The 57,671-nt window shown below is 71.8% G+C and carries 29 protein-coding genes and 5 pseudogenes (2 of these 34 only partly in view); 8 read left to right on the forward strand and 26 right to left on the reverse strand.

The features are described from left to right. Positions 1–1,213: the 5' portion of a hypothetical protein gene (locus OG943_RS26590; protein WP_328603644.1), read on the reverse strand. The gene continues 2 nt to the left of window position 1, outside the view; only the first 1,213 of its 1,215 coding nucleotides appear in the window; it begins with the start codon at positions 1,211–1,213; only part of the stop codon is in view: it crosses the left edge, with 1 base visible at position 1. A 221-nt stretch (positions 1,214–1,434) separates the two neighbouring features. On the opposite strand from OG943_RS26590, the gene OG943_RS26595 reads away from it, so the two are divergent. Continuing rightward, the gene (locus OG943_RS26595; protein WP_328603645.1) at positions 1,435–4,446 is read left to right on the forward strand and encodes an AfsR/SARP family transcriptional regulator; all 3,012 of its coding nucleotides are present in this window, start codon (positions 1,435–1,437) and stop codon (positions 4,444–4,446) included. 169 nt (positions 4,447–4,615) lie between these two features. After that, positions 4,616–4,789 (forward strand): hypothetical protein, encoded by a 174-nt coding sequence (locus OG943_RS26600; RefSeq protein WP_328603646.1) that lies wholly within the window; start codon positions 4,616–4,618, stop codon positions 4,787–4,789. 55 nt (positions 4,790–4,844) lie between these two features. Here OG943_RS26600 and OG943_RS26605 read toward each other — a convergent pair whose 3' ends face one another. From OG943_RS26605 to OG943_RS26650, 10 genes and pseudogenes are all read right to left on the reverse strand, one after another. Further along, positions 4,845–5,090, reverse strand: coding sequence for a PLDc N-terminal domain-containing protein (locus tag OG943_RS26605; protein ID WP_328603647.1), 246 nt, complete (start codon positions 5,088–5,090; stop codon positions 4,845–4,847). Positions 5,091–5,347: 257 nt separating this feature from the next. Continuing rightward, a complete protein-coding gene (locus OG943_RS26610) occupies positions 5,348–6,472 on the reverse strand; it encodes an FAD-dependent oxidoreductase (RefSeq protein ID WP_328603648.1) in 1,125 nt (374 codons plus the stop codon). Positions 6,473–6,606: 134 nt separating this feature from the next. Next, complete coding sequence (locus OG943_RS26615; RefSeq protein WP_328603649.1) at positions 6,607–7,026, reverse strand: TetR/AcrR family transcriptional regulator C-terminal domain-containing protein; 420 nt, start codon at positions 7,024–7,026, stop codon at positions 6,607–6,609. A gap of 343 nt (positions 7,027–7,369) precedes the next feature. Beyond that, a complete protein-coding gene (locus OG943_RS26620) occupies positions 7,370–7,945 on the reverse strand; it encodes an isochorismatase family protein (RefSeq protein WP_328603650.1) in 576 nt (191 codons plus the stop codon). Positions 7,946–7,956: 11 nt separating this feature from the next. Continuing rightward, entirely contained in the window at positions 7,957–9,321 is a 1,365-nt protein-coding gene (locus tag OG943_RS26625) for an MFS transporter (protein WP_328603651.1), read from the reverse strand. Between the two features lie 41 nt (positions 9,322–9,362). Continuing rightward, positions 9,363–9,806, reverse strand: a complete 444-nt coding sequence (locus OG943_RS26630; RefSeq protein ID WP_328603652.1) for a MarR family winged helix-turn-helix transcriptional regulator — start codon at positions 9,804–9,806, stop codon at positions 9,363–9,365. A gap of 821 nt (positions 9,807–10,627) precedes the next feature. Then, positions 10,628–13,993, reverse strand: coding sequence for a TM0106 family RecB-like putative nuclease (locus tag OG943_RS26635; protein ID WP_328603653.1), 3,366 nt, complete (start codon positions 13,991–13,993; stop codon positions 10,628–10,630). 198 nt (positions 13,994–14,191) lie between these two features. Beyond that, positions 14,192–14,747, reverse strand: a pseudogene (locus tag OG943_RS26640) (MBL fold metallo-hydrolase); the annotation flags it as partial. A 152-nt stretch (positions 14,748–14,899) separates the two neighbouring features. Further along, positions 14,900–16,072 (reverse strand): NAD-dependent epimerase/dehydratase family protein, encoded by a 1,173-nt coding sequence (locus OG943_RS26645; protein ID WP_328603654.1) that lies wholly within the window; start codon positions 16,070–16,072, stop codon positions 14,900–14,902. Continuing rightward, positions 16,069–16,959, reverse strand: a complete 891-nt coding sequence (locus tag OG943_RS26650) for a ScbA/BarX family gamma-butyrolactone biosynthesis protein (protein WP_328603655.1) — start codon at positions 16,957–16,959, stop codon at positions 16,069–16,071. The genes OG943_RS26645 and OG943_RS26650 overlap by 4 nt, the downstream gene beginning before the upstream one ends. A 268-nt stretch (positions 16,960–17,227) precedes the next feature. Here OG943_RS26650 and OG943_RS26655 point away from each other — a divergent pair, with 268 nt between their 5' ends. After that, the gene (locus OG943_RS26655; protein ID WP_328603656.1) at positions 17,228–17,854 is read left to right on the forward strand and encodes a ScbR family autoregulator-binding transcription factor; all 627 of its coding nucleotides are present in this window, start codon (positions 17,228–17,230) and stop codon (positions 17,852–17,854) included. A 226-nt stretch (positions 17,855–18,080) separates the two neighbouring features. Here the strand turns inward: OG943_RS26655 and OG943_RS26660 are convergent, their stop codons facing one another. Beyond that, positions 18,081–18,716, reverse strand: coding sequence for a ScbR family autoregulator-binding transcription factor (locus OG943_RS26660; protein ID WP_328603657.1), 636 nt, complete (start codon positions 18,714–18,716; stop codon positions 18,081–18,083). 285 nt (positions 18,717–19,001) lie between these two features. On the opposite strand from OG943_RS26660, the gene OG943_RS26665 reads away from it, so the two are divergent. Continuing rightward, entirely contained in the window at positions 19,002–19,766 is a 765-nt protein-coding gene (locus OG943_RS26665) for an AfsR/SARP family transcriptional regulator (RefSeq protein ID WP_328603658.1), read from the forward strand. Between the two features lie 146 nt (positions 19,767–19,912). Here OG943_RS26665 and OG943_RS26670 read toward each other — a convergent pair whose 3' ends face one another. The 11 genes and pseudogenes from OG943_RS26670 to OG943_RS26720 all read right to left on the reverse strand — a co-directional run bounded on the left by OG943_RS26670 (position 19,913) and on the right by OG943_RS26720 (position 48,487). Then, positions 19,913–20,500, reverse strand: a complete 588-nt coding sequence (locus OG943_RS26670) for a hypothetical protein (RefSeq protein WP_328603659.1) — start codon at positions 20,498–20,500, stop codon at positions 19,913–19,915. A gap of 150 nt (positions 20,501–20,650) precedes the next feature. Beyond that, on the reverse strand, positions 20,651–21,481 hold the full coding sequence (locus tag OG943_RS26675; RefSeq protein ID WP_328603660.1) for an ABC transporter permease: 831 nt from the start codon (positions 21,479–21,481) through the stop codon (positions 20,651–20,653). Further along, positions 21,478–22,404 carry an ATP-binding cassette domain-containing protein gene (locus tag OG943_RS26680; protein WP_328603661.1) on the reverse strand — a complete coding sequence of 309 codons (927 nt, stop codon included), beginning with the start codon at positions 22,402–22,404 and terminating at the stop codon, positions 21,478–21,480. Before OG943_RS26680 ends, OG943_RS26675 begins: the two co-directional genes overlap by 4 nt. A gap of 258 nt (positions 22,405–22,662) precedes the next feature. After that, on the reverse strand, positions 22,663–33,123 hold the full coding sequence (locus tag OG943_RS26685; RefSeq protein WP_328603662.1) for a type I polyketide synthase: 10,461 nt from the start codon (positions 33,121–33,123) through the stop codon (positions 22,663–22,665). Between the two features lie 47 nt (positions 33,124–33,170). Then, positions 33,171–37,883, reverse strand: a pseudogene (locus OG943_RS26690) (type I polyketide synthase); the annotation flags it as partial. A 106-nt stretch (positions 37,884–37,989) separates the two neighbouring features. Continuing rightward, positions 37,990–43,245 (reverse strand): annotated as a pseudogene (locus tag OG943_RS26695) (SDR family NAD(P)-dependent oxidoreductase); the annotation flags it as partial. A gap of 170 nt (positions 43,246–43,415) precedes the next feature. Then, positions 43,416–44,327 (reverse strand): nucleotide disphospho-sugar-binding domain-containing protein, encoded by a 912-nt coding sequence (locus OG943_RS26700; RefSeq protein WP_328603665.1) that lies wholly within the window; start codon positions 44,325–44,327, stop codon positions 43,416–43,418. Between the two features lie 96 nt (positions 44,328–44,423). Continuing rightward, a complete protein-coding gene (locus tag OG943_RS26705) occupies positions 44,424–46,988 on the reverse strand; it encodes an ABC transporter permease (RefSeq protein WP_328603666.1) in 2,565 nt (854 codons plus the stop codon). Next, positions 46,985–47,758, reverse strand: coding sequence for an ABC transporter ATP-binding protein (locus OG943_RS26710; protein ID WP_328603667.1), 774 nt, complete (start codon positions 47,756–47,758; stop codon positions 46,985–46,987). The genes OG943_RS26705 and OG943_RS26710 overlap by 4 nt, the downstream gene beginning before the upstream one ends. After that, positions 47,755–47,988 (reverse strand): hypothetical protein, encoded by a 234-nt coding sequence (locus tag OG943_RS26715; protein ID WP_328603668.1) that lies wholly within the window; start codon positions 47,986–47,988, stop codon positions 47,755–47,757. The genes OG943_RS26710 and OG943_RS26715 overlap by 4 nt, the downstream gene beginning before the upstream one ends. Before the next feature lie 85 nt (positions 47,989–48,073). Then, positions 48,074–48,487 (reverse strand): hypothetical protein, encoded by a 414-nt coding sequence (locus OG943_RS26720; RefSeq protein ID WP_328603669.1) that lies wholly within the window; start codon positions 48,485–48,487, stop codon positions 48,074–48,076. Positions 48,488–48,713: 226 nt separating this feature from the next. On the opposite strand from OG943_RS26720, the gene OG943_RS26725 reads away from it, so the two are divergent. The 4 genes from OG943_RS26725 to OG943_RS26740 all read left to right on the forward strand — a co-directional run bounded on the left by OG943_RS26725 (position 48,714) and on the right by OG943_RS26740 (position 52,758). Beyond that, the gene (locus tag OG943_RS26725; RefSeq protein ID WP_328603670.1) at positions 48,714–49,460 is read left to right on the forward strand and encodes a TetR/AcrR family transcriptional regulator; all 747 of its coding nucleotides are present in this window, start codon (positions 48,714–48,716) and stop codon (positions 49,458–49,460) included. Positions 49,461–49,758: 298 nt separating this feature from the next. Continuing rightward, positions 49,759–50,442 carry a PIG-L deacetylase family protein gene (locus OG943_RS26730; protein ID WP_328603671.1) on the forward strand — a complete coding sequence of 228 codons (684 nt, stop codon included), beginning with the start codon at positions 49,759–49,761 and terminating at the stop codon, positions 50,440–50,442. A 47-nt stretch (positions 50,443–50,489) separates the two neighbouring features. Continuing rightward, positions 50,490–51,782, forward strand: coding sequence for a nucleotide sugar dehydrogenase (locus OG943_RS26735; RefSeq protein ID WP_328603672.1), 1,293 nt, complete (start codon positions 50,490–50,492; stop codon positions 51,780–51,782). 13 nt (positions 51,783–51,795) lie between these two features. After that, a complete protein-coding gene (locus OG943_RS26740) occupies positions 51,796–52,758 on the forward strand; it encodes an NAD-dependent epimerase/dehydratase family protein (protein WP_328603673.1) in 963 nt (320 codons plus the stop codon). A gap of 562 nt (positions 52,759–53,320) precedes the next feature. On the opposite strand, the gene OG943_RS26745 is transcribed toward OG943_RS26740, so the two are convergent. The 3 genes and pseudogenes from OG943_RS26745 to OG943_RS26755 all read right to left on the reverse strand — a co-directional run. Beyond that, positions 53,321–54,445 carry an HNH endonuclease signature motif containing protein gene (locus OG943_RS26745; protein ID WP_328603674.1) on the reverse strand — a complete coding sequence of 375 codons (1,125 nt, stop codon included), beginning with the start codon at positions 54,443–54,445 and terminating at the stop codon, positions 53,321–53,323. A 141-nt stretch (positions 54,446–54,586) separates the two neighbouring features. Further along, positions 54,587–54,850 (reverse strand): annotated as a pseudogene (locus tag OG943_RS26750) (hypothetical protein); the annotation flags it as partial. A 922-nt stretch (positions 54,851–55,772) separates the two neighbouring features. Further along, positions 55,773–57,671 (reverse strand): annotated as a pseudogene (locus OG943_RS26755) (beta-ketoacyl synthase N-terminal-like domain-containing protein); its annotated part runs 6,582 nt beyond the window's last position; the annotation flags it as partial.

Raw genomic sequence — 57,671 nt, forward strand, 5'->3', positions numbered from 1 at the left:
AGCACCCCACCGGCCGGGGCGAGGACGCCGGCAACGCCGACGCGGCCACGTCCGGCTCGGGAAGGCCGAGCAGCCGGTACATCTCCGCCCGCACCAGGGATGCCGCCTTCTCCGGGCGAGACGTGATCGCGGGCAGCAGCTCGCGCTCCAGATCGGCGCACCGCGAACGGGCCGAGACGTACTGCGCGTCCATCCCGGCCCGCGGGTCCCACTCCGGCGCCGAGCGGCGCACGAGGTCGGCGAGGCTGCCGTCGCGGATGTTCCCCTCAGGGGTCGTGACGACGGTGACGGGCCGACCGATCGCCGCGGCGTAGGCAGTGGTGGAGCCGTGGTCACCGAGCACCCAGTCGGACGCGATCATCACCGCCTGCCAGCCCTCGTCGGGCGGGACGAGCAGCAGCCCGTCGCGCAGGCAGTCGGACAGCCAGGCGGTCACCTGGCGCGCACCGTGCACGGTCCAGACGTTCGGGTGCAGCACGGCGGCCACCCGCCCGGTCGAAGTCGAGCGGTCGTCCAGCAGCCGTCGGCACAACGTGGGGAAGCGCCCGAAAGCCGAGTCAGGCGACCACGTTGAACTCACGGTCACCAGGCGCTCGTGCGCGCCGACCCCGAGCGCCGTCCGGTACCGGGCCCGGTACGGCAGGCCGGCCAGCATCCGGTCCGCGCAGATGTCGCCGGCGACAAACGCCGTGGGCACGGCCTCCGGACACCGCTCATGCAGCACCTCGAGCTCGGCGTAGTGGGTCAAGGCCAGCGCGGCGGGGAGGACCCGGCCGCGAAAGGTGAGCAGCTCGCGGTCGAGCCCGGTGGTGACCGCCGTCGCCGCCCGCGCCTTGCGGCTGAATCGCCGGGACATCAGCGCGCCGGCCCCGTGCGGGACCAGGAGGATCGACCCTCGCAGCTCCTCCAGGTGGCGATGGCTGGCGGCCAGGATCAGGTCGAACTCGTGCTGTACGGCCTGCTGCCACGGCACGACCACACCGCGTTGCGCCCGCACGTACTCCTCGACGCCGTGCCACGCGTCGGTGGTGTGCGGAACCGTGAAAACCACCTGCACCCGGTGATCCGGCTCCAGCAGCGGCAACAGATCCATCAGCCGGGTGCCGGCGGTGACCGTCGGGACGACTACGAGCACGGTCCGGCAGCCGGGCCGGGTGACCCGGGTGTGGGTGTCCCGCCCGATGGGACCTCTGATCCAGGTGGTGGACGACATCGCTCCTCCTCGTTATGAGCTGGGGTGACGGTCCTGAGCGTGCTGGTCAGCCGTGTCAACCGGAGTTCCGCATTCGTGTCACCAGCGCTTCAGCGGCACTTCAAAGATGACAAATCCGTGTCATTGCCGGTCGGTTCAGCGGTTGTCCCCGCCTCGGATGTGAGAAGCTGAATGGAAAATTTCGCGCGTACCGCAAATCCTGGGGAGGGGGCGCTGCGCTGGTGGAAATCGCCTTCGGCATTCTGGGGCGAACCGCGTTGCAGATGCACGGGCGTCTGACTGTGCAGTGGGGGCGCCCCAAGGAGCGCGCGGTTCTCGCCACGCTGCTGGCCCAGCCGAACCGCCTGGTCAGCGCGGAGTCCCTGCTCACCTGGGTGTGGGGTGAAGAGGAGCAGGAACCGCGAAATCCGGTTTCGACGTTTCGGACCTACACGGCGCGAATCCGCACCACGCTCCGGGAAGCGGGCCTTCCGGCGGATCTGCGCACTGTGGACGGCAGTTTTGTACTGGAAACGGAGGAGGATCGGATCGATTGGTTCGCATTTCGCCGGATGATCGGCAATGCGCGGCTGCTCGGTGCCGACCACCGTCACGAAGAAGCCGGCGAACTGATCGAGGAAGCGCTTCTCCTGTGGCGGGACGACCCGCTGCGTGACCTGCGAACCCCGCGCGCCGACCGGGCCCGGATCGCGGCGGTGGACGAAGATTGGCTGCCCGCCAACAATCTCCTGCTGACGCAGTGGTCCGCACTGGGGCGCCACCGCGAGGTGCTGCAGCGGCTCGACGACCTGCAACGGCAGCACCGAGCCGACCTCGGCCTCGCGAAACAACGGCTCCAGGCCCTGCACCTGCTCGGTGACACAACCCAGCGCGACCAGTACTACTTCGACGCTCGCCGGCTGTTCCGGGCGCGGCAAGAGGAAGACGCGGCGACCGAGCTCAAACGCGTTCAGGACGAACTGATCCGCGCCGGGGACATCACTTCGCCACCAATCACTGCGTCACCAATCACTGTGCCACCGGGACCGGCGACTATTCCTCTGCCCCGCGACGGCGGCGAGGTGGTCCCGGCCACAGAGAGCACCGGCCGCGCGCTGCTGCCGGCCGACGTCGACGACTTCGTCGGCCACGACGATCTCCTGCGCACACTCGACGAACTCGCCCAGGCGCCCGGCGGCGGGTTCCGCCCCGGGGTGATCGTCCTCGACGGCCTGGCGGGCATCGGGAAGACCGCGCTGGCCGTGCACTGGGCTCACCGCCAGGTCGGCCATCTGGCCGATCACGCCGTCTACATAGACCTGCACGGCTACGACGCCGACCGCAGACGCGAGCCCGAAGAGGTAGTCGACGACCTGTTGTACGCGCTCGGCGGCCGGATCGACCGGTACGCGGGCCAGCTAAGGCGGGCTGCGCGGCTACGCGAGCTGCTCGGCGGGCGGCGAACCGTGGTCGTGCTGGACAACGTCGCGAAGTCCGCGCACGTCCAGCCGCTGTTGCTGACGCTGGCGCCGTGCCTGGTCATCGTCACCAGCAGGCAGGCGCTGGCCGGGCTGGTCAAGCAGCACGGCGCGCGGCACCGCTCGGTCACCCCGCTCAGCGCGGAGCACAGTGCCGAACTGCTCACCAACCGCATCGGCGCCCGCGCGGCCGCGCAACGGGAGACCGTCGCCCGGCTGGCACAGCTGTGCGATGGCTTCCCGATGACGTTGCAGCTCGCCGCGCACCACATCGAGCTCCACCGTGAACTGGCGCTGCACCACTTCGCCGACGAGTTGCGGGATCGCAGTCGTCTCCTGGACATGGGCGACGCCGGTGACGATCCGCCGACGAGCATGCGCGCGACGCTTTTCGTTACCTACGAACACCTCCACGCCGACGCGCAGCGGCTTTTCCGCTTCCTCGGCCTCCCGCCGACGCCGACCTTCAGCCTGGCCGCGGCGGCGGCGCTCGCCGGGCTGTCGTCACGAGCCACGCACCGTTGCCTCGACGCGCTCGTCAGCGCCCACTTCGTCGACCACACCGGCGAACCGGACCGGTATCGCATGCACGACCTGCTCCACGTGTTCGCACACGAACTGGCCACGGACGAGGTATCCGCGAGTGAAGCCGAGGACGCCGAACGACGATTGCTGTCGTTCTACTTGCACAGCAGTTTCGCGGCGGACCACACCGTATTCCCGTTCTACCCGAGGGTTCCGATGCTTCCACTGGAACCGGGTGTGTCCCCGGTGGAAATCGAGTCGGAAAAAGCCGGTGTGACTTGGCTGCTCCGCGAGCGCCGGACGATGATGCTTCTGGTCAGCTGGGCCGCCCGGCGTCATCCGGAATACGCTTGGCGATATCCGCATATCATGTATGCCATCTTCCGCCGCTACGGTTACCTCAGTCACCTGAAAAAGCCCTATGAGGTCGCGATCGCGGCCTGCGCGGCGCTCGGTGACCTGGAGTCGGAAGGCGCTTCGCGCAACGACTTCGGCCGCATCCTGATGCGATCGGGCGACCAGGACGGCGCGCAGCGGCAGTTCGACCTCGCGCTGGCTCTCGCGCGGCAGACCGGAAGTCCGATCGGCATAACGATCTCCCTCATGGAGCAGGGTGACGTGGAGTTGGACAAGGGCAGCCCCGAAGAGGCGGTCGTCCATTACGAGCAGGCGCTGGAGAAGGCCAGGGAGATCGGGGCGATCGGGCCGGAGGCCGCGATCATGCACGGGTCGGCCATGGCCCACCGGCGGCTGGCACACACGGAAGAGGCGCTGGAACTGTTCGGCCTGGCACTGGAGATCCGTGCGCGGCAGAAGAACCGGCACGGCGAGGCGCAGACGCTGGCGGAGCTCGCGGCCGCGCTCAACGGGTGCGGCCGGTACCACGAGGCGCGCGACCGCGGGGAACGCGCGCTCGCCGTCGTCGAAGGAATCCACGACCTCGAGGTGGCGCCCCGAGCCTGCGCCGTGCTCGCGAAGGTCCACTACAACCTGGAGCAGTACGACAAAGCTGTCGGCTATGCCCGGCAGGCGGCGCGGCTCTCCGCCCGCAGCCACAACGTCGCCACGGAGGCGGACGCGTTCCACATCCTCGGCCACGCCCTCCAGGCCTCGCGGCGACCAGCCGCCGCCATCGAAGGCTGGCGGCTGTCGGTCGCCGCATACCTGGATCTCGGCGACCTCTACCACACGCGGCACGTTCTGGTGGATCTGGCGGCCGCGCGGGAAGAACCGGCAACCTCCGGACTCTGACGTAAGTTACTCTCGGGTTTTACTCGAACGGAGTACCCGTAACACGTTCGGAATCAACATTTTTGGCCTGCGCACCCTTCTTAACCACCCCCAGCAATTCCGCTTCCCGGAAGGTGGATAGTGTCTGCCCCAATCTTGACAACCGACGCGCGACCAGAAGGAGATTTTGGTGTCCTCTCAGAGGATCAAGAAGAAGCTGGCGGCAGTGACGTTGGGCTTCATCACGCTCGGCGGATCCGGAGTCGTGGCCAAGCAGGACAACCCCGACTACTGGCACTACGAGCGCGCGGTCGCGTCCACACAGGAGCAGCCGTTGCAGCCGCCCGCGAGCGACCTCGACTGAAGCCGCCCTGAGGTCACCGGCCCTACGTCAGAGACCCAGGGCCGGTGACCCCGTGTCACACCCGGATCGCGGTGCTCTGCTTGCGGCCCACCAGGAACCACAGCAGCGGGCCGAGGAACGGCGCGCAGAAGGCGAACACCACCCAGACCAGCTTCATGCCCCCGGTGAGACCGCTGCCGACGATGCCGACCAGCGCGGCGATGAAGAAGATCAGGGGCAGCAGGATCACGGCCACCATCGCGATCCCGGCCGTGAGGTGCGCGATGTCCGGAGCGGCGGCCAGCGCGAAGGGGATGGTCATCAGTCTGTCTCCTGGTCACCTGGGTGGTTGGTCCACATCGGACACCGGAGTGTCCGATACCCCCAGTGTGGCAGCCCGGAGCCTGGCGCGGATCGGCCCGATGGTTCGTCCCGGCTAAGCCGAAAGTCGTAGGTCCGGGTGCCGGGCCGCGGCCGGGACCACTCGCTCAGCAGGTGACAGCCGCGCCCCCGCCGGAGGGCCCGAGCCTACCGGCGGGACGAGCGGGTCAGCCGGGTTTCGACCGTCCACTGAGGACGTCAGGGGCGGGGCGCGGTGAACATGTCCAGCAGGCCCTGCGGCGCGCCCTCGCCGAAGCACAGGACCAGCCCGTTCGCCGACTCCGTGGCGGATTCCTCGCTGCGCGGGAACAGCGCCCGCTCGTACTCCGCGAGGCCGGCCTCGACGTCGCCGGGGTGCGCGGCCAGCGCCAGGCCCAGCTCGGCGCCGTCCAGCATCGCGAGATTCGCGCCCTCACCCGCGAACGGCGACATCAGGTGTGCCGCGTCGCCGAGCAGCGTGATGCCGGGGACGCGCTCCCAGCGGTGGCCGATCGGCAGCGCGTGGATGAGCCGCGGGACCAGGTCGCTGTCCGCGTTCGTGACGAGCGCGCGCAGGCTCTCGTCCCAGCCCTCGAAGTGGCTCAGCACCGCCTTTTTCGCGGCTTCCGTGTCGGTGAAGTCGATGTCAGCGGCCCAGTCCTCGGCCACCACGAGGGCGACGTAGACGTGCAGGCTGCCGTCCGTCTCGCGGTGCGCGAGGAAGCCCCGGCCCTCGGCCAGCGCGAAGAACATGCCCCCGCCGATGACGGCCGCCTCGGCGGGATGCCGGACGTCGGCGTCGAACAGGTCCACCTCGACGAACGCCACGCCGGTGTAGACCGGCTTGGCCGCCGAGAGCAGCGGGCGGATCCGCGACCACGCGCCGTCCGCACCGATCAGCACGTCGGTGGTGAAGACGGTGCCGTCGGCCAGCGTCACCTCGTGCCTGCCGTCGCCGAGCGGCCGCGCGCCGGCGACCTTGGCGCCCCAGCGGATGGTGCCTTCGGGCAGGCTGCCGAGCAGCAGGTCGCGCAGCTGCCCGCGATCGACCTCGGGCCGGCCTCCGTCACCATCGTCCTCTTCGGACAGATGGACGACGCCGTGGCGGTCGAGGACCCGCATGGCCTCGCCGCCGGGATGGACGAGCGCGCGGAACTCGTCGTACAGCCCGGCGGCCCGCAGCGCGGCCTGGCCGGATTCTTCGTGGATGTCGAGCATGCCGCCCTGCGCGCGGGCGTCCGGGGAGGCGTCGAGGTCGTAGACGGCGGCTTCGATGCCGTTGGCGTGCAGGACGCGGGCGAGGGTCAGGCCGCCGAGTCCGGCGCCGACGATGGTGATGGTCATGGCTTCTCCTTCGGGGGTGTGGGTGTGGCGGCGATACCGGACAGCTGGGCTCGTTATGACCATGCCACGCGCTCCCCCGGATCGCCCGAGATGAGGTCCGCACCGGCCGCGGCCAGGCGCGGGTGGGTTTCGGGCTAGACGGCCCGGACGGCGGCACCGAGCGCGGCCCAGTCCTCTTCGGACTGTTCGACGACGTGCTCGGCCGCGGTGGCCGTCGCATGCTGGAGCAGTAGATCGACGCCCCACGCGGCCTGTCGCGTCGGCACTCCGCCCTCGGCCAGCAGCGCGAGCAGCGTCTCGACCAGGTCCAGGTAGTGCCCGCCACTGGGCCGGGCGACGAGCGCGGACTGCGCCAGCCCCGGATAGCGGAAGAGCACTTCGGCGTACGAGCCGAGCACCGCTTCCAGCCGCTCGTCCCAGCTGTCCTTCGGCGTCAGGCTGACCTCGCCGAGCAGTTCGTCGAGCACGGCGGCGTGCAGCTCGGCGGTGCTGCGGACGTAGACATGCCCGCCCTGGTCAGAGCCGGTTTGGCCGGGCGTTCCCGACGGCTGCACGATGAGATCATACCGATAGCTTAACGAACACGTTCGTTAAGAACAAGTTCCGATAACGAACGTGTTCGGTCACACCACCGCACTCACCTGATCCGATTACGGATGGTCAGAACGAAAGGCCTCGGTTCACCTGTTCGTGGACTGATCTTCGATCGACTTCTACCGCTAGTGTTGCCCGCAACCCGCTCAGCCTCGTGACATTCCCCCGACCAGGCGGCGGGCCAGGCCCCCTGGTAGTAAACCCCTTCCGCGCCCAGGGGGCCGCTTCATCCACCCCGCCACCACACCCCGCCCCCCACACCCCGGGCCCGGAAACCCGAGGTGTGACAGCGTCAGGAGCGGCTCAGGACTTCAGCAGGGCCAGGATCTCCGCCGTGGTCCCGGTTTCGCCGAGGCGCGGGAAGATCCGCTCGACGCTGTGGCGGTGCACCTCCGGGTCCAGGTCGGCCATCGCGTCGGTGACGAGGGCGACGTGGTAGCCGTGGTCGTGCGCGGCGCGGGCGGTGGACTCGACGCCCATGCTGGTGGCGATGCCGCCCAGCACGATCTGCGTGACGCCGCGGCGGCGCAGCTGCAGGTCGAGGTCCGTGCCGTGGAAGGCGCCCACGTTCCGCTTGGTCACCACGAGGTCCTCGGGGTGACCGGACAGCTCGTCGACGATCAGGTCCCAGCCCTCGGGGCGGGTGCCGCCGCGCGGCGGGGTTTCGGTGCGGCCGGACGGCCAGTCGGAGCTGTCGGCGGCCATCGTCACGCGCACGTGGACGACGGGCTTCCCGGCGGCGCGGAAGGCGTCGGCCAGCTCGGCCCCGCGCGCGATGACCTCCGGTCCGCTGTGCGGCTGCGTCGGCGCCGTGGCGATGCCGTTCTGCAGGTCGACGAGGACGAGCGCGCTGCGCTCATCGATGGTGGAGACGGGCATTCGGATTCCTTTCACTTCGCCGCGGTGTGCCGCAGCGTCCGGTCGAACAGGGTGACCACCAGGAACAGCACGCCGACGGCGAGCACGAACCAGGCGAGGTGGTGCAGGCCGGCGGTGTCGGCGCGCGGGCCGAAGAAACCGCCGGTGGCCGCCGACGCGACCATCGCGCCGAGGTACATGAACGTGCGCAGCAGCCCGGCCGACGCGCCGATCCGCTCGGGATCCGCCTGGTAGTACACGGAGTTCTGCAGCGCGAGGCCGTTGAGCCCCTGCGGCAGGCCGAGCACCACGGCGACCACCACGAGCAGCCAGATCGGGCTGGTCCCGCCGAGCGTGAGGAGCAGCGCGCACGCCGCGATCTGCCCCACGGCGCCGACGAGCAGCTTGCCGCGCAGCTCCTTGTACCGCCCGGTCAGCGCGGCGACGCCGATCCCGACCAGGAACACCGGCAGCAGCAGGAGCCCGGACCGTGAGGCGGACAGACCACGGCCCTCCTCAAGCCATTGCGTGTAGCCGTACAGGAAGGCGTACGAGACGACGTACGCGAGCAGGCTGCGGGCGTACGTGAGCAGCAGCGGGAAGTTCCCGCCGAGCACCCGCAGGTCGAGGAACGGCGCCGTAGTGCGGAGTTCTCGGACGGCGAAGCCGGCGCCCGCCCCGAGGGTGATCAGGAGCAGGTACCAGTGCGCGCCGTTCGGGGTCATCAGGAACAGCAGCAGCGACACCAGCGTCGCGGCGAACAGCCCGATGCCGGGGAAGTCCAGGCGTACCGGGCCGTCCGGGCGCTGGTGGTGGCGCGGCAGGTACAGCGCGCCGAGGATCAGGCAGGCCACCGCCAGCGGGAGGTTGACCGCGATCGTCGCGCGCCAGCCGCCGAGGCCGATCAGCAGGCCGCCGAGCGTGGGGCCGATCACCGCGATGGTCTGTGTGGTGATGGCGAGCAGGGTGAGCACGCCGCCCGGCCGGTCGTGGCCGGTGCGCTCGGATTCACTGCGGATCAACGACATCGCGGCCGGGTAGCCGGCGCAGGTGCCGAACCCGAGCAGCACCCGCGCGACGATCAGCACCGGCAGGTTCGGCGCGAGCAGGCCCAGCACCCCCGCGACCCCCACCAGCCCGCTGCCGACCAGGAAGAGGGACCGCGGCCCGTACAGGTCCACCAGCCGCCCGACGACCGGCTGGCCGATCGCCGTGGCGAGGTAGAGCGCGGAGACCAGCCACGCCGTCTCGGCCGGCGGCGCGCCGAGCGCCACCCCGATCGGCACGAGCGAAACGGCGATGATCGACGAGTTGACCGGGTTCAGGATCGAGCCCATGACCATCGGCGCGATCAGCCGGCGGTCGAACGCCTCGGGGTCCTTTTGCTTACGTCGCAAGCGGAAGCGCGGGGCGGTATCGGGAGGCCGGGGTGAAGCCTTCATGGTGCGTCGAGCCTTTCGATCAGGGCCATGGCCTCGATGACCGTCCGGCGTTCCCGCTCGGACAGCCGCTCGTCGAGGGCGCGCACGAGCCATTCCTCTCCGGCGCGGCGCTTGCCCTCGACGAACTCACGGCCGGTTTCGCTGAGGGAGATGAGCTGGCGGCGGCCGTCGTCCGGGTCGGGGCGGCGGTGGGTGAAACCGCGCTCGTCGAGGTTGGCGAGGGTGGCCGCCATGGACTGAGGACGCACGCGCTCGGCCGCGGCCAGCGCGCTCATCGACGCCGGGCCTTCCTTGCTCAGGCGGCTCAGCACCGAGGTCTGCGACGGCGTCAGCTCACGGTTGTCGGAAGCGTCCTTCAGCCGACGGCGGACGCGGCTGAAGACCACGCGTATCTCTCGCGCTGCGTACACGGCCGAATCCGACGCGGTGCTCTCGTCCATACCTTCAGGGTAAACTGGTCAGTTAAAACTGTCCAGTTTCACCTGAAGGTTTCCCGGCCCGCGCGGGTGGCGACGGAGGGCGACCCACGTCACCCCGACGTCGCGGAACATAACGAGTTCTGGTGCGTTATAAGGAGTGTCGGTACGAGGGGGTCCCCGGGCCTCACCTTCTGCCTTCCCGGACCGCCGGGTTTTCCCGGACCGGGTCGCGCCACTCGCCGAGAGGCGACCCCCGTACCGGCGCCAGACCACCCGCCCTCGCCGCGACACTCCCCCCAGCCGCGCGAGGACGGGCACCAGTGCTCCTGCTCCCGCCCGCCGGACCCCCAGCCGGCAGTTACGGGAGCGGGAGCACCCCTCGCGCTACCACCTGCCCCCGCCGACCACCCGTCCCAGCGCGCCAGCTCCCCCAGCCGGCCGCGCGGGCGGGCTCATGTGCTCCTGCTCCTGCCGCCGGACCCACTGCCGCGGCGGGAGCGGGAGCATCCACCCCATCGTCCACTGTGGATCATCACTGCCGGCGGGCACCGGCGACGGGCATCACAGCGGAGCCCGGGAACACCTGCGGCTCAACAACGTTGTACAGAGTGTCGGCACGGCGGAGTCCCCGGGCCTCACCTACTGCCTTCCCGGACCACCGGCCTCACCACCGGAGCCGGGTCGCGCCACCCGCCGAGAGGCGACCCCCGTGCCGACACCCGAGCCCCCGCGTCCACCCGGCGGTTCCCCCCACCGTCGTGGCGGGCGCGGGCCCGTGCTCCCGTTCCCGGCCCGCGCGACTCCCCTCGCTGCGGCGGGGGCGGGAGCACTTCTTCGAACGCTCAGCCGGGCCACGGCGCCGCGGTCTGCAGCAGCCCCAGCATGCCCGACACGAGGCGCATCTGGTCCACCGTGCGGATGTCCGCCTCCAGCAGCCGCGGGGAGCAGACCAGGACCGCGACCGACTGGGCGCGGGACAGGGCCACGTTCAGCCGGTTGCGCGAGAGCAGGAAGTCCAGTCCCCGGGGGAGGTCGACCGCCGACGAGGACGTCATGGTCGTGATCACCACCGGGGCCTCCTGGCCCTGGAAACGGTCCACGGTGCCCACGCGCACGTCGCCGTAACCCGCGTCCGACAGGTGCCGCGAGACGACGCGGGCCTGGAGGTTGTACGGGGCCACCACGAGGAAATCCGCGTCCGTCAAGGGCCGGCCCTGCCACGTCCGGCCGTGCAGCGAAGCCACGATCGCGACGACCTCCGCGGCCTCCTCCACCGAACGGGTGGTGTTGCCGTGGTGGTCGACCGACGCCAGGTACAGGCCCGAGGCGAAGCCCTCCACCGACCGCGACGCCGACGGGTGCGCGTGCAGCAGCCCCGCGTACGAAAGCCGCGAGACCGGCTCGCACACGGCCGGGTGCATGCGCCGCGTCTGGTCGAGGAAGTAGCCCAGGCGCGGCGGCATGATGTCCGCGTCGCCGATCAGGTGCCCGAGCGCCGAGGCCTCGGCGCCGGCCGGGTGCGTGCCCTGCACGACCTGCGGCAGCTGCTGCGGATCTCCCAGCAGCACCACGTTCTTCGCGCACGTCGACACCGCCAGCGCGTCCGCGAGCGCGAACTGGCCCGCCTCGTCGATCACCAGCACGTCGAACGGCTCGTCGCGCACCGCGGCGTTCGCGAACGTCCACGCCGTGCCGCCCACGAGGTGGCCGGTGTCGTGCTCTTCGCGCCACTTCACCAGCGCCGGGTTGGACTCCGGCTGCTCCCACGGCAGTTCCGGGTCCGGCGTGCGCTTCGCGCGTTTCGCCGCGGGCAGGTCGGCGTTGCCCAGCGCGGCGGCGAGCACGTTCTCCACGGCCTTGTGACTGGTCGACGTCACGCCCACGGTCCGGCCCGACCGCACCAGGTGCGCGATCAGCTTGCCCGCCAGGTACGTCTTGCCCGCGCCCGGCGGGCCCTGCACCGCGAGCACCGAGCCGTCGAGCGCGTCGACGGCGTCGATCACCGTCGCGACCAAGTCCTCACCCGGCTCGGGCAGCCGCGCCCCGCCGCGCAGCCGGGGCGAAGAGCGCCGCAGCAGGTCGACGCCCGGGTGCGCGGGCAGCACCGGCAACGCGTCCACGACGAGCTGCGCCAGCTCGGCCACCGCCTCGTCCTTCGGCGACGGCCGCACGGGACTGCCGGGCAGCACCGCCGCGGGCCGGTCCGGCGACGTCGCGTCCGGCGCGCTGCTCTCTTCCAGCGTCAGCTCGACGGCCGACGAGGCCACCACTTTGGCGTCGCGGGCGTTCGCGCCGTAACGCAGCCGCACGTCGTCACCCGGCGCGAAGGGGTGCGGCCGGTCCGGGTCGCACCCGAGCACCAGCGTCCGCTTCGCCGTGCGCAGGCGGCCGGACGGCGGCACCCACTCGCCGACGCTCATCGATACCGGCACCGCGCACGTCGTGTCCACCTCGAGGTCGCCCAGCGGCGCCGCGAGCTGGCGGAAGAACTCCCACCACGCCGGGTTCGTCTCGCGCCGGTGGTAGCCGACGGACGCGGCGAGCAGCGCGCGGGCGTGGTCGTCCGGGGTGAATTCCGCCGGGTCTTCGGGCAGCCCTTCGATCAGCGGGTCCACCAGCGCCGCCATCGCGGCCGCCCGCTCGGCGCGGCGCTGGGCGGCGACGTCCTCTTCGGACGTCCTCAGTAGAGCGTCCTCTTCGGACTCGACGACGGGCGGGACCGGCTCGATGCCCGCCTCTCCCCGGACCTGGTGCAGGAACTCCAGCAGCCGCAACGTGGAAACGCAGTCGTACTCGTTGTAGTCGCCGATGCCGTGCAGCACCTCGTCAGCGCGCTCGGTCTCGCCGGCGTGCGAGAGCGTGAGGTACTCCTCGTACGCCTCGATGCTGGACACGGCCGTCTTCACGTCGCCTTCGCGCGCGGCGGGCATGTACAGCGGCTCCAGGTACTTGATGGAGTACGACCGCTGCCCGACGCGCAAAGCCTTACGCACCACCGCGTACAGGTCCACCATCGCGCCACTTCGCAGCAGTTCGTCCACGGCCTCCTCGCGCGTGCCGTGCACCGCCGCGAGTCGCTTCACGGCCGTCACCTCGTACGGCGCGTAGTGGTAGACGTGCGCGCCGGGGTACTCCGCCAGCCGCGCCGTCGCGAAGTCCACGAAGTCTTCGAACGCCCGCTTCTCCTGCGCGCGCGAGTGCGCCCAGAACGGCGTGAACCGCTGGCCGTCGGCGTCGGAGGTGACGGCGCCGAAGAGGTACTCCAGCCCGGTGCCCAGCAGCGCGTACGGGTCGCCCTCCATGTCGAAGAAGACGTCACCCGGGCTCGGCGCCGGCAGCTCGGCGAGCGCGTCCGGGCCGATCACCTCGTACGCGAGTTCGCCGGTTTCGTCCTGGCGCACCTGGATCGCGGCTTGTGCGCGCAGCGTGGCGAACGTGGTGACGGACATGTCCCGCGGCCGGTCCGCCGGCTCGGCCGCGGCGAGCGAGTCGATCGTGCCGAGCCCGGCCGTCGCCAGCTTGCGCCGCTGTTCGCTGCGCATCCCGGCGACCAGCGACAGGTCACGGTCGGCTTCGCGCGCCGACGCACAGTGCTGTGCGTAACCACAGGCGCCGCACGCGGGCCGTTCGTCGGCCCACAGCTTCACTGGCAGCTGCGGCGGCCGGTCACGCAGACGCGTGCGGAGACGGTCGAGCAGGGGGAGGAAGTCGTCGACACGCAGAGTGCGCGTGGTGCCGTCACCGAGCAGCAGGTGCATGTCCGGGCCGGACGGCCAGCCCGCGCGCCGCAGAGCGTCGGCGTACGCGGCCAGTTGGACTACCGCAGCGGGCTTGGCGTGCCGGGCGAGCTTGGTGTCGTAGACCTCGTAGCGGCCTTCGTCGTCGCGCAGCAGGAAGTCGGCGCGGCCGGTGAACTCGTTGTCGTGGAACACCGCCTGGTAGACGACGGGAGCGCCGGCCCGCAACGCCTCCGCGGTGGCCTTCGCCGCCACCACGGGGTCGCGCTCCTCGATCTCGACGACCTGGGTCTTCTCGCTCCGCAGCCGCACGAGCGTGGCCGCCTCGTGCGCGCGGCCGTGCTTGACCGCCAGCTGGTCCGGCCCCGAACCGGGCCGCGGCGCGCCGGGCAGACCGGCCGCCAGCGCCTGGGTGAGCACACTCCGGTGCTCGCATTCGAGCAGGTCGGCGAGATCGGACGGCGTGTACATCGCCGCGAAGTCTGACACGGCCGCCCGCGGGCCCCGGCCACCAGCATCCCGACACGCCGACAGCCGCAGGGCTCGTGAGTGGCTATGACGGTTCTAACCGGCATAAACACTCACGAGTCCTTCAGCGGCGCGGGGGTAGCGGGACCACGTCGAGGTCCCGGGCCACGTGGATCTCGCCGCCGAAGACCTTCGCGGCCTCGCGTCCCGCGCGCAGGCGAACGCGCCCGGGCACAGCCGGGTGTCCATCACGAACGCGAAGACCTGGCCCGGCCGCGGCCAGCGCGGCGGGCAGCATGCGGACGCCGTCGGGCTCGGCGAAGCGGTAGCCGTAGCAGTCGATGCGGTGGTCGAGGGCGTGCGCCGACAGCGGGCCGTCCAACGGGCCGTCACCGGTCACCGGCAGCTCGACCAGCTCCGCGCGCTCGTGGAACGACGTCGAGTGCCGCAGCCGGTCGAAGTACACCTGACCGGACGCCGGGTAGTGGCAGCGCACGGGGTGCGCGACGGCGTCCATCGAGAAGCGCTGGATGACCCCGGCCAGGCCGAGGCTGTGGTCGCCGTGGAAGTGGGTCACGCAGACCCTGGTCAGCGCGCTCGCGGCCACGCCCGCGTGGATCATCTGCCGCTGCGTGCCCTCGCCGGGGTCGAAGAGCACCCCCTCGCCGTCGAACCGCAGGAGGTAGCCGTTGTGGTTGCGGTGCCGCGTCGGCGTCTGGCTGGCCGAGCCGAGCACCACGAGCTCGCGCCGTGACATCCCGGCATCTTCCCCCGGGCTCGCCCGGCCCGCCACGGAATTGATCTTGGAAGCACAACGGCCGCCCGGTGTTTATTCCGGGCGGCCATCATGATCGAAATTGCGGTGCGAATACGAGCGGATACGAAAAGTGACCGCTCGCGCAATTATTGTTAAATCCGCACTACCGATTCCTTAATACCCAGTACTTCCCGATACCAATACGCGGCTTCGGCCAGCCGGGCGGTCAGGCCCGGCCCCGGGGACTCGCCGGTGCGGGCCCAGACGCGGCTGCTCTCGTACCAGTGATCCCGCGTGAGCAGGGAGTACTGGTGCTCGCTCAGCCAGGCCAGCGCGGCGCGGGTGCGGGCGCGGTGCTCGTCGAGCCGCAGGTCAGCCGCGGGAACCGGCAGGTCGAGCGCCTCGCAGACCGACGTGAGCAGGCTCCGCACCCGCACCGGGCGCGGGTCGGCCGCGTGGAACACCTCACCGGGCCGCCCCAGCCCCGGGTCCAGCGCGAACGCGGCGATGACCTTGGCCAGGTCGCCGACCGCGATCACCGACGTGCGCGCCGAACCGCCCTCGACCCAGGCCGGGACCGCGCGCAGCCACCGCACCAGCGTGGGGACCACATGCCGGTCCCCCGCGCCGTACACGAGGTGCGGCCGCAGGACGACCCCGCCCGCCGCCCGGACCAGCCGCTCGGCCGCCAGCCTGCTCCGGCTGGTGGCCGACGCCGGGTCCGTGACCAGCGCCGACGCCCCACTCGGTGACCAGTAGCCGGTGACCGGCACCGACGCCCCACCCGCCGACGAGCCGCCGGCGAGCGGGCCGGTGACCAGCGCCAGCTCCCCGCCCGGCGACGAGCAGCCGCCGAGCGGGCCGGTGACCAGCGCCGATCCACCCCCGGCGGCCACTGCGCCGTCCGGCAGCCGCACCGATTCGACGGCCCCGCGGTGGTCGCCGTCGCGGTAGACGGCGCAGGTGCTCAGGTAGAGCGGGCGCCGGACGCCGGCGCGGTGGGCCTCGGCCAGCATGTTCCGGGTGCCGTCTTCGTTGACGGCGGTGCACAGCGCGGCGTCGTCGCCGATGTGGGACGCCAGGTGCACCAGGGTGGTGATCCCGGTGCACGCGCCGGCCAGGCCGGTGGCGGAGGTGAGGTCACCGCGCCACTCGGCCACGCCCGCGTCGGCCATCCACGCCGGCATCGGGCGCCGGACGAGCACGCGCAGCCGCGCCCCCGCCCCGCGTCCCACCAGCTCGCGCACCACGGCCGCGCCGATGAAGCCGCTCGCGCCCGTGACCAGGATGTCCGTCTTACTGTCCGCCCCCAGGCCGGCAGTCATGACAAGCGCATCGCCAGCGTGCCGACGGCGGCGGTGGTCCCGTTCTGCTCGAACACCACACGCACCACGCGGGCCCCGTCCGCGGCCGCCTCGAGCTCTTCCGCGGTGATCAGGCAGTCGGCGTCGAACTCCACGTACGACTCGTAATCGAACTCGGCCCGCACGGGCAGCGCGGCCGGGTCGCCGACCTTCAGCAACGCCGCCTGCCGGGCGGCCTCGGCCAGCACCATGGCCGGAATGTGGTCCACCACGTGGTCGAACAGCACCGCGTGGTCCGGGTCGAACCGCAGGGCCAGCACGCCGGGCACCGACGTCTCCCCGACCAGTACGTCCTCCGCCGAGTCCCGGCCGACCAGCGCCGGCTCGACCGGGGACGGCATGCTCGCCTGGAACGGCGTCGCGGCGAAGTGCTCGCCCCGGACCCGCCGGTAGACGGCCGAAGACACGCAGCGCCAGCGGTCCGACGCGGTGCCGATGTGGCGGCCGTCGCGGAAGCAGTCGAAGTCGAAGCGCATCCCGGCGACGTTCTTGCCGCGCAGCCGGACGTCGCGCGCGGTGGCCCGCAGGACCACGTCCACCGGCCGGCCCACGGTGGCCAGCCCCTCCTGACTGACCTCGTAGGCCTTCCAATCGGACAGGAAGCTGTGCCCCATCGGGACGCCGTAGCCGCGGTGCGCGATCAGCAGACCGGCCTGCCGGACCGTCTCGGCGTACAGCAGCGGGTCGTGCGAAGCCGGTGTCAGCGGCCCGAAGAAGCTGTGCCGGCGCGGCCACTGCGCGCCGATCTCGAAGCAGCCCTCGCCGAGGATGTTCAGATCAGTGACGAAGACCTCCGAGACGGCCGCGCGGTGAACGAGATTGCGCGGGATCGTCTGCTGGAAATCCATCGACCGTCCCGGCGGGTGTTCGTCACCGGTAGTGGCCAATTGTGTGCGGACAGGATGGGTCAATGTGCCGACCATGTCGGTCCTCCCAGAAAGGCTTTCCCCAGTTTCCCCAGTACCTCTCAATTTGTAGCCGAATCGGACGCGCAAAACCATACCTACCTACCGGTTTTTTTCTCTGGCTCTTCCCGCCCGGTCGTCGTAGACTGTTCACTTAACGTCGGGGGCGACGCCCCCGGCCCGGATCCCCGAAGCACGGAAGGAGCTGGACGTGGCTCGCCAGGAACGCGCGGAGCAGACTCGCAAGGCCATCCTCGAAGCAGCGGCCTCCCGGTTCGACGCGGTCGGCTTCCTCGGCGCGAGCCTGTCGGACATCCTCGCCGAGGCCGGGGTCACCAAGGGCGCGCTGTACTTCCACTTCAAGTCCAAAGAGGACCTCGCCGAGGCGCTCATCCAGGAGCAGTTCGGCGTGCTGGACGGCGTGCCGGCCATGGACGACCCGGGCCTGCAGACGGTGATCGACTGGTCCCACGACGTCGCGGCAGGGCTGCAGTACGACGTCCGGGTACGGGCGGGCATCCGGCTCGTCATCGAGCAGGGCACGTTCGTCACCCCGGCCGGCAACGCCTACAAGCAGTGGATCGACACGCTGCACGGCTGCCTGCTCGCGGCCCGGGCGGCGGGCGACCTCCGCAAGGAGGTCAACCCGTACGACCTCGCCCAGTTCGTGGTCGCCTCGTTCACCGGGATCCAGCTCAGCTCGCAGGTGCTGACCGGCCGGGCGGACCTGCTCGAGCGCGTGGACTTCATGTGGCACACGATCCTCAGCTCCGTGGTGCCCCCGCGGCGGCTGCACAAGTTCCGCACGGCCCAGACGGCGGCGAGCACTCCCGCCTGAGCGACCGGAGCCGGGGTGTGAACCCGCCCGGCCGCTGGGGAGGGCCGCGGGCTCAGCTGCGAACGACCAGCGCCATAACCGGCTCAGCCGCGAACCACCAGCAGCACAACCAGCTCAGCCGCGAACGCCCGGCGGCACGGCCAGCTCAGCCGCGAGCCACCCGCGCCGCAATCGGCTCAGCCGCGAGCCACCAGCTCGGCCGCGAACCACCCGCGCCACAACCAGCTCAGCCACGAACGCCCGGCGCCACAACGGAAAGCCACGCGGGCGAGGCCGGATCGATCAGCCGCCACAGCTCGGTCAGGGTGCGGGCCAGGTCGACGTCCGGGCCGATCGTCCCGCTGGCGACCACCGACTCCAGCCCCACGCAGGTGACGACCAGCAGCAGGGCGACGGTGTCCGGCGGCACGTCGCCGGCCAGCTCGCCCGCCGCGCGCGCGTCGGCCACGTACTGGCGGACCTGGCCGAACCAGGCTCGCGAGAACACCACGTACCGCTCGTCCTTCGAGCCCATCTCCCGGGTCAGCCGGAAGCTGGCGCCGACCTTCGGCTCGGTCTCGAGCCAGCCCATCAGCGCGTGGCCGAGCACCGCGAGCCGCCGCAGCGCGGGCAGCGAAGCCCGCGCCTGGTGTTCGACGTGCTCGTTCAGGACCGCGACGGCGACCTGCTGGACCTCGTCGCAGATCTCGTCCTTCGAGGAGAAGTGGAAGTACAGGCCGCCCTTGGTGATGCCGGCCTCGCGCGCGATGTCCACCATGCTGGTGGCCGCGTAACCGTCACGGTGCAGCAGCACGGCCGCGGCGTCCAGCAAGAGGAGCCGGGTCTGCTCCGCGCGCGCCTGCTTGGTCACCGTCGTTCCCATCTCCTCGGACCGGCCGGCCCGGGGCACACCCGTGGACGGCTCAGTCCTGCCAAGATTACATACCAACCGCCCGGTTTACAAGAAGACGGCGGCGAAATACCAGCCGCGACCAGCCTCCGCGCGAGGTGCGGCGAGCAAACAGACCGACCTCCCGGTTTCGTATTGAAAACCGACCTCCCGGTTTGGTACGCTGCGACGGTGGGACCAGTCACACGGCCGGCGAGTTGGGGGCGCTGGGGGCGCCGCCGGCCAGGTCCCCGCCTACGCGGACACCGGAGGGCACTCATGATGAACTACGAAATACTCGGGCAGATCAGAGTCAGCGGCCGTCCCGGTGTCAGCGCGCCACGGGCCCGCAAGATCGAGACGCTGCTGGCGGCTCTGCTGGCCAAGAACAACCAGGTGGTGACCACCGAGCACCTGATCGGCGAGATCTGGGGCGAGAACCCGCCGGCGCGGGCCAGCGCGGCGCTGTACGTCTACGTCTCGCAGCTGCGGAAGCTGTTGCGCGGCACCGGCGAGGCCGACGAGAGCCCGGTGGTCACGAGCCCTCGCGGCTACTCGCTGCACGTCGGCATCGACGAGCTGGACGCCGACCGCTTCACCCGCCTGTACCAGGAAGGCCGCGCCCTGCACTGGGACCGCAGCTACGGCCAGGCGGCCACGGTGCTGCGCCGGGCGGCGGACCTCTGGCGGGGCGAGGCCTTCGGCGGCTTCACCGACTCCCCCGACGTCCAGGCCTACGCCACGCTGCTCGAAGAGAGCCGGCTGGAGTGCCTGGAGCTGCTGATGGAGACCGAGCTGCTGATCGGGCGGCACCGCGAGGTGGTCGGGCAGCTCTCCGCGCTGGCGAAGGAGCACACGCTGCGCGAGACCTTCTACGAGTACCTGATGACCGCGCTCCTGCGGTCGAACCGGCGGGCCGAAGCGCTGGAGACGTTCGCCTCCGCCCGGCAGAACCTGGTGCAGCAGCTGGGCATCGAACCCGGCAGCTCGCTGCGGAAGCTGCACCACAGCATCCTCGTCGGCGAGCTGTCGGACGCGGTTTGACACAACCGCGATACCCACGGCCCGGCCCCTCCGCCACCAGCGGAGGGCCGGGCCGTTTTCGTTGCGAGGTGCCCTGAAGGCCACCATGAGGGCATAGAAGTCCCTCATGGTGGCCTTCAGGGCATCTGCGGGCAAGCAGGCGCGAGTCAGCTGCGGAACACCGACACCACGGGGCCGCCGCACTCGATCGGCTCGCCGTACCAGCCGCCCCAACGGCTGTCGAGCGCCAGGTCGGCCAGCTCCGCCATCAGGTCCAGCTCGGCGGGCCAGACGTACCGCACCGGCACCTTCGCCCCGGTGAGCAGGACGGTCTGGCGGATGCTGTCGACGCCGGCCACCCACACGTCCGCGACCCAGCGCTCCGGGTCCGGCTGCTGTCCCTGCACCACCAGCGCGCCGCCGGGCCGCAGCAGCCGGCTCAGGCGCTGGACGAGGCGAAGTTGTTCGCGCTGCACGGAAAACCGGGTGAGAGCGTCGGCGGGCACGTACACGACGTCGTACCGCAGGCCGGTCGGCAGGCCGTGGTCGAGATCCGCGGTGGTGACCGGGTAGCCCTCCCCGGCCATCGCGTCGGCGACCGAGCCGCCGCCCAGTGCCAGCACCCGGCCGCCCTGGCGGGCCACGCGGTCGGCGATCTCGGCCAGGAACGCCACGGCGCCCGCGGGGTCGTCGGCCAGCGGGGCCAGCCACGCGTCGAGCACGTCGGCCGGCTTCTCGTCGATGCGGGTCGGCATCACGCCACCTCACTTCACGGAACTGGTCTTCTCTTCACGAAGCCCCTTGGTCACCCAGAGTGCTCCAGCGACCTAAAGTCGACCTTGTCCGCGAACGGCAAAGGGCGGCCCGCGCGTGGCGGGCCGCCCTTCCGCAGCTATGCCGAGCGGTCAGCCGTTGGAACGCTGGTGGAACTTGCGCACCGATCCGAACGCGGCGAGCGCCGTGATGGCCACCCACCAGGCCAGCGCGAGCCAGCCCGTGGAGCCGAGCGCCGTGCCGTTCATCAGCGCGCGGACCGCGTCGACCATCACCGTCACCGGCTGGTTGTCGATGATGACGCGGAGCACGCCGGGCATCGACGCCGTCGGCACCAGCGCGCTGGTGGCGTAGGGGACGAAGACCATGATCGTGCCGAGGCCGCTCGCGCCCTCGACGGTCTTGGCGATCGAGCCCAGCAGCGTGGCGAGCCAGAAGATGCCCGCGGCGAACAGCACCAGCAGGCCGATCGCGCCGAGCCAGCCGAGCACGCCGCCGCCGGGGCGGAAGCCGATCGCGAGGCCGATCGCGACCATCACCACCAGCGAGACCAGGCTGCGGAACACACCGGCGACCACGTGGCCGACCAGCACGGCCGGGCCCGCCATCGGCATGGAGCGGAAGCGTTCCACCAGCCCGTTGGTGAGGTCGGAGGCGACGCCGACCACGGTGGCGGTGGCGTTGAAGCCGATGCTCACCACGATCAGGCCGGGCACCAGGTAGTCCACGTAGGCGATACCGGGCACGTTGATGGCGCCGCCGAACATGAAGCGGAACAACAGGAGCAGCACGATCGGCAACGACACCGCCTGCAGCAGCATCTCGGGGTTGCGGGTGATGTGCTTGACGTTGCGGCCGATCAGCACCCGGCAGTCGGACAGCGCCAGCGCGATCGAGGATCGGGGATCCGGCGTGTCGGGGATCTGCTTCCCCACGGTCTTCGCGGACAGGGTCTGGGTCATCGCTTCTCTCCCGCGGTTCCGGTAAGCGTGGTGAAGACGTCGTCCAGCGTGGGCTCGGACAGCTCCACCCCGGTGGTCTCCAGGCCGGCGTCGGCGACCTGGTTGAGCACCCGCCGGACCTCGGCCGGCTGGTCGATGGCGACGCTGACGGCGGTGTCCAGCAGCACGCCGCCGGCCACCTGGTGCGCACGAGCGGCCTCGGCGGCCGTCGCGAACTCGAGCTTCAGCCGTTCGGAGCCGACCTTGCGCTTGAGCTCCGCCGCGGTGCCTTCGGCGACCACGCGGCCCTTGTCGATGACCGCGATCCGGTCGGCCAGCTGGTCGGCCTCCTCGAGGTACTGCGTGGTGAGCAGGATCGTGGTGCCGCCGTCGAGCAGCTCGCGGATCGTCTCCCACATCGCCGAGCGGCTGCGCGGGTCGAGGCCCGTGGTGGGCTCGTCCAGGAACAGCACCGACGGCGCGGTGATCAGGCTGATCGCCAGGTCGAGCCGGCGGCGCATGCCGCCGGAGTAGGTCTTGACCTGCCGGTCGGCCGCGTCCACCAGGTCGAACTGCGCGAGCAGCTCGACCGCCCTGGTCTTGACCGAACCGGCGGGCAGGTGGAACAGGCGCGCCATCATCTCCAGGTTCTCGCGGCCGGTGAGCAGCTCGTCGACGGCCGTGTCCTGGCCGGTCAGCCCGATCTGCTCGCGCACCTTCCGCTTGCGCCCGGCGACGTCGAAACCGTTGACGGTCACGGTGCCGCTGTCGGCGTCCAGGAGGGTGCTGAGAATCCGCACCGTCGTGGTCTTGCCGGCGCCGTTGGGGCCGAGCAGCGCGAACATCGTGCCGCGCTCCACGCTCAGGTCGACGCCCTCCAGGACGTCGACGTCCCCGTAGGACTTGCGCAGCCCCCGTGCTTCGATCGCATAGCCGGTGACCATCGGTGTACCTCTCCTCGTTCGGGTCAAGATCGGTAACGAACTTCTCGCGTCGGGAAACCGGCAAGGAGCCCGGAAACTGTCCGTACCAGTGGGCCGAACCCGGTGCGGGCCCGGCAATAGTGGCCGGGTTAAGCGGTTTTAGGGGTCGACCGCCTGCGGCTGTCGTGCCGTTGCGCCCCAATGTGGCGTTCGGTGCGTCTGACGCACCGAACGCCACATTGGGTGCGTTCAACGCAACCAAGGCGGGGGCGGAGCAGGCTAATCGTCGTCGCCACCGCCGATCGCCATGCTGATCAGGGCGTCGGCGTCGAGATCGTCGATCGTGGCCGCCTCCACGGCCTCCGGTTCCGGGCCGGTGTCTTCCGGCAGACGGACGCCGGCCAGCTCCAGCAGGCCGTCCAGGAGCCCGGCGGAACGCAGCTGCTCCAGCGAGAGCCCCGCCAGTGCGTCGCGAACTCCTTGCTCGGTAACGGTTCCAGTCGTCTCGGCGACCGGCTCCGGGGCCAGCTCGCCGACCAGGTGCCCGGCCAGGATCCGCGGGGTCGGGTAGTCGAAGATCAGGCTGACGGGAAGTTTCAGCCCGGTGACGAGGCTGAGCTTGTTCCGGAACCCGGTCGCCGACAGGGAGTCGAACCCGACCTCGTTGAACGAGCGGTCCGGCTCCACCGCCTCCGGCCCGGCGTGGCCGAGCAGCGCGGCGGCATGCGTCCGCACCAGGGTGAGCACGGTCGGGACGCGCTTGTTCACCGGCAGCCCGCCCAGCTTCTGCGCGAGCGACTCGGTTTCCTCCGCCGCGTCCTGGGCCGCGCGACGGCCCGGGGTGCCCGCCAGGCCGCGCAGCACGGCCGGGAGGTCGTCGTCGCCCGTGCCCGCCAGTACCCGGGTGTCGAGCGCGATCGGCACCAGGAGTGCCTCGGCCGAGCCCGTCGCCGAGTCCAGCAGCCGCAGGCCGTCCTCAGTGGACAGTGCGGTGATGCCGGTCTCGTTGATCCGGTGCGTGTCGGTGTCCTCCAGCGCCTTGCCCATACCGTCGGCCCACAGGCCCCACGCGAGTGACGTGCCTGCCAGCCCCTCGGCCCGGCGGCGGGCCGCCAGCGCGTCGAGGAAGGCGTTCGCCGCGGCGTAACTGCCCTGGCCCGGCGCGCCGAGCACCCCGGCGGCCGAGGAGAACAGCACAAACGCCGTGAGGTCCGCTTCACGGGTCAGCTCGTGCAGGGTGAGCGCCGCGTCGGCCTTGGGCCGGAGCACGGTGTCCAGCCGATCGGGGGTCAGCGACGTCAGCACGCCGTCGTCGAGCACACCGGCGGCGTGCACCACACCGCGCAGCGGCGCGTCCGGGGAAACCTGCGCCAGCAGAGTCGCTGCCGCTTCCCGGTCGGCCACATCGCAGGCGGCCAGCGTGACTTCGGCGCCGAGCCCGATCAGCTCGTCCCGCAGCTCCGCCGCCCCCGGGGCGTCGGCCCCGCGCCGGCTGGCGAGCAGCAGGTGCCGCACGCCGTGCTCGGTGACCAGGTGCCGGGCGACGGCGCCGCCCAGTGCCCCGGTGGCGCCGGTGACGAGCACCGTGCCCTCGGCGTCCCAGACCGGGGCCCCCGCCGCGTCGGCCGCCCGTGCCAGGCGCGGCACCAGCACCGTGCCGGAGCGCAGGGCCACCTGCGGCTCGTCCGACGCCGACACCGCGGCCAGCGTGCGGCCGGTCGGGGTGCCCGCGCCGAGGTCGACGAGCGCGATGCGGCCCGGGTGCTCGGCCTGCGCCGAGCGCACCAAACCGGCCACCGCGGCACCGACCGGGTCGGGGTTCTCCTCCGCCTCCGTGGCCACCGCACCGCGGGTCACGACGAGCAGCGAGCCTTCGGGCCGGGCCAGGAATTCCTGCAGCAGAACCAGAACCCGGTGCAGCTCGGTGTGCACGTCGTCACCGCCCGCAGGCAGCACGAGCAGGCCACTGGCCCCGGCGAAGTCGGCCGAAGCCTTCGCGCCCAGCGCGCCGGTGAGGCCGAACGGGTCGGCACCCACCACGGTCCAGTCGGTGACCTCCGCGACGGCGTCGAGGTCGGTCTGCTCCCAGGCGACCCGGAACAGCTGGTCTCCGCCGCCCGTCACGACCGGCTGCGGCACCGCGGACATCGGCCGCAGCAGCAGCGAGCCCACCGAAGCGACCGGCGCGCCGGCCCCGTCCGCGATGTCCAGCGCCACCGCGCCGGTGCCGACCGGCCGGACGTGCACCCGCAGGGTCGTCGCCCCCACCGCGTGCAGCCGGACGCCCTCCCAGGCGAACGGCAGCGCCGGCTCGTCCCCGGCCGCACCGGAGACGCCGATCGTGTGCAGCGCCGCGTCGAGCACCGCCGGGTGGATACCGTAACGGTCCACATCGGACACCGAGGCCGGGAGCTGGATCTCGGCGAAGGCCTCACCGTCGCGCTTCCAGGCGGCGGCAAGACCGCGGAACGCGGGCCCGTACGCCAGGCCGTCGGCGGCCAGCTCCTCGTACGTGCCTTCGAGCCGCACCTGCTCGGCACCCGCGGGCGGCCAGGCGGCGAGGTCGAACTTCTCCGCCTTGCCCGCCTTCGCCAGCCGTCCGGTGGCGTGCCGCGTCCACGGAACGCCGTCGGCCGCGCCCTCCGGCCGCGAGTGCACGCTGAACGTCCGGTCGCCGTCCGCCGTGGCCGCGCCGACCGCGAACTGCACCCGCACGCCGGAGCGCTCGGGCAGGACCAGCGGGTACTCCAGGGTCAGCTCCTCCAGGCGCGGGCAGCCGGCCTCGTCACCGGCGCGGATCGCCATCTCGACGAACCCGGTGCCGGGGAACAGGATCGAGCCGCCGACGACGTGGTCGGCCAGCCACGGGTGCGTGCCGACCGACAGCCGCCCGGTGAACAGCAGCCCGTCGGCGTCGGCCAGGTCCAGGACCGAGCCCAGCAGCGGGTGGTCCTCCTGGCCGGGCGCGGTCGCGGTGCTCTCCAGCCAGTAGCGGCTGCGCTGGAACGGGTAGGTCGGCAGCCCGACCGGACGGGCGCCGGTCGGCTCGTACACCGCGGCCCAGTCGACGTTGACGCCGCTGACGTGCAGCTGCGCGACGCCGGTCAGCGCGGCCACCGCCTCGTCCTGCTCCTTGTGCAGCAACGAAGCGAGCACCAGTCCTTCGGGACGCTCGTCGAGGCAGCCGTCGGCCATCGCCGTGAGTGTGGTGTCCGGGCCCAGCTCCAGGAAGCGGGTGACGCCGTCGGCCGCGGCGCGGGTGACCGCGTCGAGGAACCGGACGCCTGCACGCACCTGCCCCACCCAGTACTCCGGTGACGTCAGCTCGGCGGGCTCACCGGTGACGGTGGAGAGCACCGGGATCCGCGGCTCGGCGTAGGTGAGCCCTTCCGCGATGGCGCGGAACTCCGCCAGCATCGGGTCCATCAGCCGCGAGTGGAACGCGTGCGAGACGCGGAGTTGCTTGGTGCGCTCGAACTTCGCGGCCACCGCGGCCACCGCGTCGGCCGTACCCGAGATCACCACGGCACTCGGGCCGTTCACGGCGGCGATGTCCACGGTGTCACCGGCGGCTTCGAGCACGGCCTCCGGTGTCGCGTCGATCGCGACCATCCCGCCACCCGTGGGGAGCGCCTGCATCAGCGCGCCGCGGGCGACGACCAGCTTCGCCGCGTCGGCCAGCGAGAGCACCCCGGCACAGTGGGCCGCGGCGACCTCGCCGATCGAGTGCCCGGCCAGCACGTCGGGCTTGACGCCCCACGACCGGGCCAGGCGGAACAGCGCGACCTCCAGCGCGAACAGCGCGGGCTGGGTGTAACGCGTCTCGCCCAGTTCCTCGCCGCCGTTGATGATCTCGCGGATCGGCCGGTCGAGGTGCGTGTCGACAGCAGCGCAAGCCTCGTCGTACGCCGTGGCGAACACCGGGAACTGCTCCGCGAGCCGCGAACCCATCCCGGCGCGCTGCGAACCCTGGCCGGCGAACAGGAACGCCGTGCGCCCGCTCCCGGTGGCGATCCCGCTGACGACGCCGCGTGCCTCCTCCTCGTCCACCAGTGCCGCGAGGCCGCGGACGAACTGCGGCGAGCGGCTGCCGATCAGCACGGCCCGGCGGTCGAACGCGCCGCGGGTGGTGGCCAGCGAGAGGCCGATGTCCGCGAGGCTGCCGTCCGGCTCTTCGTCCACATAGGACATGATCTGCTCGGCCTGTGCCCGCAGGGCCGCGGCGCCGCGGCCGGAGACCGGCCAGGCGACCGGGCCGTCGTGCTCGGGCACCCCGCCGCTGACGACCTCGCGGCGGTCGCCTTCCTCCAGGATCACGTGGGCGTTGGTGCCGCTCACGCCGAAGGACGAGATGCCGGCCCGGCGGGTGTGCCCGTTGGGCAGCCACTTGACCGGCTCGGCCAGCACCCGGACCGCGCCCGAAGACCAGTCGATCTCGGTGGACGGGCGGCCGACGTGCAGCGTCGCGGGCAGCTCGCCCTGGCGCATCGCCATCACCATCTTGATCACCCCGGCCGCGCCGGCCGCGGCCTGGGTGTGGCCGATGTTCGACTTGACCGAGCCGATCCACAGCGGACGGTCCGCCGCGATCTCCTTGCCATAGGTGGCCAGCAGCGCCTGGACTTCGATCGGGTCGCCCAGTTTGGTGCCCGTGCCGTGCGCCTCGACAGCGTCCACATCGGACGCGGTCAGGCCGGCGTCGGCCAGCGCCGCGCGGATCACGCGCTGCTGGGCCGGGCCGTTGGGCGCGGTGAGGCCGTTGGACGTGCCGTCCTGGTTGACCGCGCTGCCCTTGAGCACCGCGAGCACCGGGTGGCCGAGGCGGCGGGCCTCGGACAGGCGTTCCAGCACGACCACGCCGGCGCCCTCGGACCAGGTGGTGCCGTCGGCGTCGTCGGAGAACACCTTGCACCGCCCGTCGGCCGCGAGGCCCTGCTGGCGGCTGAACTCGACAAACGTCTCCGGCGTCGCCATCACGGTGACGCCGCCGGCCAGCGCCAGCGTGCAGTCCCCGCTGCGCAGCGCCTGTGCGGCCATGTGCATCGCGACCAGCGAAGACGAGCAGGCGGTGTCCACGCTGACCGCGGGGCCTTCCAGCCCGAGCGTGTAGGACACCCGGCCGGTGACGATCGAGCCGGCGCTGCTCGCGCCCAGGTAGTCGTGGTACTGGACGCCCGCGTAAACGCCGGTCGGGCTGCCCTTGAGCGAGGCCGGGTCGATCCCGGCGCGCTCCAGCGCCTCCCAGCACGACTCGAGCAGCAGCCGCTGCTGCGGGTCGATCATCGGGGCTTCCTTGGGCGAGATGCCGAAGAAGGACGGGTCGAAGTCGCCGGCGTCGTAAACGAAACCGCCGCAGGCGACGTAAGTGGTGCCGGGCCGGCGGCCGCTCGGGTCGAGCAGGCCGTCGATGTCCCAGCCGCGGTCGGCCGGGAAGTCGCCGATGGCCTCGCGACCCTCGGCGACCAGCTCCCACAGCTGCTCCGGCGAGGTGACCCCGCCCGGCAGCCGGCAGGCCATGCCGACGATCGCGATCGGCTCGTCCGTCAAGGCCCCCTTACCCGCGTTGGACGCGGGTAAGGAGTCCTTGACGTCATTGAACCCAGCCAGTTCGAAAAGCAGGTGGGCCGCCAAAGCCGACGGGGTCGGGTGGTCGAAGATCAGCGTCGCGGGCAGCCGCTGGCCGGTGGCCGAGGTGAGCCCGTTGCGCAGTTCGATCGCGGTGAGCGAATCGAAGCCGAGCGACTGGAACTGGGCCGACGGCTCGATCTCGTGCGCACCGCTGTACCCGAGCACGGTGGCGGCGTGGCCGCGCACCAGCTCCAGCACGGCGTCGCCGCGGTCCGCCTCGGGCAGGCCCAGCAGCCGCGCCGCGAACGAGTCTTCGGCCGCCGTGGCCGCACCGGCGGCGACCCGTCGCCCGGCCCGGCCGACCAGCTCTTCCAGGGTCTTCGGGATCCGGTCGAGCCGGCGCAGCGTGGGCAGGTCCAGCTTCGCCGGGACCACGGTGGCCTGCCGGACGACCAGCGCCCGGTCGAACAGCGCCAGTCCCTCCACAGTGGACAGCGGAACGACGCCGCTCGCCGCGAGCCGCGTGACCTCCTCGGCCGAGAGCGTGCCGCCCATGCCGCCGACCTCGCCCCACAGGCCCCAGCCCAGGGACAGCCCGGGCAGGCCATGGGCGACGCGGTGCGCGGCGAGGGCGTCGAGGAACGCGTTCGCGGCGGCGTAGCTGCCCTGTCCGGGCGCGCCGAGCACGCCGGAAACCGAGGAGAACAGCACAAACGCCGAGAGCGCGGTGTCGCGGGTCAGCTCGTGCAGGTTCAGCGCGCCGTCGACCTTGGGCCGCAGCACGGAGTCGACGCGCTCGGGCGTGAGCGCGGTGACCACCCCGTCGTCGAGCACCCCGGCGGCGTGGACCACCGCGGTGAGCGGGTGCTCCGCCGGGATCGTGGCCAGGACCGCGGCGAGCGCGGCGCGGTCGGCGACGTCGCACTGCGCGACCTCGACCGCCACCCCCAGCTCACCGATTTCGGTGGCCAGCCGCGTCAGCTCCGGCGTGCCCCGACGGCTCAGCAGCAGCAGGCGGCGCACGTTGTGCTCGGTGACCAGGTGCCACGCGAGCTTGCCGCCCAGCGCACCGGACGCACCGGTGACCAGCACGGTGCCGTGCGGGCAGAAGTACGCCGGCTCAGTCTCCGGCGCCGCGCGGACCAGCCGAGGCGCGAGGAGCACCCCGAGGCGGACCGCGGCCTGTGCCTCACCGGCGGCGAGCACCTGCGGCAGCACATCTTCAGCGACCGCTTCCGAATCGAGATCCAGCAGCACAAAGGCGTCCGGGTTCTCTTCCTGCGCCGAGCGCACGAGACCCCAGGCGGCGGACGCGGCCAGGTCGGTCACGTCGGCACCGCCCACCGAGACCGCGCCGCGGGTGACGACGACCAGGCGCGCGTCATCGGCGTGGCCGGTAGCCAGCCACTCCTGCAGCTTGGCGAGCACGCGGTGAGTCAGCGAGTGCGTCTCCTCCGCGCTACCGGCCTTTCCGGTGCAGTCGAGGACCTCGACGTTCGAAGTGTCCACAGTGGTCTCCGAGACCACGGTCCGAGCCCATTCGACGCGGTACAGCGGCGGACCGGCTTCAACCGCGACCGGTGTGGTGAACGCGCGGAACACGGTCTCCGCCACGGTCGCGACGGGCGCACCGGTGGCGTCGGCCAGCGTGATCTCGAAACCGTCACTGGTGGTCGGCGCGAACCGCACCCGCAGCGCGGACGCGCCGGTGGCGTGCAGCTCGACCCCGGTCCAGCAGAACGGGACCAGGCCGACGCCGCCGTCGCCACCACCCGCGACCCGCAGGGCGTGGGTGCAGGCGTCGAGCGCGGCCGGGTGCAGGCCGAAGCGCTCGGCCTCGCTGTCCTCGGGCAGCGCGACCTCGGCGAATATCTCGCGGCCCCGGCTCCACACCGCGCGCAGCGAGCGGAACAGCGGGCCGTAGCTGAGGCCGGTGTCGGCGAAGTCGTCGTACAGGCCGTCGATCGTGACCGGCTCGGCCCCGGCCGGCGGCCACTCGGTCAGCGCGGAGCCGCCGCGGTGCGACTGCGGCGCCACCGTGCCGGTGGCGTGCGAGGTCCACTCATCCGCTTCGTCCTCCAGTCGCGAGTGGACGGTCACGGCGCGGAGGCCGTCGTCACCCGCGGCGCCGACGGTCACCTGCACCTGCACCCCGCCCCGGTCCGGGACGACCAGCGGGCTGCCCAGCGTCAGCTCTTCGATCCGGCCGGCGCCGACCTGGTCGCCGGCGCGGACCACCAGTTCCAGGAACGCGGTGCCGGGCACGGTGACGACGTCGCCGAGCCGGTGCTCGGCCAGCCACGCGTGCGTCTCGACCGACAGCCGGCCGGTGAGCACCACCCCGTCGGTGTCGGCGAGCGCGACCGCGGCACCGAGCAGCGGGTGCCCGGCCGAGGTCAGGCCCGCGGCGGTCATCGCGTCCCGGCTGGCGCGGGCGTCGATCCAGTAACGCTTGCGCTGGAAGGCATACGGCGGCAAGCCGGCCCGCTGGGCGCCACGGCCGGCGAAGACCGCGGCCCAATCCGGCACCAGGCCGCTGACGAACAGTTCGGCGAGCGCGGTCAGCGCGGTGTGGGCCTCCGGCCGGTCCTTGCGCTGCACCGGGATCACCACGGCGCTCTCGGCAATCTGCCGTACCAGGGCCGACAGCACCCCGTCCGGCCCGACCTCGACGAACCGGCCGACCCCGTGGGCGGTCAACGTGGTGATGCCGTCGTGGAACCGGACGGCGGCGCGGACCTGGTCCACCCAGTAGCCCGGGGTGGCCAGGTCGAGCTCCGCGCCGACCGTGGAGACGATCGGGATCACCGGCTGGGCGTACGTCAGCGTCTCGGCCACCGCGCGGAACTCCGCCAGCATCGGCTCCATCAGCGGCGAGTGGAACGCGTGCGAGACCTTCAGCTTCGAGGACTTACGACCCTCGAACTGCGCGACCACAGCGGCGACGGCGTCCTCAGTGCCGGACAGCACCACGGACTCCGGGCCGTTGATCGCCGCGATGCTCACCTCGGCGGTCAGCAGCGGCAAGACCTCGTCCTCGGTCGCCTGCAGCGCGACCATCGCGCCACCACCCATTTCCCCGCCGCCACCCTCAGCGGAGTCACTGCGTGACGCATTCCTGGATCCAGGCAGCGCCTGCATCAGCTTCGCCCGTGCCGCAACGAGTTTCGCGGCGTCGGCCAGCGACAGCACCCCGGCGACGTGCGCGGCCGCCAGCTCGCCGATCGAGTGCCCCAGCAGGAAGTCCGGCTTGATCCCCCACGATTCCAGGAGCCGGAACAGCGCGACCTCGATCGCGAACAACGCGGGCTGGGTGTAACCGGTCTGGTTGATCAGCCGGGGATTGTCGGCCATCACCGTCTTGAGTGGACGGTCCAGCTGCGGGTCCAGCTCGGCGCAGACCTCGTCCAGCGCCTCGGCGAACACCGGGAACGCGGCGGCCAGCTCGGCCCCCATGCCGGGCCGCTGGGCGCCCTGGCCGGAGAACAGGAACGCGGTCTGCCCTTCGACCTGGGTGCCGGTCACCAGACCCGGCCCGTGCTCACCCGCGGCGAGCGCGGCGACGGCGGTCTTCGGATCGTCGGAAAGCACCACTGCGCGGTGCGAAAGCGGCGAACGGGAGGTGGCCAGCGAGAAGCCCAGGTCCAGCGGCGAAACACCGTCCATTTCAGACAACAACCGCGCGGCCTGCGCCTTCAGCGCGGCGGATCCGTGGCCCGCCAGCGGCATCGGCACCGCCACGTCCGCGGGCCAGCTCGGCGCCACCGTCTCCGTGACCTCGGGTGCGGGCGCCTCCTCGACGATGACATGCGCGTTGGTCCCGCTCACGCCGAACGACGAGATCCCGGCCCGGCGCGGGCGGCCGCCCGCCGTCCACTCGCGAGCCGAGCGCAGCAGCTCGACATTGCCCGAAGCCCAGTCGACCTCGGTGGACGGCTCGGTCACGTGCAGCGTCTCGGGCAGCAGCCCGTGGCGCAGGGCCATGACCATCTTGATCACGCCGCCGACCCCGGCCGCGGCTTGGGCGTGGCCGATGTTGGACTTGATCGAGCCCAGCCACAGCGGGGTGCCCGGCCGGTCCTGGCCGTAGGTCGCGAGCAGGGCCTGGGCCTCGATCGGGTCGCCCAGGGTGGTGCCGGTGCCGTGGCCCTCGACCGCGTCCACATCGGACGCCGAGAGCTGCGCGTTCGCCAGCGCCTGCCGGATCACGCGCTGCTGCGAAGGGCCGTTCGGCGCGGTCAGGCCGTTGGACGCGCCGTCGGAGTTCACCGCGGAGCCGCGGACGACCGCCAGGACCTGGTGCCCGTTACGGCGGGCGTCCGAAAGCCGTTCGAGCAGCAGGGTGCCCGCGCCCTCGGCCCAGCCGGTGCCGTCGGCGCTGTCGGAGAAGGCCTTGCAACGGCCGTCGGTGGCCAGGCCGCGCTGGCGGCTGAACGCCAGGAACGGGCCGGGGCGCGACATGACCATGACCCCGCCGGCCAGCGCCAGCGAGCAGTCCCGCTGCCGCAGCGACTGCACGGCCAGGTGCAGCGCGACCAGCGACGAGGAGCAGGCCGAGTCGATCGTGACGGCCGGGCCCTCCAGGCCCAGCGCGTAGGCGATCCGGCCGGAGATGACCGAGCCGGCGTTGCCGGTGCTCAGGTAGTCCTCGACCTCACCGGCGAGCACCGAGGGCGGCAGCTCGTCGTAGTAGTCCTGCCCGCCGCTGCCGATGAACACGCCCACCGGCTGCTTCGCCAGCGAGTGCGGCGCGAGCCCGGCCCGTTCGAAGGTCTCCCACGCCAGCTCCAGCACGAGCCGCTGCTGCGGGTCCATGGCCAGCGCCTCACGCGGCGAGATGCCGAAGAACGGCGCGTCGAACTGGCCCGCGTCGTGGACGAAACCGCCTTCGCTGACGTAACTCGTCCCGGGCGCGTCCGGGTCGGCGTCGAACAGCGTGTCCAGGTTCCAGCCGCGGTCGGCCGGGAAACCGCCGATGGCGTCGCGGCCCTGGGCCACCAGCTCCCAGAGGTCCTCGGGCGAGCGCACGTCACCGGGGTACCGGCAGCCCATCGCGACGATCGCGATCGGCTCGGCCTCGGCGGCCTCGACCGCGCGCAGCCGCTCCCGGGTCTCCTGGAGGTTCGCGGTCACCCGCTTCAGGTAGTCGACCAGCTTGCTTTCGTCAGTCATCTTGGGAACCCTCTTGTCGCTCCGGTGGTCCTGCGGGTGGGCGGCGCTCAGGCGCCTAGCTCGTTGTCGATCAGGGCGAACAGCTCGTCCGTGGTCGCGGCCTCCAGCGCCGCGCCGGCGGTCCCGCCGGCGAGCGTCTGGTGCAGCGTGGTGACCATCGCCTGCAGCCGGGCGACGACGCGGGACCGGTCGATCTCCGCCGCGTCCAGCCCGGCCGCGACGGCCTCCAGCCGGTCCAGCTCGACCTCCAGCGGAACCTCCGCGACGCCCTCGCACAGCTGCGTCCACAGGTGCTCGGCCAGCGCCTGCGGGTTCACGTGGTCGAACGCGACGGTGGCCGGCAGCTTCAGCCCGGTACTGGCGCCGAGCCGGTTACGCAGGTCGACGGCCGTCACCGAGTCGAAGCCCAGTTCCTTGAACGCACGGGCCGCCTCGACCGTCGAACCGGCGTCGTACCCGGCGACCACGGCGACCTGGCCGCGCACCAGCTCCAGCAGCGTCCGCTGCTGCTCGGCCGGGGTGAGCGAAGCCAGCTGCCCCTTGAGGTCGCCGGTCGGCTCGGCCGTGGCCCCGGTGTCGTCCGCGGTCACCTCGGGCAGCCCGCGCAGCAGCGGCCGCGGCCGGGCGAGCTGGTAGACGGGCGCGAACACGGTCCAGTCGATGTCCGCGACCACCAGCTGGCTCTCGTCGTGGTCGAGGGCCTGGCCCAGCGCTTCGGCGGCGAGCCGCGGGTCCATCTCGGCAAGGCCGATGCGGCGTAACAGATCGCTCGCCTCGGCGTCGACCATGCCCCCGCCGCCCCAGGAGCCCCAGGCGACCGCGGTCGCGGTCTTCCCGGCCGCGCGGCGGCGGCGGGCGAGCGCGTCGAGGTAAGCGTTGCTCGCGGCGTACGCGGGCTGGCCCGAAGTGCCCCACACGGCGGCACCCGAGGACATCAGCACAAACGCGTCCAGCTCGGTGTCGCCGAGCAGTTCGTCGAGCAGCGCGGCGCCGGTGACCTTGGCGCGGGTGGCGGCGGCGAACTCGGCCGGCGTGACGTCGGCCAGCAGCGGCTCGGCGGTCAGCACCCCGGCGGCGTGCACGACGGCGGACGGCGGGTGCTCGGCCAGCAGGGCTTCCAGCGCCGTGCGGTTCGAAACATCGCAAGCCGCGACGGTGACCCGGGTGCCGGACAGCTCTTCGACCAGCTCCCGCGCGCCGGGCGCTTCGAGACCGCGGCGGCTGGTGAGCACGAGGTGTTCGGCACCGCGTCCGGCGAGCCAGCGGGCGACGTTCGCGCCGACCGCGCCGGTGCCCCCGGTGACCAGCACTGTGCCCCGCGGCTGCCACGGCTCGGCCGCGGCCCCGGTTCCGGCGAGCGGCGCGCGCACCATGCGCTTGCCGAACACGCCGGACGGCCGGATCGCCACCTGGTCCTCACTGTCCACTCCGGACAGCACCGCGGCCAGCCGGGCCACGTCCTCCGTACCGGTCACGTCGACCAGGCCGCCCCAGGTGCCCGGGCGGTCGAGCGCGGCCACCGTGCCGAGGCCCCACACCGCGGCCGCGGCCGGGTCGGCGTCGGAGAAGGCGTCCACCGCGACGGCGCCACGGGTGACCACCCAAGCGGGCGCGTCGACGGCGATGTCCTGCAACGCCTGGAGCAGCGTGATGGTCGCGGCGACCGGAGTGGTCAGCGCCGGGCCTTCGGGGTGCTCGCGGGTGTCGAGCGCCAGCAGCGACAGCACTCCGTCGAACGGGCGGAGCGTGGTCGCCTCTTCGATCACCTCGGCCAGCTCGGCGCGTCCGGCGGGCGCGATGACCCGCACGACGTCACCCTGTTCCGCGAGCGCTTCGGCCAGGTCCGCCGCTTCGGGCACCCCGGCCGGGAGGATCACGAGCCAAGCGCCCTTGAGTCCACCGGTGACACCCGAGAGCGGGGCCCACGAAACGCGGTACCGCCAGGAGTCCACCGTGGACAGTTCGGTCCGGCGGCCGTGCCACGCGGCCAGCGCCGGAACGACCTCGGCGAGCGGTGCCGCCTCGACGCCGAGCCGGGCCGCGAGTGCGTCGACATCGCCGCCGGTGACGTCCTGCCAGAACTCCTGATCGGCCACTGGCGCGGCGCCAGGCTGCTCGGCGGCGGACTCTTCTTCGTGCCAGAAACGCTTGTGCTGGAACGGATAGGTCGGCAGCTCGACCAGCCGGCCACCAGGCACCAGCGAGGTCCAGCCGGCCGCACCGCCGCGGACCGCGTACTCGGCCATCGACGTCGCGAACCGGACCAGGCCACCCTCGTCGCGGCGCAGGGTGCCGACGACGGCGCCGGCGTGGCCGGTCTCGTCCAGCGTCTCCTGGATGCTCATCGCCAGCACCGGGTGCGGGCTGACCTCGATGAACCGCGTGTAGCCGGCCGCGGCGAGCTTCGCGACGACCGGGGCGAAGCTGACCGTCGTGCGCAGGTTGGTGAACCAGTACCCGGCGTCCACAGTGGATTTTCCGACCGGCTCTTCGTTCACGGTCGAGGTCATCGCGACGTCGCCGAGGCGGGGCTCGATCGGGCCGAGGTCGGCCAGCAGCCGGTCGGACAGGTGCTCGACGTGCGCGGAGTGCGAGGCGTAGTCCACTGGCACCCGCTTGGCACGGAAGCCTTCCGCGACCAGCTCGTCGCGCAGCTGGTCGAGCGCGTCGCCGTCGCCGGAGAGCACAGCCGAGGTCGCGCCGTTGTCGGCGGCGAGGGAGATCCGGCCGTCCCAGGCTTCGAGGCGGGTGCGCAGGTCGGCCGCGGACAGCCCGGCGGCGAGCATCCCGCCGCCCCGGCCGCCCAGCACGTCACCGATCGCCTTGCTGCGCAACGCGACCACCCTGGCACCGTCCTCAAGCGACAGTGCACCCGCGACACTCGCGGCGGCGATCTCGCCCTGCGAGTGGCCGATCACCATGTCCGGCTCCACGCCGTGCGCGCGCCACAGCGCGGCCAGCGAGACCATCACCGCCCACAGCATCGGCTGCACGACGTCCACCCGGTCGGCGGGCGGCGTGCCCGGCTCCCCGCGCAGCACGGCCAGCACCGACCAGTCCACGAACTTCCGCAGCTCCGCGTCGCACTCGGTCAGCCGTTCGGCGAACGCGGGCGACTGCCCGAGCAGCTCGATCGCCATGCCGGTCCACTGCGAGCCCTGGCCGGGGAACACGAACACGGTCTTGCCGCGCACGTCGGCGGTGCCGGTGACCACGTCGGGCCGCGACCCGCCGGCGGCCAGCGCGCGTAAGGCTTCGGCCGCCTGCTCGCTGTCTTCGGCGAGCACCACGGCGCGGTGGTCGAAGGACGCGCGCCCGGCGGCCAGCGTGTACGCGACGTCGTCGAGATTGCCATTGACCTGCGCGGAAAGCTGCGCGGCGGCCTCGGCCAGGGCGGCCGGGGTCTTCGCCGAGAGCGGCAGCGGATACACGGCAGACGCCGAACGCCCGGTTTCCGCGGCTTCCGGCGCCTGTTCCAGAATCACGTGCGAGTTGGTACCGCTGGCGCCGAACGACGACACGGCGGCGCGGCGCGGCCGTGAGACCTCCGGCCAGTCCCGCGGCTCGGTCAGCAGCTCGACCGCGCCCGCGGTCCAGTCGACGTGCGTCGACGGCGTGCCGACGTGCAGCGTGCGCGGCAGCTTCCCGTGCCGCAGCGCCTGCACCATCTTGATCACCCCGGCCACGCCGGCGGCGGCCTGCGGGTGCCCCATGTTCGACTTGATCGAACCGAGCAGCAGCGGCTCACCCGAGGTGCGCTGCCCGTACGTCTCCATCAGCGACTGGGCCTCGATCGGGTCACCCAGCTTGGTGCCGGTGCCGTGCGCCTCGACGGCGTCCACATCGCTCGCGGTAAGCCCGGCGTCGGCCAGCGCCGCCTCGATCACGCGGACCTGCGAAGGTCCGTTCGGGGCGGAGAAGCCGTTGCTGGCGCCGTCCTGGTTCACCGCGGAACCACGCAGCAGCGCGAGGATCTGGTGCCCGTTGCGCCGGGCGTCCGACAGCCGCTCCAGCACGAGGACGCCGACCCCCTCGGCCCACGACGTGCCGTCGGCGTCGTCGGAGAACGATTTGCTGCGCCCGTCGGCGGCGAGTCCGCGGCGGCTGCAGAAGTCCACGAACAGCTCCGGCGTGCCCATCACCGCGACGCCGCTGGCGAGCGCCAGGGTGCAGTCGCCCCGGCGCAGCGCCTGCGCCGCCAGGTGCATCGCGACGAGCGACGACGAGCACGCGGTGTCCACCGACACCGAGGGGCCTTCCAGCCCGAGAGTGTAGGAAACCTGGCCGGAGACGAGACTGCCGTCCGGGCTGCCGCCGCTGTAGTCGTGGTACATCACCCCGGCGTAGACGCCGGTGGGGCTGCCCTTGAGCCGGTGCGGATCGAGCCCGGCGCGCTCGAACGCCTCCCAGGAGGCCTCGAGCAGGATGCGCTGCTGCGGATCGGCCCGGCGCGCGTCGCGCGGGCTGATGCCGAAGAACTCGGCGTCGAAGTCCGGTGCGTCGTAAAGGAAACCGCCGTGGCGCGTGTAGGTCTTGCCGGGACGCTCGGGCGTCGGGTCGTACACGCCCTCGATGTCCCAGCCGCGGTCGGCGGGGAACTCCCCGATCACGTCGCGGCCCCCGTCGACCACCTCCCAGAGGTCTTCCGGCGTCGCGATGCCCCCGGGATAGCGGCAGCTCATGCCGATGATCGCGATGGGCTCGGTGTCCCTGCTCTCCAGCTCGTGCACCCGGTGCCTGGCCTGCGTAAGGTCGGCCATCGCGCGCTTCAGATAGTCGCGGAGCTTGTCCTCGTTCCCCATGGCTTTCCCGTTCATCGAGGTTGTTCGCGATGGTTCGTTACCGGCTGGTGGAGCCCGCCCGGTGTCAAGAGATGCCCAGTTCGTTGTCCAGCACGGCAAAGAGCTCGTCGTCGGTGGCGGCGTCGAAATCGGCCTCCGGCGCGTCGTGGCCGGTGTTCGCGTCGGCCCACTTGCGCACCAGGGCGTCGAGCCGGGCGGTGACCTTCGCGGCCGAGCCGTTGAGCGACCCGGCGGAGCTGAGCGCTGCCTCGAGCCGGTCGATCTCGGCCAGCAGCGGCTCCGCGGCGCCTCGGCCCGGGCCGAGCAGTTCGTGCAGGCGCCGGGCGAGCGCGGCCGGCGTCGGGTGGTCGAACACGATGGTCGCGGTCAGTTTCAGGCCGGTCAGCGCACCGAGCTGGTTGCGCAGCTCCACCGAGGTGAGCGAGTCGAAGCCCATCTCCTGGAAGGCGCGCCCTGGCTCGACCGACGCGGCCGATGTGAACCCGAGCACCGCCGCGACCTGCTCGGACACCACACCCAGGAGGTAGGCCTCGCGCTCGGTCTCGGGCAACGTGCCCAGCCGGGCGGCGACCGCGCCGCCGGACCGGGCGGCCGGGCGGCGGCCCGGCGCGGGCCGGACGAGCCCGCGCAAAACCGGCGGAGGAGCGTCGGTGCGGGCGCGCAGCGCCGCAAGGTCGAGCTTCACCGGCGCGAGCACGGCATCCTCGGCGACGAGGCACGCATCGAGCAGGGCGAGGGCCTCGTCGGTGGCCATCGGCGGTGTGCCGAGGCGGCGCAGACGGCGGAAGTCGGCCTCGTCGAGCTCGCCGGCCATGCCACCGTCCTCGGCCCAGGCACCCCAGTCCAGTGCCGTCGCCGCGAGCCCCTGGGCCCGGCGATGGCCGGCCAGCCCGTCGAGGTAGGCGTTGGCGGCGGCGTATCCGGCTTGGCCGGCCGCGAGGACGGTGCTCGCGGCCGAAGAGAACAGGACAAACGCGTCCAGGTCGCGGGTCAGCTCGTGCAGGTGCCACGCGCCGTCGACCTTGGGGGCGAAGACACGGTCCAGCTCGTCTTCGGTGAGAGCCTCGACCCGGCCGGCGGAGGGGACGCCCGCGGCGTGCAGGACGGCGGTCAGCGGCGCCTCGGCCGGGATCGCGTCGAACAGCGACCGCACGGACGCCGCCTCGGTGACGTCGCACCTCGCGATCGTCACCTCGGCGCCCAGCTGCCGGAGTTCTTCGCGCAGCTCGGCCGCCCCGGGAGCGTCGGCGCCCCGGCGGCTGGTGAGCAGCAGGCGGCGCACCCCGTGCCGCGTCACCAGGTGCTTCGCGACCACGGCGCCGAGCCCGCCCGTGCCCCCGGTGATGAGGACAGTCCCGTCGGGGTTCCAGCTCAGCTCCCTCGCCGGCGGCGTCGCGGGGGTCAGGCGCGGCACGAGGACCTTGCCCTCGCGGACGGCCACCTCGGGCTCGCCGGTGGCCAGGGCCGGCCCGGAGTCGCCGCCCGCGTCGAGGTCGACGAGGACGAACCGGCCCGGGTTCTCGGCCTCGGCCGCCCGCACCAGGCCCCAGACCGGCGCGACGGCCGGGTTGACGTCCTCGCCGTCGACCGACACCGCGCCGCGCGTGACCACGGCCAAGCGGGTCTCGCCGTCCTCGGCGAGCAGTGCCTGGACAGCGGCGAGCACCTGCCGCGTGACCGCACGAGCCGCGGCGGGCACCGGACCGTCCACAGTGGTCACTTCCAGCACCTTCGCGGCGCCGGCGTTCCCGGTCGGCGAAGCGGGCTCCCACGAAACCCGGAACAGCGAGTCCCGGCTCGATGCCAGCTTGTCCAGCGAGATCGGCCGCGCGGCCAGTGACTCGACGGACAGCACGGGCTCGCCGGTGGCGTCGGCGATCCGCAGCGTGATGGTGTCGGTGCTGCTCGGCGACACGTGCACTCGCAGCGCCGCCGCGCCCGCACGGTGCAGGGTGGTGCCGGTGAAGGCGAACGGCAGCATCGGCTTCACTTCGCCGTCGTCGGTCACCGGGCCGAACAGCTGGGCGTGCATCGCGGCATCGAGCAGCGCCGGGTGCAGGCCGTAGTCAAGGGCGTCGGCGCCGTCGGGCAGGGCGACCTCGGCGTACACGTCGTCGCCGCGGCGCCACATCGCACGCAGGCCCTGGAAGGCGGGCCCGTAGTCGTAGCCCAGCTCCGCGAGCCGCGCGTACGGTTCGGCCAGCTCGACCTCGACGGCACCCGCGGGCGGCCACTCGGCCAAGTCGAACGACGGCGGCTCCGCCTCGGCACTCACGAACCCCTCGGCGTGCCGGAGCCAGGCGTCCTCGCCGTCGAGTCGCGAGTGGACAGTGACGCGGCGGCGGCCGTTCTCCTCGGCTTCCACCGACACCTGGATCGCCGCGCCCGCGCCTTCGGCCAGCGTCAGCGGGGCCTGAAGCGTCAGCTCCTCGATCCGGGTGCAGCCGGCCTCGTCGGCGGCGCGCTGCGCCAGCTCGAGGAAAGCCGTTCCGGGCAACAGGATCGTGCCGAGGACGACGTGGTCGGCCAGCCATGGCGTGGTGTCCGCGGAGAGCCGGCCGGTGAGCACCAGCGTGTCGGCATCCGGGACCCGCACGACGGCGCTGAGCATGGGGTGCCCGGCGGACTGCTGGCCATGGTCGGCGGCGGTGGTCGTGGTGGCGGTGGTGGCGGGCAGCCAGTAGCGGGTGCGGCGGAACGAATAGGTGGGCAGCGCGACCGGCCGGGCACCGGCGTAGAACGCCGCCCAGTCCACGGGAATCCCCCGGGCGTGCAGGGTCGCGAGCGCGGTGACGACGGTGTGGGCCTCGGCGCGGTCCTTGCGCTGGGCCGGGACGAACGCCAATCCGTTGTTCTCCGGCGCAGTGTCCTCCAGCGCGGCCCGCGCGGCAGCGGTGAGCACCGCGCCCGGCCCCACCTCGACGAACGTCCGGACACCCTGGCCGGCCAGCGTGCGCACGCCGTCGTGGAACCGGACGGCCGCACGGACCTGGCGCACCCAGTACTCCGGCGTCGCCAGGTCGGCGTCGGCGGAGACCGTCGAGATGATGGGGATCTCGGGCTTGGCGTAGGTGAGCTTCTTCGCGACGGCGGAGAACTCGGCGAGCATCGGCTCCATCAGCGGCGAGTGGAAAGCGTGCGAGACGCGCAGCTTCGAGGTCTTGCGGCCGGGGAACTGGGCGGCGACGGCGGCCGTGCCGTCCTCGGCGCCCGAGACCACCAGCGCGTCCGGGCCGTTGATCGCGGCGATGCTCACCCCGGCCGTGAGCAGCGGGGTCACCTCGGCTTCGGTGGCCTGGATCGCGACCATCGCGCCACCCGCCGGCAGGGCCTGCATGAGCTTCGCCCGCGCGGCGACCAGCGTGCAGGCGTCGCCGAGCGAAAGCACCCCGGCGACGTGCGCCGCGGCCAGCTCGCCGATCGAGTGGCCGAGGAGGAAGTCGGGCCGCACGCCCCACGTCCGGAGCAGCCGGTACAGCGCGACCTCGACGGCGAACAGCGCGGGCTGCGTGTAACCGGTCTGCTCCAGTGCTTCTTCGTCGTCCAGCACCGTCCGCAGTGGACGGTCCAGGTGCTGGTCCAGTTCGGCGGCCACGGCGTCGAGCGCTTCGGCGAACGCCGGGTACTGCTCGGCGAGAACCAGCCCCATCCCGGGGCGCTGGGCGCCCTGACCGGTGAACAGGAACGCCGTCCGGCCGCTGCCACGCCGGTCGCGCACCACGCCGGGCGCGTCGGCACCCTCGGCGAGCGCGGTCAGCCCGGCGAGCAGTTCCGTGCGGTCGGCGCCGACGACGACGGCCCGGTGGTCCAGGGCCGAACGGGTCGTGGCGAGCGAGAAACCGATGTCCGCCAAGGAATCAGCGGCATCGACGTGGCCGGCGAGCCGCTGGGCCTGTGCGGCCAGGGTGTCCGGCGAATCGGCCGATACCGGCCACGCGTGGACGGGCGGCGCGGGCGGGGTCACCGGCTCTTCCGGCTTGGCCTCCACCTGCTCGATGATCACGTGGGCGTTGGTGCCGCTGATGCCGAACGACGACACCGCGCCGCGGCGTGGCCGGGACACCGCGGGCCACTCGCGAGCCTCGGTGAGCAGTTCGACGCGGCCGGCCGACCAGTCGACGTGCGGCGACGGCGCGTCCACGTGCAGGGTCTTCGGCAGCACGCCGTGGCGGATGGCCTGCACGACCTTGATCACGCCGCCGACCCCGGCGGCGGCCTGCGCATGCCCGATGTTCGACTTGAGCGAGCCGAGCCACAGCGGTTCTCCGGGCTCTTCGCCGCGCTGGCCGTAGGTCGCCAGCAGTGCCTGCGCCTCGATCGGGTCGCCCAGCTTCGTTCCCGTGCCATGGCCTTCGACCAGGTCGACGTCCGATGTGGACAGTCCGGCCGACTCGAGGGCCAGCTGGATGACCCGCTGCTGCGCCGGCCCATTGGGGACGGTGAGCCCGCTGGATGCGCCGTCCGAGTTCACCGCGCTGCCCCGCACGACGGCGAGCACGTCGTGGCCGAGCCGGCGAGCTTCGGACAGCCGCTCGACCACGAGCACGCCGACGCCCTCGCCCCAGCCCGTGCCGTCAGCGCTCGCGGCGAACGCCTTGCAGCGTCCGTCGTCCGACAGGCCGCGCTGCTCGCTGAAGTCCACGAACGTCTCCGGCGTGGCCATCACCGTGACCCCGCCGACGAGGGCCAGCGCGCAATCGCCGCGGCGCAGCGCCTGGATGGCCCAGTGCAGGGCGACCAGCGAGGACGAGCACGCGGTGTCCACCGACACCGCCGGCCCCTCCAGGCCGAGCGCATACGCGACCCGGCCGGAGACGACGCTGCCGGCGGCCGCGTGGCCGCGGTAGTCGTGGTACATCACCCCGGCGAACACGCCGGTGTTGCTGCCGCGCAGCGTCTCGGGCACGATGCCGGCGCGCTCCAGCGCGGTCCAGGACGTCTGCAGCAGCAACCGCTGCTGGGCGTCCATCGCGAGCGCCTCGCGCGGCGAGATGCCGAAGAACTCCGGGTCGAACTCGGCGGCGTCGTAGAGGAAGCCCGCCTCGCGGGTGTTCGTGGTGCCGGGACGCTCGCCCGCCGGGTCGTAGAGCGCCTCCAGCGGCCAGCCGCGGTCGGCCGGGAACGGGCCGACCGCGTCGGTGCCGGACGCCACCAGCTCCCACAGGTCCTCCGGGGAGGCGACCCCGCCGGGATACCGGCAGTCCATGCCGACGATCGCGATCGGCTCGGCGCCGGCGTCGCGCACATCCCGCAGGGCCTGCTTCGCCTCGCGCAGTTCGGTGGTCGCACGCTTGAGGTAACCGAGCAGCTTGCCTTCGTTTTCCGTGCTCACGTCATTACCCCCATTCCGGCACCAACGGAGCAGAAAATGGCACTCACGTAATCGACCGCCTCAGTAAGTCGCCGCGATTTTGCAGGTGATTCCGCGGCAAACGCTACCCAGATGTCTGCTCCCGCCCTACCCCTAACGGGCCGGGCCGACCCCCGTTATCAGCGGATCAGTTCGGCCACGACGGCGGGTGGGGCGGGCAGCGCGGCGATCTCTTCCCGCAACGCCTTCGCGGCGCGGCAAAGCTTTTCATCGGACGTCAGCGTGCGGACCCCTTCGCCGAAGCCGGTCTTTCCGGCGCCGGCCGCCGCGATCCGCGGGGCGATCGCCGATTCGGTCAGGGAAAGCTGGGGCAGGCCGTACGCCGCCGCCGCGAGCGCGAGTGCCGCGTCGCCGTCGTGGATGACCGCGGCACACGTCGGCAGCAGCGCGGCCGGTGGCGCGGAGTCGACGAGCCTGACGTTGGCCGGCATCGCGACTCCGGCCGGGATGCGGGCCGCCTCGGCCGCGCACACCAGTTCGAAGTCCGCTTCCGCGACCGCGTCGAACACCGGGCCGAACATCGTCTCGTCGGTGAGTGACAGCAGCGCGCGGCTGCGCCTTGCCTTGCGGCGCAACCAGTTCGGCACCACGACGGGGCCGAAGTAGGGCACGTGCCGGACCGCGCGGGCCGGACCGCCCCCGGCCCGCAGCGAAGGCGGCACGGTGTCCAAGGTGATATCCGCGTCCCCTGAGTTACCCAGCTCCGGCTCGTCCAGCGCGCCGAGCACCCGGACGGCGACGGCCCCGACCGCCCGCGCGGCGGCCGTTCCCGCCGGTGCGCGGGCGTCGGAGACCACGACCTGGGGCCGCCACAGCTCGGCGAACTCGACCAGGGCCGCGGACTCGGCGAGCGAGGCTTCGTCACCGCTTTCCAGCTTGACCGCCACACAACTGGTGCGGAGGATCTCTTCGATGAAAGCCGGGCGTCCGGCGATTTTCACGTCATGGCCCGCCGTCCGCAATGCCCACGCGAGAGGCGCGAGATTATGCAGCCGGGCGGGCGAAGACGGGGCGGCCATGAGCACACGCATGGAATCCACTCCAAATAAAAGGAAACCGGGGCACACCCGGCGCGGATAGTTGAGTCGAAACTATCCACGCCGGAGGTGCCCCGGTACCCCTATCGCTCATTGCCCGGGCAGGGTCACCGCCTCGATCGGCTTCCGGCGCATGGCGAGCCGGGCGGCCAGCGCGGTGACCGGCCAGACGATCAGGAATATCGCGACCACCACCGCGAAGAACACCCAGACCGGCCCGGACGGGATGATCTCCCCGGTCGTGATCGCCATCGGCAGCACGGTGAACAGCGAGATGACGATTCCGAGCACCAGCCCGACCACGGCGACGATGCCGCCCTCGATGAACAGCATCCGCCGGACCTGGCCGCGATCGGCGCCGGCGAGCCGCTGCACGCCGAACTCCCGGCGGCGGGCGAGCACGGCCACGGCGAGCGTGTTCACGGCCGCGATCGCCGCGTAGGCGATGGCGAGCACGGCCAGCAAGTAGTTGATCAACGCCTCGACGTCCGCACCGGCCTGAAAATTCCGCGTCAGCGCGCCGTCATCGCCGACGGTGGTTCCCGGGGAGTTCCGCAGTCGCTCGGTGAGCGCGGGCACCAGGGCGCCCGCGTCCTGCCCGGCCGCGGCCTTCACCAGCACCTGGGCCGGCAGGCCGGCCGTGGTGTGCGCCGTCAGGAGGTCGGCGGGCAGCACGATGCTGGGATAGCTCGACGGGCTGTCGAGCAGCGCGACCACGTTCACCGCTACCTCGGCCCCGTCGCCGAGCCGCATGGTGATCCGGTCACCGAGCTTGATTTCCAGGTCGCCGGCGACCTCCTCGGGCAGTGCGACCGCGTTGCCGCTGAGGTTCTTGAGCGACCCCTGCGTGACCTCGGTGGCGAGCACCGAGCCGCCCTGGTCTTCGGCGGCGACGCCGAACAGGCGCAACGGGTCGCTGCCGTTGCCGTCGTAGGGCTGCGCGATCCAGCCGGAGCTGGTGACGAGCGGGGACGCGGTGCCGACGCCCGGCGTGCTCCGGATTCCCGCCAGCTCGTCCGGCGAAATGCCGCCGGTGTCCGTGCTGACCACCGCATCAGCGGTCAGCTGGCCGGCGTACGAGGACACCCGGGCTTGCTGCGCCGTGGTCTCCGAATACACGTTGCCGAGCGCGACCGCGGTGGCGAGCGTGATCGGGGTGAGCACCGCGGCGAACGCCACCGCGCGCGCCCGGGAATTGATCACGGCCAGGGTGGCGTCCCGGCCCGCGATCCGCTGGATGAACGGGCCGAAGCGGTCGGCGACGTACGCCATGATCTCCGGGCCGAACAGCGCCACCGCGATGGCCCCGGTCAGCACCGCCGGTCCGCCGATCGCCGCGGCCGTGTCGGCGGGCATGAACACCGTGGTGACGGCCAGCAGCACCGTCGCGGCCGCGCACACCAGCGCGCCCATGCGGCGCAACGGGTTCACCTTCGCGCTCGGGATCGCGGCCTCGGCCAGCGCCTGGATCGGCCGCGCCCGCGAAGCCGACAGCGCCGCGAACCAGGCCGCGCCGTAAGTGATCGCGAGCGTGGCCACGACGCCGGCCGCGAACGCGATGATGTCCTGCCGGAACGCGAGTTCCTCCGGCACGATGCCGATCGACCGGCTGGTCGCGAAGATCTGGTTGCCGATCAGGCTGCCGAGGAACGCGCCGCACACCGCGGCGATCACACCGACGGCCATCGTCTCGGCGAGCACCATGCGGTGCACCTGCTTCGGCGTCGCGCCGGTGGCCCGCAGCAGCGCGATCTCCTGCTGCCGCTGCCGCACGGTCAGGCCGATCGTCGCGGAGACGACCAGCGCCATGACCACCAGCACCATGCCGCCGAACACCGCGGCCAGCAGGATGAGCGGGAGCTGGCTGGAGTCCACGCCGAGGAACTCGGCCGAACCGCGGTCGTCGCCGGTCAGCACGCTGACACCGCCGACGTCTCCGGCGATGCGCGCGGCCAGCTCGCCCGCGTCCACGCCGTCGGCGGGGAACACGCCGACCAGGTCGACGCGCCCCGGATGGGTGGCGAACCGCTGCGCGTCAGCGGCCGAGAAGAAGAACGCGGGCGCCCGCACGGCCTGGCCCGGCTCGGCGATCCCGGCGACGGTGAAGGACTGCTGTTGGCCGTCCACCACCAGATCCACCTTCGCGCCGGCCGCGACACCGGCCGCGCTCGCGGTGGCCGAGTCGAGCACGACCTGGCCCGGCGCCGTGGGCTTCGAGCCCTCGCGCACCGTGTAGCCGCCGAGTGCGGCGGAGTCCCAGCCGTGCCCCGAAGGCACCGACGCGGCCGAAACCTGCGGCGAGCCGTTATGCAGGAGCACCGCGGGGAAGGAGACGTCCGGCACCGCGCGCCCCACGCCCTGCACCCCGGCGATCTTGGCGACCTGGTCCTCGGGCAGCCCGGCACGCTCGGCGTACGGGACCACTTCCGACTCTTCGTCGGGCAGCTTGAACCCCGACGACCCGCCGACCACGACCGGCGCCGACGCGAGCCGCTCCGGCTTCGCCTGCAGCACGATGGCCGTCTCGAACAGCCCGGCGCACGCGATCAGCAACCCGCAGCCGATCAGGATCGCGATGAAGGACGCGAGCGAGGCCGCCACGCGGAACCGCAGGCTGGCCAGCGCCAGGTTGAGCACCACCCTCCGCGAACTCACGGCTGCCTCCGCGCCTTGGCCCGCGCGCCCAGCTGCGCCAGCATCGAGGCGACGGCCTCCACGCCCGGGGAAGCCAGCTGGGTGACGACCTGGCCGTCCACCAGGAACAGCACGTTGTCCGCGAAGGACGCCGCCACCGGGTCGTGCGTGACCATCACGATGGTCTGCCCCGCGCGCACCAGTTCACGCATCAGGTTCAGGACTTCGAGCGCGGTGTTCGTGTCGAGCGCGCCGGTCGGTTCATCGGCGAACACCACCGCGGGCCGGGCCGCGAGCGCGCGGGCGATCGCGACGCGCTGCTGCTGGCCGCCGGAAAGCTCACCGGGGCGGTGCTTCACGCGCTGCGACAGCCCGACGCGCGCGATCACCTCGTTCACCCACGCCCGGTCCGGCTCGCGGCCGGCCAGCAGCGTCGGCAGGGTGACGTTCTGCTCGACGTTCAGCGCGGGCATCAGGTTGAAGGACTGGAAGACGAACGCGACGTGCTGGCGGCGCAGCACCGTCAGCTGGGTCTCGCTCTTGCCCTTCAGGTCGGCGCCGACCAGCCGGACGCTGCCGGAGGTCGGCTTGTCCAGGCCGGCCGCGCAATGCAGCAGCGTGCTCTTGCCGGACCCCGACGGGCCCATCACCGCGGTGAAGGAGCCGGCGGGGAAGCTGACGGAGACCCCGGCGAGGGCTGCCACCGCACTGTCGCCGGAGCCGTAGGTCTTGTGCACCGAGTCCAGCTGGACCGGGGACTCGAGAGAGGTAGTGGTGGTCACGTCGTTCACTCCGATCCTTCCCGGGCGCGCCGCGCCGGGTCGAGGTACCACCAGAGCAGCAGCACGACTCCCCCGATGCCGATCGTCCACAGCCAGAACGGTGACTTGAAGGTCATGTCGACCAGGCACATGATCAGCCAGATCACGAACTGGAGGCCGCCGACGACCGCCCACACGATCGTGATGATCCAGCGGGCGAGGCCAACCGAAGACCGGGCTTCGTCGATACTCTCCGGCATGAGGTCCCCCATATCGGGTTTGCAAGATAACTGTGTATGGCTTGCACAGTTTAGCGGTGACCGGCGCCCTTGGCTACCCCGGGCCCTATCCGCCCACCCCGGGCACCGAGCGCAGGCGGCGGTCCCATTCGCGGGCGGCCCACACGGCGGCCGCCAGCAGGCCGCCGCCGACCAGCACCCAGATGGGCCATGGGTCCCAGTCGCCGGTGATCAAGCCGATCATCAGCCAGATGACGATGTGGACGACGCTGATGAGCAGCCACAGCGCGGCCGCGATCCGCGGCGCCGCCTCGATCGCCGGGGGGATCACGTCGCCGGCCCGGCTTCCGACCGCGACGCGCAGCGCGGCGCGCGTGGTCGCGGTCTGGACCAGAGCCAGCCGCCGGGCCGCCTCGGCGACGCCGTACTCGCCTTCCGAGCGGGCGTGCTCGATCTCGGTGGCCGCCAGCTTCCGGTCCAGCTCGGTGACCCGGCCCGCGAACCGGTTGGTCGCGCTCACGCGCACTCGCCTCCCACTCGTTGCCCCTTGAGCGCGATCGCACTCACCGAAAGCTGCCCCGGCCGGCGACTCGAGTCTCCGAGACCGGCGCCCCGCGGCCGCGAGCCTTCGGCCAGGGCGCACGCCCCGGCCGGCCTGGATGCCGCCACGACCATTTCCCCCAGCCTCTCGACTTGATTAGTGTAGGGCTTGCACAGTTTACGTGAAGAACACTGCGGAGCGGAAGATGACGACCGAGCCTGATCCTGCCGACCTCCGGGAACTGCCTCCCGGCCTGGCGCCCGCCTGGGTCACCACGCCGCGACCCCGCCGTGGCCCCAAGCCCTCGCACAGCGTGGCGCAGATCGTCGCCGCCGCCGTCGAACTCGCCGACGCCGACGGGCTGGCGGCCGCGTCGCTGCCCAACATCGCCGCCTCGCTCGGGCTGACCACCAACGCGCTGTACCGCTACCTCGGCTCGAAGGACGAACTGCTGGTCCTCCTGGCGGACGCCGGTTTCGGGCCGCCCCCGGAGTCGCTGGGCGACCCTGGCTGGCGGGCCACCGCACGGGCCTGGACCCAGGCCACGCTGGACCGCTACCGCGCCCGCCCCTGGCTGCTGGACGTCCCGGCCCGCGGTGATGCCGTGACCCCGAACCTGCTGAGCTGGACGGAAATACTGCTGGCGGCGCTGTCCGCCGCCGGTCTGGCCGATGCGGACGCTCTCGGCTGCGCGCGGCTGGTGGCGGACTTCGCCCGCGGCACGGCCGAACGCCTCCGCGCCGGCACCGAACCGGACTCCGCCAGCTTCCCCGCGCACGCCGATGGCGTCCGCGCGTTCCTCCAGCCCCTGCTCGCCGACCGCGGCTACCCCCGCCTGGCCGCCCTCGCGAACCGGCGCGAGTACCCGGCGGGCACGGACGTCGACTTCGGCCTGGACCGCGTGCTGGACGGCATCGCCGCCCTCGTTGCTGGGGATCAAGCCGGGCATTGACCCGCCCGGCCTGTCTTCGCCGGTCGCGTATGGGATACGACGCCAAGAACGCGTGCCGGGCACGCCCACCCCTAACGGCCCTGGAACCGCGCCGGTAATCCGCCCCTATCCCCGGCGGCGCGCGGCGGCCAAGGTTCGCTTTAGACCGTCTTTAGGGGTTGTCGGTCGTCGCCATCGGATGACAGATTTTCGGCACGTCCGAAAGACTATTCACCGCCGTTATGCCGTGCTCGCCACTGCGTTCCTCGATGGCCGGTACGGGAATGGCTCGCCCATTGGACTAAGGCTGGGGATCGGTATGCACAGGAAGATACGCAAGCTCCTGGTCGTGGGAGCGCACGGCGACGACGAGACACTCGGCGCGGGCGGCACCATCGCCCGGCTCGCCGACGAGGGCGTGACGGTGTCGCTCTGCATCCTGACCAACGACGACGGCTCGCGGTCGCCGACCGGCGCCGGGATCGTCAACCGCACCGCCGCGATCGAGCTGGCCGCGAAGACGCTCGGCATCGAACGCCTGTGCATCAACGAGTTCGGGGACAACCGCCTCGACACCATCAGCCACCTCGAGCTCAACCGGGTCGTGGAGAACGAGGTCCGGGACTTCGAGCCCGACACGATCTTCACCACGAGCATGTGCGACCTGAGCACCGACCACTCGCTGGTCAGCCGCGCCGCGCGGGTGGCGGGCCGTCCGGGCAAGGGCAGCGTGCAGGAGGTGCGGACCTTCGAGATCCGCTCGGCCACCGACGTCGGCGAAGCGTCCGGGCTGCCGGTCGCCTTCCGCCCCAACTGCTGGCAGCGCCTCGACGAGACGCACGTCGAGCGCAAGATCGAAGCGCTGCGCGCGTACGGCAAAGAACTCGAGCCCTGGCCCCACCCGCGTAGCGAACGGGGCGTCCGCGCCCTGGCCGAATACCGCGGTTCGCAGATCTCCGCCGATCTCGCCGAAGCATTCGAGATCGTCCGGATCGTGCACTGAATTCTTCCCAAACCACTTCGAACCGGGCAAGAGACGGGTGAACCGGAATGACCAGTACTGTCGCTGAATACGAAACCACCGCCGAGCTGAACAAACTCACGTCGGTCGCTGTGATCGGGATGGGGTACGTCGGGCTGCCGACGGCGCTCGGCCTGCACGCCGGCGGCGTCGAGGTGATCGGCATCGACCTTTCGCAGAACCGCCTCGACGCGATCCGCTCGTGCGACGTCGACCTCATCGAGTCGGACCAGCGCCGCCTCGAGAAGGCCGTGCACCAGGAGGACTTCCAGCTCACCAGCGACTCCTCGCGCATGGCGGAGGCCGACGCGGTGCTGGTGTGCGTGCCGACCGGGCTCGACGAGTACCTGATGCCCGACCTCGGCCCGCTGGAGAGCGCGTGCGCGGCCTTGATCGCCAACGCCCGCGCCGGCCAGACGCTCATCCTCACCTCCACCAGCTACGTCGGCACGTCGGGGCGGCTGCTGGTGAAGCCGTTGGCTGCCAAGGGCTTCACGGTCGGGCGCGACATCTTCGTGGCGTCCAGCCCCGAGCGCATCGACCCCGGCAACGTCACGCACACCCAGGCGGAGACGCCGCGGGTGCTGGGCGGGGTCACGCCGGTCTGCACGGCGATGGCGCAGCGCGTGATCAACGTGCTCACGCCCGCCGTGCACTGCGTCAGCTCGCCGGAGGCGGCCGAGATGACCAAGCTGTTCGAGAACACGTTCCGCGCGGTGAACATCGCGCTGGCCAACGAGTTCGCGGAGATCAGCGACGGCTTCGCGATCGACCCCATCGAGGTGATCGACGCCGCGGCGAGCAAGCCCTACGGGTTCATGGCCTTCCATCCCGGCCCCGGCGTCGGCGGCCACTGCATCCCGTGCGACCCGCACTACCTGCTGTGGCAGCTGCGCGCGACGCAGAGCAACGCACCACTCGTGACGCAGGCCATGCACGCCATCGCGGAACGGCCGAAGCAGATCGTGGACCGCGTGCAGAACACGCTTTCCCACGACGGCAAGGGGATGGCGGGCGCGCGGATCCTCGTGGTCGGCGTGACCTACAAGCCCGGTGTGCAGGACGTGCGTTCGTCCTCGGCGCTCGACATCCTCGACCTGCTCGCCGCGAAGGGCGCGAAGGTCGGCTACTACGACCCGCTCGTTCCCAACGTACGAGTGACCGGGGGCTCCCTCGACGGCATCGTCGAGCCGAACGGCGGCGACTGGGATGTCGCCCTGATCCACACGATCCAGCCCGGCCACCCCTACGAGTGGCTCGCCCAATGCGGCACCGTGGTCGACGCCACCTACCGCTTCGACCGCGCGCTGTTCGCGAACTGAGAGGACTCCTGACGTGCGTTACTTGATCACCGGCGGGGCCGGGTTCATCGGCTCCCACCTCACCGAACATCTGCTGGCTCGCGGCGACGAGGTCGTCGCGCTCGACAACCTCAGCACCGGCACCCTCGACAACCTCGCCGGCGTGTCCGGGCACGCGGGTTTCCGCTTCGTCCGCGGCTCCGTAACCGACCCGGCCGCCGTGGAATCGTGCATGGCGGGCATCGACGCGGTGTTCCACCTCGCCGCGGCGGTGGGCGTGTTCACCATCCTCGACAAGACGATGGACAGCCTGCGCACCAACCTGCACGGCACGGAGAACATGCTCGACGCCGCGCTGCGCCACGACGTCCCGATCCTCGTGGCGTCCACGAGCGAGATCTACGGCAAGAACACCGCCAACGGCCTCACCGAGGACTCCGACCGCATCATCGGCTCGCCGCTCAAGAACCGCTGGTCGTATGCGGAGGCCAAGGCGCTCGACGAGACGTTCGCCTACCTCTACGCCAAGGAGCACGGCCTGCGCACGGTGATCGTCCGGCCGTTCAACACGGTCGGCCCCCGCCAGACCGGCCGCTACGGCATGGTCATCCCGCGCTTCGTGAAGCAGGCACTGGCCGGCGAGCCGATCACGGTGTTCGGCGACGGCCAGCAGACGCGCTGCTTCTGCCATGTCCACGACGTCGTGCCCGCGCTGGTGGCGCTGCTGGCGGACGAAACGGCCCACAGCAAGGTCTTCAACCTCGGCAGCACCGAGCAGACGACCATCTCCCAGCTCGCCGAGCGCGTGATCTCCGCGACGGGTTCGTCGAGCACCATCGCGAAGGTGCCGTACGAGGAGGCCTACGGCGACGGCTACGAGGACATGCAGCGCCGCATCCCCGACTGCACCCGGGCGAACCAGCAGATCGGCTTCGCGCCCACCCGCACCCTGGACGACATCATCGCCGCGGTCGTCGCCGACCGCCGCGGTTCCTGATGCCGTTGGGGCCGCCCTGATCCGGAAACCGAAGGCGGGCGGGCGGAGGTGGTCGCGTTTCTCGCGCTCGTCGCTGATGCGGGTGTTGCCGCGGAATGAGGCGTGGGGCCGCTGGTAGAACTGGATTTGCGAAGATCGAATCCTGAACTCCAGAGGCCCCACGTGATTTCCTACGGTGCCACGCTCGACGTGACACGCGAGCTGGCCCTGTTCGTCGCCGATGTGCTGCGTGCCGAACGCCGCCGCCGGGGCGACACCCACGTGATCCTCGACAGCACCCTCATCGCCTGCGACCGCGGCGCCCGCAACCACGACCCAGGCCGTGACCGCGGGCGGCGGACAGGTCGTTGCGAGAGACGGGCAGGACCGTGTGCCGCGGCCATTCGCACAACCTCGCTGGCCAGCCCTACGACGAATCACCCTCTGCCCCCACCGGATCGGCACCATCGTCCAAGCAGCCTTCGTCGGCGCTGTTGGCTGCGCCGGAGGCGGAGCAACCAGGTGAGAAAGCAGTATCACGCGATGCTGGCCCAGCCTCCGGGTTGCTCGCTATGTGCCGGGGTCAGGCGGCTGCCTCGCGCCCGGCCTCGCCTGCGGCGTCTCTCACCCGGCTCTCGTGCAGTGGCGGTGGTTTTGTCGCGTACACCCGACCCGTCGGTGTGGTGATCGTGCCGTCACCGCCGGGCGCCGTGGTGCAGGTCCAGTCGGGTTCGTCTTTGAGGCGGTGGTGTCGTCGGCAGCGCGGGCCGAGGTTGTCTTCGGCGGTGTGGCCGCCTTGTGCGAAGTCGCGTGTGTGGTCGATGTCGCTGTACTGCGACGGACGACGACAGCCCGGGTGCTGACATACCCGGTCCCGCACCTGCACCAGGTCGGCGAGCGCGGCTGGTGGCCGGTAGCGGGTGCGGCCGACACTGAGGACCTGCCCGGTGTCGGGCTCGGTGATGATCCGCCGCCACACCGAATTCGAGTCCGCCGCAAGCGCCCGCGCCAGCCACGCCGGAACCGTGCCACAACCCGACAACTCGGCGGGCTCCTCGTTCAACCCGGCCAGCGTCAAAAGGTCTACATAGACATAGACAACGGGCTTGATGCCACTGTCACCCGGTGACCGGTTCAGCAGCCGATCAGCCAGGACATCCGCGCGCAACTGCTCCAACGTCCTGGCCTCGCCTCCGCAGCGGAGCTTCCGTGCTTGGTGGTCGAGGGAGGTGTAGATCGCCGATGCTTGTTCCACGGGGAGATCGCACAGCAGGGTGGACATGGTCTCGTCTTGATGAATCAGGCAGATGTTACGGTCGCGCCGTCGCGCCCGGGATCTTCGCTCGTATCCTTCGGCATCCACTTTCTGCACCACCCGATTCACCGCGGCCCGCAACGACGACGGATTCTTCCCGGTCAGCCGGGTAGCGACAATCGCGTCGACCTGGCAGGCTATGTCGTCGGAGAGGGCGATGGTCGGCTCGAATACCATCCGCGCCTTGAAACTATCGATCTCCCCACGCCGGAACGCCGCGAACGTCTCCGGCAACCGGGTAGTCAGTGCCTGCGCCAACGCGACATCAGCCCCCGCGCGCCGCTCTGTCACCGACAACTCCAACGCCAGCTCCGCCACCACCGACCGGACAGACCCACCCGTCGCCGCGAACAATGCGACATCAGCGACCTGCTCGGCCTCCAGCTGCGCCACCCGGACAGCCCGTTCATGAATCCGAGACAAAACATCGGAAGCGTCATTTGAAGAAGAATCCCCATAACAGCTCACTCTTTAATTTTACCGACGCCATCCACCAAAGACGTCACCGAATCGAGTGAACAAAACATCTCTATATCAACTACCGGGCCCACCCAGAATTCGGCTGACAAGCAGAACGCAAACGCTACTGAGAAACCTCATTGGGGTGCTGCGGCAAGCCGGAGGGCGGAGCAGCGCAACCAGGGGAATCACGCGACACCAGCTCGGGGGTGTGGTACCAGCGGAGGTCAGCAGGACGCGGAGCCGGCGTGGTTTCCTGCGCAGCCACGTCGGGACGATCGAGGGCCCGGAGTAGGGAACGTATCGGATCGGCAGGTGGCAGCGGTGATCTGCAGCGAAGGAGGCGGCGGGTCCAGGGTCGCCTGCCGGTGAGCAGCAAGGCCTTGCCTGGGCTCGGCAACGCCGAGGAGCCGCACACTCCCCGACACGCTGACGCGTGTGACCACCGCCCCGGCAGGCGCGCGCTCGTCCCCGATCACCGGGCTGGGTTTCCACCGCTCGGCGAAGTTCACCGAATCATCCACTGTGGACTGAACCACGAGTCGGTCGTCGTCCGCGCCGACCGCCATCGCGACGAAGCCGGTAAGGGTGATTGTCTCGGTGAACGTTGGGCCTGCCCGCGATTACACCTCGTGTCCCGCGGTGCGCGGCGCCCATCCCAGCGGCACCGGCAGACCCCGGATAGATCCGCGCGGGCCACTGCTCAGACTGCGACGTACGCCCGAGCGACGCCGGACCCTCGCTCGTCGCAGCCTCTCTCCGTCCACCCGCTCGAAAGATGCGCAGGCGGTGATCCCCCTTCGATGGTCCACCACGGCCCCGGCGAAGGGCGCACCGGTGACCACTGTCCAGAGCCACCACGGGTCTCCCCGTAGCCACCGGCCAGACCGGTCATCGCCCAGACACCGAGCTGGGCGAGGGGTTCATCAGGCGTCCACAGCACGAAGGCGCCGCCTCCCGCGGCGAGCAGGCCGGCCGGTGCGGCCACCACTGGCAGGCCGACCAGCAGGCCCCCTCGCGTCTTGGCCGCAGGCAGGCGCGCCTTCCGCCGCAGCGGAAGGCGCGCCTGTTCCTCCGGTGATCATCCGATCCCGTTTTGCCAACCAGTCAACTGCCCACTCGCCCGTCCGAGCGCGCCCGAGCTCCGCGCGCGCTCGGACGGGCGAGTTCAGCGTTTCCGAAGCCTGAGTCCCGCAGCTCCCGCGGGCCATGCCGCGAACCCCGCGCCCGGACGCGGAGTTCGCGGTGCCCAGCGCAGAACTCACGAGCCGAGCCAGTCCTCGACCGCTTGCGCCGTTGTCGCGGAGCTGTCTTCGACCAGGCTGAAGTGGTCGCCGGGGACCACCGCGGTGGTGTCGGCGCGGCTCCACGCCGTCCGCCAGGCCTCCGAGTCCCCCGCGTCGGCTCCGGTCTCGCCCGCGCTGAACCGGTCCTCCGGCCGCACCAGCAGGCTCGGCGCCGCGATCTCCGGGACGACGACCTCGGGGATGATGTCCAGGTACCGGGCGAGCGCGGTGAGCTTGGTCCGGTCGTACGGCCCATACCGCGACTCGTTTTCGAGCAGCCCCGAGACCAGGCCGAGGGTGGCCTTGTCCCGCTCCTCCTGATCGCTGCGCTGCATGTCCTCGCCACCGGCGGCGTAGGTGTCCAGCAGGACGACCGCGGCCGGGCCGGTGCCCGACTCCTCCAGCCGGCCCGCGATGGCGTGCGCGAAGATCCCGGCCGAGGAATAGCCCAGCAACGCGAAAGGCTCGTCGCCGACGGCCTTGCGGATGCTCTCGGTGAGCACGTCCACGATGGCCTCGGCCGATTCGGGCAGCCGCTCGCCCGCCAGGAACCCCGGCATCGGCAACGCGGACAGCGTGCGCACGCCCCGGAAATGCGCGGCGAACCGCGCGTACTGGTACGCGCCGCCCATCGCCGCCGGGGTGGACAGGCAGAACAGGTGCGGCTGCCGCGCTCCCTCGGCCATCCGGACCGGCACCGGCAACTGCCCGATATCGGCCGCCGACCGGAACGCCGGGCGCAACCTGGCCGCCGCGCTCAGCAGGCCGATCCCTTCCTCCGTCTGTCCCGAGTGGACGGCCTCGGTGAACAACTGCTTCAGCCCGTCGGAAGCCGGGTCCTCCGGCGAGGCGTCGGAGGCCTGGTCCAGTTCGGCCAGCAGATGACGGGTCAGCGCCAGCGGGTTCTGGTGATCGAAGATGACCGTCGGGGGCACGTCCAGCCCGGTGGCCTCGGTGAGGCTGTTACGCAGTCCCACCGCGGTCACCGAGTCGAAGCCCGATTCGAGGAAGTGACGGTTCGGGTCGACCGCGTCGGGGTCCGCGTAGCCGAGCACCGCCGCGGTGTGCTCGAGCACGAGCCGCAGGAGGATCTTCTCCCGCTGGGCCGGGTTCTGCGCGGCCAGCCGCTCGCGCAGCACGTCCGGGTCGGCCGCGACGGCCGGGCTCGCCGTGCGTCGCGCCGGCGCCGGCGCCGATCCAGCTGGTCCAGCTGGTCCGGCCTTGGTGGTTTCCACAGGCACGCCAACGGTTTCCCGCACCTCGGCGATGGGACGCACCGTCACGGCATCGATCGAGGCCACCGGCTTGCCCGCCTGATCGGCCAGCGTCACCGCGACCGAGTCCTCGCCGGCCGGGGTCATCCGCACGCGCAGCTTCGACGCCGCGGTGGCGTGCAGTTCGACCCCCGTCCAGGCGACCGGGAGACCCGGCTCTCCGCCAGTGCGCAGGCCGAACGCCTGCACCGCGGCGTCCAGCGCGGCCGGGTGCAGGCCGAACTGGTCGGCCTGCCCGCTCGCCTCCTGACCGAGGCTCACCTCGGCGAACACCTCGTCACCCCGGCGCCAGGCCGTGCGCAGGCCCTGGAACGCGGGGCCGTAGCCGAGCCCCGCGTCGGCCAGCGCCTCGTACCGGCCGTTCACCGGCACCGATTCGGCTTCGGCCGGCGGCCACTCTTCGAGTCCTTCCGGCTTGACCTTTCCGCCGCCGACCAGCAACCCGGTCGCGTGCCGGGTCCACGCGGCGATCGGGTCGTCCGGGCGCGAATACACCGTCAGCGCCCTGGCCCCGGCCTCGTCACGCACGCCGACCACGGCCTGCACCTGCACCTTTCCGCGCTCCGGCAGCACGAGCGGCGCGTGCACGGTCAGTTCCTC

This window comes from Amycolatopsis sp. NBC_00345, assembly GCF_036116635.1.
Classification (GTDB): domain Bacteria; phylum Actinomycetota; class Actinomycetes; order Mycobacteriales; family Pseudonocardiaceae; genus Amycolatopsis.

Coding starts and splice junctions, on each gene's coding strand:
- OG943_RS26605 (WP_328603647.1), bottom strand. CDS start 5,090: ATGACCATCCCCTTCGCGCTGGCCGCCGCTCCGGACATCGCGCACCTC.
- OG943_RS26610 (WP_328603648.1), bottom strand. CDS start 6,472: ATGACCATCACCATCGTCGGCGCCGGACTCGGCGGCCTGACCCTCGCC.
- OG943_RS26620 (WP_328603650.1), bottom strand. CDS start 7,945: ATGCCCGTCTCCACCATCGATGAGCGCAGCGCGCTCGTCCTCGTCGAC.
- OG943_RS26630 (WP_328603652.1), bottom strand. CDS start 9,806: ATGGACGAGAGCACCGCGTCGGATTCGGCCGTGTACGCAGCGCGAGAG.
- OG943_RS26635 (WP_328603653.1), bottom strand. CDS start 13,993: ATGTACACGCCGTCCGATCTCGCCGACCTGCTCGAATGCGAGCACCGG.
- OG943_RS26645 (WP_328603654.1), bottom strand. CDS start 16,072: ATGACTGCCGGCCTGGGGGCGGACAGTAAGACGGACATCCTGGTCACG.
- OG943_RS26650 (WP_328603655.1), bottom strand. CDS start 16,959: ATGGATTTCCAGCAGACGATCCCGCGCAATCTCGTTCACCGCGCGGCC.
- OG943_RS26660 (WP_328603657.1), bottom strand. CDS start 18,716: ATGGGAACGACGGTGACCAAGCAGGCGCGCGCGGAGCAGACCCGGCTC.
- OG943_RS26665 (WP_328603658.1), top strand. CDS start 19,002: ATGATGAACTACGAAATACTCGGGCAGATCAGAGTCAGCGGCCGTCCC.
- OG943_RS26670 (WP_328603659.1), bottom strand. CDS start 20,500: ATGCCGACCCGCATCGACGAGAAGCCGGCCGACGTGCTCGACGCGTGG.
- OG943_RS26675 (WP_328603660.1), bottom strand. CDS start 21,481: ATGACCCAGACCCTGTCCGCGAAGACCGTGGGGAAGCAGATCCCCGAC.
- OG943_RS26680 (WP_328603661.1), bottom strand. CDS start 22,404: ATGGTCACCGGCTATGCGATCGAAGCACGGGGGCTGCGCAAGTCCTAC.
- OG943_RS26685 (WP_328603662.1), bottom strand. CDS start 33,123: ATGACTGACGAAAGCAAGCTGGTCGACTACCTGAAGCGGGTGACCGCG.
- OG943_RS26700 (WP_328603665.1), bottom strand. CDS start 44,327: ATGCGTGTGCTCATGGCCGCCCCGTCTTCGCCCGCCCGGCTGCATAAT.
- OG943_RS26715 (WP_328603668.1), bottom strand. CDS start 47,988: ATGCCGGAGAGTATCGACGAAGCCCGGTCTTCGGTTGGCCTCGCCCGC.
- OG943_RS26725 (WP_328603670.1), top strand. CDS start 48,714: ATGACGACCGAGCCTGATCCTGCCGACCTCCGGGAACTGCCTCCCGGC.
- OG943_RS26730 (WP_328603671.1), top strand. CDS start 49,759: ATGCACAGGAAGATACGCAAGCTCCTGGTCGTGGGAGCGCACGGCGAC.
- OG943_RS26735 (WP_328603672.1), top strand. CDS start 50,490: ATGACCAGTACTGTCGCTGAATACGAAACCACCGCCGAGCTGAACAAA.